Genomic DNA, 57,671 nt, shown 5'->3' on the forward strand with positions numbered 1-57,671 from the left:
TGCCGGAAATGGGTTTCACGCTCGGCGGGGTCGACGAGGCGATGGACCCGGAGACCCGCGTCGGTCTGGCGGTGGACGCCGACGGCGTGGTACACGGCGTGACGTCGTGGCTGCCGGTCTACACCGGTGCCGGCGCCGTCGGAGGCTGGACGCTCGACGTCATGCGCAAGCGCGCTGACGGTTTCCGTCCCTCGATGGAGTTCCTGATCGCTTCGTCGTGCCTCGCTTTCCGCGAGGAGGGCGCGAAGTTCGTGTCGCTGTCCGGCGCTCCGCTGGCGGGCTCCGGCGAACCCGCGCACGCCGTCGAACGCGTCCTGGACGCGCTCGGCACGATGATGGAACCGTTCTACGGATTCCGTTCGCTGCACGCGTTCAAGGCGAAGTTCCAGCCGCGTCACGTCCCGCTGTACCTGGCGTTCCGCGACGAGGCGGATCTGCCGCGGATCGGGATCGCGCTCGGCCGGGCCTACCTGCCGAACACCGGACTGCTGCGGCTGGCCAAACTCGCCAGGTCCGGCAAGAGGCCTCAGCGCAGCGTCGAAGGCGGCGGCGTGATGGTCTTGCGGTCGGCTTCCGGAACGCCCCGGTAGGTCTTGAGGATCTTCAGGATCAGCTCGCGGTCCGCGCTGCCCTGTTCGTCGGAATCCGAATAGACGAGCAGGGCAGCGGACGCGTCTCCCATGTCCACCGCCTGTACGCCGACCAGAGCGCGCTTTGGGACGCAGGGGCCGGTCTGCGCGAGGGTCACCTCCGCGACGACGATGCTCGCGGGGACCTTCTTGCCGGTGCCCAGCGTGAACTCCGCCGCCTGCGCGGGTTCCGCGAGGATCTTGGCGGACAGCGGGCCGTCGTCAGGGTTGTACGCGCTCACCGCGAGGTCGTTCAGCGCTTTGGCCGCCGCGGCCGGCGCGTCGGGGAGCTTCACGGTCGTCAGGCCGCTGCCCCCGATCCGGCTGCCCTTGACCGCCGGGCAGTAGCCCTCGCCGACGAAGGCGCTGGAGAACATGCTGATGCCGGGGACGAGAGCGCTCTTCTCCCAGCCGTGGACAGTGCCCGGTTTCGGCGCCCAGTTCGGCGGGACGTCGTAGGCGACCTGGCCGTCCGCCCCGGCCACCGACTGCCAGCCTTCGGTCACCGGCGGAGCGACGACCCGAGGCGAAGGCGTGTAGACGACCGGGGTCCGGGTAGTCGGCGTGCTGCCGCTCGATGACCGATCCGAGCCGTTGTTCGCCAGTGCGGCGACCGCGATGACGCCGAGCGTGGCGAAGAGGCCGTACATGGCCCTTCGCCCGCTTCGCGACATCGGCTGCTTCGCCGACTTCTGCGGCTCGGGGGTGGGTTGGACAGGAGCGTTGAGCTCGGGCGACGGCGTGTAGCCGGGCGAGTCCGAGGGCTGATAGCCCCCGAACCCGCTCAGCGCCTCTTTGTCCTCATAGCCCGGTTCGTCCCCGCGCTTCTCGCCGAACAGGCCCATTACGAGCGGACGAGCTTGACCAGGTGCTCCACGACCGCGTCGACGGCGATCTCCTCGCGGTCGCCGGTGCGGCGGTCCTTGACCTCGACGACGCCGTTCGCCAGTCCGCGCCCGACCACCAGGATGGTCGGGACGCCGACGAGTTCGGCGTCCGCGAACTTCACGCCAGGGGAGGCCTTGCGGTCGTCGAGGACGACCTCGATCCCGGCGGCGTCCAGTTCGGCGGCGAGCTTCTCCGCGCCCGCGGAGACCGTCTCGTCCTTGCCCGCGATGACGACGTGCACGTCGAACGGCGCGACCTCGCGCGGCCAGATGATGCCGAGGTCGTCGTGGTTCTGCTCGGCGAGCACGCCGACCAGCCGCGAGATGCCGAGGCCGTAGGAACCCATGGTGATGCGGATGGGCTTGGAGTCCGGGCCCAGGGCGTCCAGCTCGAACGCGTCCGCGTACTTGCGGCCCAGCTGGAAGATGTGCCCGATCTCGATACCGCGCGCGGCGACCAGGGTGCCCTTGCCGTCGGGTGAAGTGTCGCCTTCGCGGACCTCGGCGGCCTCGATCGTGCCGTCGCCGGTGAAGTCACGGCCCGCGACCAGGTCGACCACGTGGTGGTCGCGCTCGTCGGCGCCGGTGACCCAGGCGGTGCCTTCGACGACGCGCGGGTCGAGCAGGTAGCGGACGCCGTTGTCCTTCAGTGCCTTCGGGCCGATGTAGCCCTTGACGAGGAAGGGGTTCTTCTTGAAGTCCGCTTCTTCGAGCAGTTCGAACTCGGCGGGCACGAGCGAGGCTTCGAGGCGCTTCGTGTCGACCTCGCGGTCACCGGGGAGACCGATGGCCAGCAGGTCCCACTCCTTCGCGCCCGGCCGGCGCGTCTTGACCAAAACGTTCTTGAGCGTGTCCGCGGCGGTGAAGGTGCGGCCGAGGTCGGCGGCGTTCAAGAACGCGACCAGCGACTCGATGGTCGGCGTGTTCGGCGTGTGGTGGGTCTTCGCCTCGGGCAGGCCCTCGATCGGCTTGGCCTCGGGAGCGGGCGTGGTGACCGCTTCGACGTTGGCCGCGTAACCCGATTCGGTGCTGCGGACGTAGGTGTCCTCACCCGTCTCGGCGACGGCGAGGAACTCTTCGGAGGCCGAGCCGCCCATCGCGCCGGAGGTGGCCTTGACGACGACGTACTCGATGCCGAGGCGGTCGAACAGCTTCGTGTAGGCCTGACGGTGCAGGTCGTACGACTTCGCCAAGCCCTCGTCGTCGAGGTCGAAGGAGTAGGAATCCTTCATGACGAACTCGCGGCCGCGCAGGATGCCCGCGCGGGGGCGCGCCTCGTCGCGGTACTTGGTCTGGATTTGGTACAGGACGACCGGGTAGTCCTTGTACGAGTTGTATTCACCCTTCACGGTGAGCGCGAAAAGCTCTTCGTGCGTCGGGCCGAGGAGGTAGTCGGCGCCCTTGCGGTCCTTGAGGCGGAACAGGGCGTCGCCGTACTCGGTCCAACGGCCGGTGGCCTCGTAAGGCTCCCTCGGCAGCAACGCGGGGAACTGGATCTCCTGCGCGCCGAAAGCGTTCATCTCCTCGCGCACGACGTTCTCGATCCGGCGCAGCACCCGCAGGCCCAGCGGCAGCCAGGAGTAGCCGCCCGGGGCGACTCGGCGGACGTAGCCGGCGCGTACCAGGAGCCGGTGGCTCGGTACCTCGGCGTCCGCCGGATCCTCACGCAGAGTGCGAAGGAACAACGACGACATCCTGGTGATCACTTCTGGGCTCCTCGCTGGAATTACGCGCTTAGACGTTCTGCGCAGCGTAGTCACCCCACCCCTGGCAGGTTCAACCGGTTATCGCGGGTGCCCGGTTTTGTCGGTGGGTGCCGCTAGCGTTCGGGGATGGGCATCAAGCTGGGCATGATCACGATCGACTGCGTGGATCCGCGCGGCCTCGCGGCGTTCTGGACGCAGGCGCTCGGAGTGGAAGTGGACCAGGACCACGGCGGAGAGTTCGTGATCCTGCGCTCCCAGGTGGAGAACGGACCCGTCTTCGGGTTCCAGCGCGTGCCGGAGCCGCGCGCGGGCAAGAACCGGGTCCACGTGGACTTCGGTACCGACGATGGCGAAAAGGAGGTGGAACGCCTGATCGGATTGGGTGCGAAGAAGCTGGACGAGCAGAAGGTGCCGGGCCTGGCCTGGACGGTGCTTGCCGATCCGGAGGGCAACGAGTTCTGCGTCGCGACCCACCACGGGTGACGCCGATCCCGATGGTCAGAATGGCGGCATGACGGAGCGAGCCATCCTGCCCTGGTCCGACGTCGAGCTGCCCCAGGGCCTGGCAGCCCGGTTGTACGACGGCACCGGTCCGTTTCCGGACGGCGACCTCGATGACGTCGAGGTCTACGTGCTCCCGTACGACACCGGCATGGAGCCGACGAAGCTGATCGCTCAGCTTCCGTCGCTGAAGCTCGTGCAGTCGCTCTCGGCCGGGGTGGAGAAGCTGTTCCCGCTGGTGCCGGCGGGGGTGAAGCTGGCCAACGGCCGCGGCCTGCACGACCTCAGTGTGGCCGAGCACGCGCTGGCGTTGATCCACGCGTCGCAGCGGGATCTGCCGCGTTGGTTCGCGCAACAGGCGAGGGGATCGTGGCAGCGTGAGCACACGCGCTCGCTGGCCGACAGCCGCGTCCTGCTGGTCGGCCACGGCTCGATCGGCCAGGCCATCGAGCGGCAACTGGCCGCGGCCGAAGCCGTCGTGACCAGGGTGGCGAGCACGGCCCGTCCCGCGGAGCGGGTACACGGCGTCGGCGAGCTGGCGGCGCTGCTGCCGTCCGCCGACATCGTGGTCCTGATCCTGCCCGAGACACCCGCGACCACGGGCCTGATCGGCGCCGCGGAACTCGCCGCGCTGCCGGACGGTGCCCTGGTGGTGAACGTCGGGCGAGGCTCGGCGGTCGACACCGCGGCGCTCACGGCCGAGACCGTCGCCGGGCGGTTGCGTGCCGCGCTGGACGTCGTCGATCCCGAACCGCTGCCGTCGGACCATCCACTGTGGACGGCGCCGGGCGTGCTCGTCACGCCGCACATCGCGGGCGGGTCCGCGTCGTTCTACCCGCGCGCGAAGCGGCTGGTCGCCGAACAGCTGCGCCGGTACGTCGCCGGGGAAGAACCGCTGAACGTAGTCGGCTGACAGGACCCAAGCGGCTGAAGGGGACTTTCCCCGCGTCTCACGCGGTGAAGGGCGCTTTCGTCGCATGGCATGCGGGGAAAGCGCCCTTCAGTCCGGTCGAACCGAGCGTCTAGGGCCAGTGCGTGCGGTAGGCGAGCCAGTCGCGCATGGCCGCGGCGAGACGGCGCTGCGCCGCGCGGACGCCGGTCGTCGCGGGTGGTTCCGGCAGACGGCACGCTCGTTCGGCGTGGCCTGTCAAGGCGACGCCGAACGCGGTGACCGCCCAGACCGGGACGCCGGTGAGCACGGGACGCCGCCGCAGCAGGCGGTCGACGTCGGCGGGCTCGTGCCCGGCGTCGAGCAGATACGGGACGAGCGCGACCAGATCCAGCCAGCCCGCGCCTCGCGCCGGGTAGCGCCAGTTGGTGACCAGTACCCGTCCTGGTCCGGTCCGCACCAGGTACTCGGGCTGGATGTCGTTGTGCAGCAACGTGTCCCCGGCCGACCAGGGATGCCAGGAAGTCTCCAGCTGGACGAGCCTGTCGAGGTTGCGGACGGCCCAGCCGTCGAGGTCGTCGGGCGGTTCCTTCGCCAGTTCGTGCCAGCCGCGCAGGATCGGGCCGAGATCGTCGAGCGCGTCCGGGACGTCGGACAGCGGGCACGGCGTGAGCGTGCGCCCGAGCGCGCCGAAGGTGGCCAGAACCGCGGAGAGGTCCGGCGACCCAGGGCGCAGGTTCGGCCTGGCGCCGTCGAAGTCGGCGAACGCGAGCACCAGCCATTCGCCATCCACAAAGGACAGCAACTGCGGCGTCGGCGCCTCCGGGGGCAGCCGCCGGGCGATGGCGGCCTCCATCCGGTAGCCGCCCGCTCGCGGACTGTACGCGGGGATCGCCTTCAGGAAGACCCAGCGATGACCACGTTCGAGTTCGAGCCTCGCGGCGACACCGCCGTCGAACTCCGGGGTCTGCCACAGCGAACGGCGGACCACCGACCCGAGCTCTCGCTCCACGGTGTCACGCGTCGCCGAAGGGAGGTCATGCCAGCCGAGGCGTGCGGAAACCGGCAACGCCCTACCACCCCCAGCGATCTCTCCGAGAAGATCGACTGTACCGAAATCCACCCTTTCGGGTATCAACCGGTCAGTTCACGATGGACTTCACGTACCCGGCCCAGCGCTGATGTTCGCTGAAGCCGACACGCTCGTAGACACCGAGGGCGCGGTGGGTGTTGTCCTGATCGACGTTGAGCGAAGCCCGCTGGAAGCCCTTCGCCTTGGCCTCGACGATCGTGTGCCCGAGCAGTGCGCCCGCGATGCCGCGCCCGCGGAGGGCCGCGTCCGTCGCGACGTGACTTACGTACAGGTCCTTCACGCCCGTAGCAGCCGCGTCGGAGGCGAAGAACGCGCTCAGCACCATCGCGACCACTCGGTCGCGCTCCGGGCTCAGCAGCAGGAACGACAAGTCCGGCTGGAAGTCCTTCCCGCCGACCACCAGATGCCGCCAGGCCTCCGGAGACTGCTCCGTGCTCCCCCAGTGGTCCGCGAAGGTCTCGTTGCGAGACCGAAGGGTGAAGGCCTCGTACTTGTCCTCGTACGTGACGAGCGGGAACTCTTCGGGCAGCGGCTTCACCGGCGGGATCGAGCCGAGGTCGGCACGCATGTCGACGAACCACCGGGCGTGCTCGTACCCGGAGCCTGCCAGGACTTCGGAGAGCCAGCGCTGCTTGGTGTTGGCCGCGGCGTGCAGTTCCAGTGGCACGTCCGGGTGGGACTTCGCGTGGAGCCGCTTCCCCGCCTCCTCGAACCAGCCGGTGAGGTGCGCGGCGATCGCGTCGTCGCGGTACTCGGGGTGGACGAGCGTCTCGGCCCGCATCATGTGCACCGGATTCGCCGCGTCACGTCGCCTGAGCAGACCGTAGGCGACCAGCTTGTCGCCATCCCAGGCGCTGGTGGACGCGGTCGGCAGGTCGACGGTCGGCGTGCCGATCTCTTCGGCGAGATCTTCCGCGCTGTAGTGCTCCTCGATCGGCTCGACACGCTCAGCCGCGGCGAAGGTCTCGGCCAGTCGCGGCATGTCGTCCAGGGTCAGCGGGCGCCAGGTCAAGCTCATACGGACGAGGCTAAGCCCGCGCCTCGGGGTGACGCACTCCATTTAGTTACGCTTTCGTGGTGCTCGTGCTCCTCCCCCCTTCCGAAACCAAGGCCGCCGGAGGCACCGGTGCGCCGCTGGACCTCGGCGCGCTGTCGTTCCCGGAACTGAACCCGACCCGGGCGAAGCTGGCCGACGCGCTGGCCGAACTGGCGGGCGATGTCCCGGCCAGTGTCGCCGCACTCGGCATCACGCCGCGCCAAGCCGACGAGGTCGCCCGCAACGCCGAGCTGTGGACCTCACCCACGATGCCGGCGCTACGCCGCTACACCGGGGTGCTCTACGACGCGCTCGACGTCAAGTCGTTCACCAAGGCGACGCTGGCGAAGGCCGAGAAGCGCCTCGCCGTCGCTTCGGCACTGTTCGGCGTGGTCGCGGCCACCGACCCGATCCCCGCGTACCGGCTTTCCGGTGGGAACACGCTGCCGTCGTTCGGGACCGTTCGCAGCGTGTGGAAGCCGACGCTCGAACCAGTGCTCCAGGGCGTCGAAGGGCTCGTCGTCGACCTGCGCTCCGGGACCTACTCGGCGCTCGCGAAGCTCCGGCCGGACGCGGTGACCGTGCGCGTCGTGACCGAGGACGCCAAGGGCAACCGGACGACGGTGAGCCACTTCAACAAGGCTTACAAGGGAAAGCTGGCTTCGGAGCTGGTGAAATCCCGCAGCGAGCCGTCCACTGTGGAACAGCTGCTGCGAGTGCTGTCGAAGGCGGGCCTCGACGTCGAGCGCACCGGCGACCACAGCCTGGAACTACTCACCGGGGATTGACCCGACGGACAACTCACGTGGCGAATCCGGCCGCGGTCGTGTTCTCCGTCCAATCACGCGTGTCGTCCATCCAATCACGGGTGTCACGCGCATTAGTTCCGTACCCCTACGGGCTTCTTCCTCGGTTGTTCCGCCAGGTGCACATGCGGAAAGTGATTTCCAGCCACCTGGAAAGGAACCACCGTGAACAGAAGACAACGGCTACTGGGGATCGCCACCGCCACCCTCGGCTGCCTCTCGGTCCTCCTGCCCGCGCCCGCGGCCGCCGCGAACCTGACCGCCGTCACTCCGACGGATCAAGCGATCGTCCCCGGTGGACCGCAGACGAACTCCATCGGCGGCACCCCCGCCTCGGTCAAGGACCACCCGTTCATCATCGCGGGCCTGCGCCAAGGCGGGACGCGGCCGCAGGGCCAGACCTGCACCGGCTCGGTCGTCGCGCCGCGCAAGATCCTGATCGCCGCGCACTGCAAAGCGGCCGACGGTGAGAAGAGTTTCCTTTACGGGCTGGACGATCTCAACGCGGGCGGCGGGACGCGGATCGGCGTCGTCAGCTATGACATCCACCCGAAGTACGTGAACTTCGACCAGGGTTACGACGTCGCGGTCGTCACCACGGACGCCGACATCCCGGTGCCGGGCGGGCAGTACGCGAAAGTCGCGACGTCGGCCGACACGGAGCTGAACAAGCCGGGCAAGTCCGGGCTCGGGCTGGGCTACGGCAAGAAGAACCACAACGACAGTCCCGCGAACGTCGAACTGCACAAGTTCACCCTGCCGATCGTGCAGGGCAGCAGCTGCAACGGTGTCGGCGCGGGCTTCAAGGACGCCACGATGATCTGCAGTGGCTACAGCGACGGCCACGTCACGATCCTGCCGGGTGACAGCGGCGGGCCGCTGATCGTGGACGGCAAGGTCGTCGGCGTCGCGTCGTGGAGCCGCAGCGACTTCAAGTGGTACAGCGTGTACGGCAGGCTCAACAACGACATGGGCGACTGGGTCAAGGAAAAGATCGGTGCGCCGCAGAACCCGGAGAAGTTCTCCCTCGGCGTGACGCCGTCGTCGCTCAAGGCCGAGCCGGGCAACTACGTTTCCGCCACGGTGACCAGCAAGCCGGGCAAGGACGGCACGGAGAAGGTCGACCTGACCGCGACCGGACTTCCGGACGGCGCGAAGGCCACGTTCCAGCCCGCGTCCATCAACTCGGGCGACTCGGCGAAGGTGACCATCGAAGTTCCCGCCGGGACGGCCGAAAAGGACTACGCGGTCACGATCTCCGGTAAAGGGACCACCGACACGGCGACCGCGAACCTGACGCTGACCGTCGGCGACGGCGGGCCGCAGCCCGGCGAACTCCAGGTGAGCGTGAGCCCCGGCAGCGGGACCACCCAGCCCGGGTTCTTCAGCAACGTCAAGGTTTCCGCCACCGGCGGGACCGGCATGATCACGCTGTCGGCGGCCGGACAGGGCCTGCCGTTCGCACCGTTCTTCACCCCGAAGACGATATCGAGCGGCGGTAGCTCGACCATGCAGGTGGTCGCGCCGTTCCAGCGCGGCACCTACCCGGTGACCGTCACCGCGACGGACTCGGCTGGCAAGACCGCCACCGCCACGTACACCCTGACCGTCCAGTAAGCAGATGCGCGTAAGGCCCCCTTCCCTCGGTTGAGCCAAGGGAAGGGGGCCTCCACGCGCTAGACGTCAGCCACGTGATGTTGTCGGGTCCTGCGCCACCGGACTCGACGAATCGGCGGACGGCTTCGCGGACCTGGTCGACCGGGATTTCGGCGCTGGCGGGTACCGCGCGAACATGTGCCTGCTCGTCGTACTCGACGGTCCCCGGTGAGTCTGCAGAATGGCAGGTGTGACAAACCCGCGAGCGCCGTTGACGCCTACGTCGAGGACTTCGCCGGATTCCTCGTGTTCGACAGCGGCCATCCGCGGCAACTCGCCAGGGTCCTGGGCTTCGGCCATGCGAGAAGCAGCGCGTCCGCATCGGCCGGACTAACGAGTTCTTCCCCTTCGCGGGTGTAATAGGCGATTACCGCCATCGTGGTGAAACCCTTCCGGTGTAGGTCTTCACGAGGCCTTACGTCCCGTACACGGTGATTGTGTAGTCCTCGGGAAGGACAGCGGGGAGCAGCCTGTCACAGCCGTACGGACCACCACACGGCCTGTTGTATCACGACGGTGATATGCCTCGAAGAAGTATCGGACTCACGAGGGTAGCGTTCTTCGACAAGCGCCGCGTCGACCTTCTGTTCAGGACCGGGAAAGCACCGCCATCGCGGCATTGTGCCCAGGAATCCCCGAAACACCACCACCCCGCACCGCCCCGGCGCCACAGAGCAGCACCCGCTCGTGCTCCGTCTCGACACCCCATTGCCCCACCTGAGCAGCATCGGCCGCGTAAGGCCACGACAGATCCCGGTGGAAGATGTGCCCCGCGGGCAACCCCAGCTCAGCTTCGAGGTCCAGCGGCGTCTTCGCTTCCACGCACAACCGCCCGTCCGGAGCCCGCAGCACGCAGTCCTCGATCGGCTCGGCGAGCACACTGTCCAAAGAGGACAAAGTCGCTCGCAACGCCTCCTCGCGCACGGCGTCGTTGCGTCCCTCGAACAACCGCGCGGGCATGTGCAACCCGAACAGGGTCAACGTCTGCACACCGGCGGCCTGTTCGGCCGGGCCGAGGATCGACGGGTCGGTCAGCGAATGGCAGTAGATCTCGCACGGCGGCAGCGACGGGATCTCACCCGCGGCGGCCTCGGCGTAGGCCGTCGCCAGCTGCTCGTAGCCCTCATTGACGTGGAACGTGCCCCCGAACGCCTCGCGCGGATCGACGCTCGCATCACGCAGCCGCGGCAGCCGTGACAGCACCATGTTCACCCTGAGCTGTGCGCCTTCCGGCGCCTCCGGCGGCTCCTCCCCCAGCAACTGCGCGAGCGTCCGCGGCGCGACGTTGGCCAGCACGTGGCCGCCGCGCACGGTGAATTCGTCATCACCCAGGCGATGACGCACTGAGCCGTCCGGGTCGATGGACAGCACCTCGGCGCCGGTCACCAGCCGAGCCCCGGCCGCCCGCGCGGCCGACGTGAGCGCGCCGGTCACCGCGCCCATACCGCCCACCGGAACGTCCCAATCGCCGGTCTCGTTGCCGATCACGTGGTACAGCAGGCAAAGGTTCTGCCGAAGATCGCCGGCGTCGGCGAAAGTCCCGATCAGCGCGTCGGTCAGCACGACGCCGCGGACGGTGTCGTCGTCGAACAGTTCGGTGAGCGTTTCGGAGACCGGCCGCTCGAAAAGCGCGTCCCAGGCCTCCGGCTCGATGCCCGAACGCAGCTCCTCCCTGGCGAGCAACGGTTCGGTCAGGGTGGGGAACGTCCGCTCCGCGACACGGGACGTCATCGCGTAAAACCGTTGCCACGCCTCGAAGTCCTTGGTTGACCCGGTGAGCGCGGAGAACGACGACGCCGTCCGGCCGTCGTCGCCCGTGTCGACAAGGAGACCGCTCTATCCGACCGGGGTGTACGACGACAGCCGCCGCCGACGGAGATCGAGTCCGAGCCCGAGGTCCGCGATGATCTTTCGCGGCAGCAGGCTCATCAGGTACGAGTACCGCGAAAGCCGGACGTCGACGCCGGGAAACGCGCGGAAGGACACCGCCGCCCCGCCCACCTCGTCACGGCGTTCCAGCACCAGCACCGAACGGCCCGCCCTGGCCAGGTAGGCCGCCGCCACCAGGCCGTTGTGCCCGCCACCGACGATCACAGTGTCGACCACGTCGTACGACTCCATCAAAAGCCTCCCAGCGAAAACGACAGTACGCCGCGGTCATCGTGACCACGGCGCACCGCCGTTCGCAAGGACTCAGAAGGTGATGGAGAAGCCTTCGATCGTCCCGCTGTCGAACCGGTGAACGTCACGGACCCGCAGCTTCCAGGTCCCGTTCGCCGGTTCGGACGAGGCGTTCACCGAGTACGACGTGTGCACGCCGCTCGCCTCGCCGATCCCTCCCGCTGGCTTCAGCGCGAACACCGCGCCGCTCGGCCCGACCAGATCGATCGCCAGGTCACCGGTGTAGGTGTGCGCGATGTCGACCTTGACCGGCAGCGTCGCCGACGCCTTGCCGTCGCAGCCTTCCTGCGTCACCGAACTGGTCACCGCGTCACCCGCGTCCGGAATGGACACCGGCGTCGTGTTGGACTTGGCCCCGCACTTCGGACCGGGGCCGCCACCGCCGATGAACGACACGTTCAGCAGCTTGTTCACCGTCCCGCCCGGCAGGCCCTTGAGTACGCCGTCCGAGGCGTTGTTCACCAGCGCGTCCCGCGTCTGCTGCGCGGTGGCACCGGAGTTGGCGGACAGGTACAGCGCCGCCGCGCCCGCCACATGCGGCGTGGCCATCGAAGTCCCGCTCATGTTCGCCGAACCACCGTTGGACGTGGACAGCGACGTGATGTTGCTGCCAGGGGCGAAGATGTCCACGCAGGAACTGTGGTTGGAGAACGAGGACTTGTTGTCGTTCTCGTCCGAGGCGCCGACCGTGATCGCCTCGGGGATCCGCGCGGGGCTGACGTTGCAGGCGTTCTGGTTCTCGTTGCCCGCCGCCACCGCGTAGACGAAGCCCGCCGCGATGGACTTCTTGATGACGTCGTCGCCGAGCCCGACCTGGTCCATCCGCAGGCTCAGGTTCGCCACCGCCGGTTTGGTGCCGTTCGCGGTCAGCCATTCGGCCGCGTCGACGATGGCGGAGTCGGGACCGTTGCCCGAACAGTCGTTGCCCAGCACCTTCAGCCCGACGAGCTTGACCTTCTTGGCCACGCCGTAGGTCTTGCTGCCGATGGTGCCCGCGGTGTGACTGCCGTGCCCGTTGCAGTCCTTACCGTTACCGCCCACGAAGTCCTTGCCGATGGACGCGCGCCCCTCGTACTCGGGGTTCTCCGGGTTGATCCCGGTGTCCATGTCGTACGCGGTGACGCCCTCCCCGGTATTCGAGTAGGTGAAGCTCTTGTCCCGCGGCAGGTTCTTCTGGTCGATCCGGTCGAGACCCCAGGTGGGGTCGGTCTGGGTGCCGACGGCACGCGCGGTGCCGTCCTGGTAGACCGCCTTGACCGCCGGGTCGGCCGCGAGCCGCCGGGCCTGCTGCTCGGACATGCCCTTGACCGAGAAGCCGCGGAGCACGTTCTTGTACGCCGACCGGACTTCGCCGCCGTAGCGGCCGGTCAGCGCGGCCGACGACTGCTCGACCGCCATGGCGCCGACCTCGTGGAGCTCCACGATGTACTGGTCCCCGTAATGCTGATTCGCCTGCACGACAACGCCTTCCGCCTCCGTGGCGAGGGCGTTGCCCGCGGCGAGCGCGGCCAGCGCGGTGGCCGCGACGGCCACCAAACCGGCCCGCACGCCGCGGCGCATCAGAGACCCGCCACGTTCAGCAGCTTGTTGGTCGAACCGGTGCCCGGGCTCTTCACCACACCGCTGGTGGCGGCGTTGGCCAGCCCGGAGGCGACGGCGGCGGGGTTCGCCGACGGGTTCGAGGTCAGGTAGATCGCGGCCGCGCCGGCGACGTGCGGGGTCGCCATCGAGGTGCCGCTCATCTGCTGGGTACCGCCACCGTTGCGCAGCGAGGTGATGCTGGTTCCCGGCGCGAAGATGTCGGTGCAGCTGCCGTAGTTCGAGAACGACGACCGGCGGTCGTCGCTCTGCGTGGCGTTGACGGTGATGGCCTCACGCACGCGGGCCGGGCTGGTGCCGCAGGCGTCGGTGTTGGAATTCCCGGAGGCAACGGTGTTGGTGATGCCTGCCGAAACCGCGCGGCGCACGGCGGAGTCCACACCGGAGTCGGCCGGTCCACCGAGGCTCATGGTGAGCACCGACGGGCCCTTGGCGTTCTTCACGACCCAGTCGATCCCGCTGATGATCTGCGAGTACTGGCCGCTGCCCTGGCAGTTCAGCACGCGGACCGCGACGATCTTGGCGCCCTTGGCCACGCCGTAGGTGGCGCTGCCGACCGTGCCGGCGACGTGCGTGCCGTGACCCTGGCAGTCACGGGCGTCACTGTCGTTGTCGATGAAGTCGTATCCACTGGTCGCGCGGCCGCCGAACTCGGACTGGCGGTAGTCGACACCGGTGTCGAGGACGTAGACCGTCGCCCCGGCACCGTCGTTGGGGTACGTGTACTTCTTGTCCAGCGGCAGGTTCTTCTGGTCGATCCGGTCGAGGCCCCAGGTCGGGTTGTTCTGGGTACCGGTCATGTGCGCGACGGCGTCCTGCTGGACGAAGTCGACGGCCGCGTCGGCGGCGAGCCGCTTGGCCTGCGCCTCGGTCATCTTCGCCGAAAAGCCGTTCAGCGCGGCACTGTAGGTGGCCTTCACCTGGCCGCCGTACTTCGCCGCGAGGCCGGCGTCGCCGCTCTTCAGGAAGACGATGTACCCGTCCGTGACGGCTCCCGGCACACCGGCGCCGCGGATCTGCCCCTCGGCGGCCGTGGCAGATCCGGCGAAGGCCAGCGAGGCCGCTACACAAGCGCCGGTGAGCACCGCACCCGCGATCCGGTGACGTCGAAGTTCTCCACGCATTTCCTGAGCTCCGTTCACTCGAACAGGTGGTTCGCGCCGACAGGAATCCGGGCCGACGCCGTGACGAACAGTCACGCTTCACCCACTTTCGGGTGGCGGGACCTGCGCGAACAAGCGAGGCAACGGTCCGTAGGACTACGTATCTAATAGGGAAAATCACCATCCCTACGAAAGTTGTGTGACCGTCCGAGCGGGTTCCGTGATCGCCGAACACGCGCTTAAGCTGCGTTCACTCGAACGGTGTTGTTCGTGAAGCGGGGGTGACCCGGCATGGTGATCGGTGGCTGCCGACGCAGGACGAGTTCGCCCGTGCTCGTCGGCCGTGATGCGGAACTACGAGAGATCCTCGACGGCGCGATGCGCTCGCCGGCGGTGATCATGCTCGAAGGCGAAGCGGGCGTGGGCAAGACCCGGCTCGCCACCGAACTGCTGGCCTGCCCCGAACTGGCCGGGCGTCCGGTCCTCACCGGAAGCTGCCAGCCGCTGCGCGAGCCCTTCCCGTACGGCGTGGTCTTCGACGCGCTCAAGGACGTCCGACCGGCACGCGAACTCAACCCCGTGACCGGTGTACTCGGCCCCTACCTGCCGGAACTCGCCGCCTTCCTGCCCGCTCCGCCACCCCGGCTCGGCGATCCGAGGGCCGAGCGGCACCGGCTCTTCCGCGCCGTCCGGGAACTGCTCGGCTCGCTGGGACCACACGTCCTCCTCATCGAAGACCTCCACTGGGCGGACGACGGTTCCCGCCGCCTGCTGCGGTTCCTGATGACCGACCCGCCCGCCGGCCTGACCCTCCTGCTCACCTACCGGCGTGAGGAAACGCCCGGTGGCATCCCGCTCGGCAGCGCCTACCGGGCCGCTCCCGGCACCGAGCACGTGCTCGTCGCTCTCCGCCCCCTGGACCGCGACGGCGTCCAGGCACTGGTGTCGGCCTTGCTCGGCGAGGCGAACGTCTCGGCCGAGTTCGCGGCGCGGCTGCACGAGCGGACCGCGGGAATCCCGTTCGTGGTCGAGGAGATCGTGCACGCGATCGGGGGCATCGAGGGCGCGGTGCACGCCGACGGCGCGACCGCGCGGCGTCTGCTCGACGCGGTCGAAGTCCCGGCGCTGCTGCGCGAGGCGACGGTCGAACGCCTCTCCGCGCTGCCGCCCGCCGCCCGGCGGATCACCGAGGCCGCCGCCGTCCTCGGCACACCGTCCACTTCGGACCTGCTGGCCGCCGCGGCGGCCCTCACCCCCGAACGCGCCCACCCCGCCCTGGTCCTCGCCCTCGAACGCAACGTCCTGGTGGAGACCGGCGATGGCGAATACGGCTTCCGGCACGCGCTCGCCCAGCAGGCCGCCTACCGCACCATCCCCGGCCCCGACCGCCAGGAACTGCACCGGCGCGCCGCGCGGCTGTTGCGCGACCGCCTCCCGCAGTCCCTGGTGCGGCTCGCCGAACACTGCCGCAAGGCCGGCGACCGGGCCGGTGCCCTGAAATACGGCGAAGCGGCCGCCGATCAGGCGTCGGCGGTCGGCGATCTCGCCACCGCGACGGATCTGCTCCGCACCCTGCTCGACGAACCGGGCCTGCAACCGTCCGATGTGGACAGACTCGCGGTCAAGTTCAGTTCGGTGGCGTGCAACGGTCTCGGTCAGACCGAAGTCATCCCGGCGCTGGAACGGCTGCTCACCGACGGCAGGCTGTCCGGACGGCTGAGCGGCGAGGTCCGGCTGGGCCTCGGGCTCCTGCTGGTCCGCCAGGCGGGCGGGCTCGAGGCGGCCAGGACGGAGATCGAACTCGCCGTCAACGACCTCCCCGACCGGCCCGACCTCGCCGGACGCGGGATGGGCGTCCTCGCCCAGCCGTGGGTCGGCTCGACCCCGCTGCCGGAGCACCGGCGATGGATGGATCGTGTGGACGGGCTCATCGACCTGGCCACCGACCCGCGCCTGAAGATCATCCTGCTGGCCAACAACGTGGCGTCGCGGCTGCACATCGGGGACGCGCGCGGCTGGGACATGCTGGACCGGGCGCCCACCAGTGTCGCCTCGGCCGACGAGCAGCGGCATCTGGCGCGGTTGCATTGCAACAGCGCCGACGCCTGTGCCTGGATCGGCCACCACCGTCGCGCCAGAAGCCTGCTGCGCAGCGGCATGCAGCTGGCCGCCGACTGCGGGGCGCCGTACGTCGTCAGCACCGCCCGCGCGACCGCGGTCCACACCGACTGGCTCACCGGGAACTGGGACGGCCTCGCCGAACGGGCCGACGCGCTGATCGACGAATACCGCGACCTCCTGCCGGTGACCAGCGAACTGTGCCTGGTGCTGGGCCTGCTCGCCGCCGCCCGCGGCGAATGGGACGAAGCCGCGGTCCGGTTCGCCGGGACAGCGGCGGACCAGCCGGAGAACGCGTACACGCCGGTCGCGATCGCCGCGCACGCCGGGATGGCGGGCATGCTGCTCGCGCAGGACCTCGGCGAGGCCGCCGTCACGCAGGCCGAGAAGGGACTGGAACTCTTGCGCGCCAAGGGTGTCTGGGCCTGGAGCGCCGACCTGATCGTGGCCGCCGTCGACGCGTACTGCGCCACCGGGCTGGACGCCGCGGCGCAAGCGCTGACCGACGAGTTCGAACGTGAGATCGGCGACCTCGACGCGCCGTCCACCCATGCCGCGCTGGCCGCGAACCGCGGCCTCATCGCCGCGTCCCGGGGCGACCACGAGGCGGCGATCGAGGCCTTCGAGCAGGCACGGACCCGCTACGACGCCCTTCCAGCGCCGTATCACGCGGCGCTGATCGCCGAACGGGCCACGCGCTGCCGACTGGCCTGCGACGAGGACGTCGCCGAGACGTTCGCCGCGCTCGCCGAAACGTTCGACCACCTCGGCGCCACCCGCGACGCCGCGCGCTGCCGCCACGCCTTCCGGTCCACTGGCGCGGTCGCCCCCTCACGGCGCGGCCGCCGGGGCTACGGCGACGAACTGTCCCCGCGCGAACGCGACGTCGCCCGGCTGCTGGCCGCCGGGCATACGAACCGGGAGATCGCCGAGGTGCTGTTCCTGTCCCGGCGGACGGTGGAACAGCACGTCGCGAGTGTGTTGCGCAAGCTGAAGGTGCGGTCCCGGGGTGAGCTGGCGGGGCTGCGTTCGGCTTAGGAGTCGTGAGCGAGGCCGGTGGCCGGGTGAAGGCTCCCTTCGCCGCGTCCGATGCCACGAAGGACGCCCTCGGCCCTGGTCAGACACGGAGTCGTGAGTGGCGATTCGGGTTAAAGCCATGAGTGTCCGAGATACCTGCTGGATTCTGGGCGCGAGTGATCGCCGATTCGGTCCGTGAAGACCCGACGGCCGTGTCGTGAAAGCCACTTCCGGGACGTCAGACGTCGCGAAAGGGGCTTTCGCGACACCCACCCCGCGACCGACACCGAAGAACGGCACGTGCACGCCACGTTTGCCTTACTCCTCATTAATTCGGTTGCGCGCGTCCGGCGGTGTCCAGGATGATCGGGCTCGATCCGGCAGGGAGCCGGTGGATGCGACAGGGAGGTGCGTCGTGCAGATGACTGTCCGGGGCGTTGGCCGCCCCCATCCACTCGCCCCTCGCGGCTGAGCCACGACGCTCGCCCGGTGGGGCATCCCTGACTAGGAGAACCCACCAGTGCGCAAGCACGATCTCGAAGAGTCCTACGAACAACGTCCACGCCGCACCCGTCGCGCCCGTTTCGACGACGAGCCCGAACCCACCCGCGGCGGACGGCTCACCGAAGCCGAACGCGTCCGGCTCGCCCGGCTGCGCGAGGACGCCTACACCGAAACCGCCATCCCCGACGGCGCCGACCGTTGGAGCACCTGGGGAGACGCCGAGCAGGGGCCGCAGCCGCGGCCGGACTGGGTGATCACCGAACTGGCGGCGGTGGACACCGAACTCGGCATCCTCAAAACCGGCAAGGAGGCCGACGTCCACCTCGTCCGGCGCAACCTGCCCGGCACCGAGGGCACGGTGCTCGCGGCCAAGCGGTATCGCAGTGGCGAACACCGGTTGTTCCACCGCGACGCCGGCTACCTCGAAGGCAGGCGGATGCGGCGTTCGCGGGAGATGCGGGCCATGGAGTCGCGCAGCAGCTTCGGCCGCAACCTCATCGCCGAACAGTGGGCGGTGGCCGAGTTCACCGCGCTGAGCAGGCTCTGGACGGTCGGCGCGCCCGTGCCGTACCCGGTGCAGCGCGACGGCACCGAGATCCTGCTGGAATTCCTGGGTGACGGTGAGACCGCCGCGCCGCGGCTGGCGCAGGTCCGGCCGGAACCCGGGCAGTTGCGGGAACTGTGGTTCCAGACCGCGGCGATGCTGGAACTGCTGGCGTCGCAGGGTCTCGCGCACGGCGACCTCTCGGCGTACAACCTGCTCGTCCACCGCGGGCAGCTCATGGTGATCGACCTGCCGCAGGTGGTCGACATCGTGGCCAACCCCGGCGGGCTCGAGTTCCTCGCGCGCGACGTGCGGAACATCGCCACGTGGTTCCACTCACGGGGACTGCCCGAGCGACTGACGGCGGTCACGGAGCTGATCGAGGAACTGCAAGAGGTCGCCGGGTTGCGTTGACCGTCCACAGTGTCATGAAAGGGTCTTTCCTGACGTGATACGTCAGGAAAGACCCTTTCATGACACCCCAGGAGAAGCGGCGGTGGAGACCCTGCCCACAATCGGTCCCTCCGGTTGGGAGGCCGGATAACGGTCCGGTACAGTAGTGCTAGACCGCATCGGCGGCGTGGATCAGTGGTGTCCGTCGCTTCCAAAGCCAACCGAATGGCTCGCGGTATCCTTATCAATCAAGTGGCGCGCGGTGTCCTACAGACGCGGTGTGCCGGGTTCGTCCCTGTGAACGCCCATCTGTGCACACCATCTTGCCCTGCCTGCGTGCGGGCAGCCCGGGCCTCCTTGTGACGTGCCACGTCCGAGAGGCATTTGTGACAGTCACGTTCAACTCCGGCCACGTCTCACCGTCGGCGCGTCAGCACCGCAGCAAGCCGCGCACCCGCCCCACGGGTGACGCGATGCTGCGCGACGACGCCGTCGAGACGGTCAAGGCCACGACCTGGGCGGAGCTCGGTCTTCCCGAGCCGCTGCTGCGGGCGCTGGCCGACTCCGGTATCACCACCCCCTTCCCGATCCAGTCGGCGACCATCCCCGACGCGCTCGCCGGCCGCGACGTGCTGGGCCGCGCCCAGACCGGTTCCGGCAAGACCCTGGCCTTCGGCCTCGCGATGCTGACCCGGCTCAACGGCGGCCGCGCCCGTCCGAAGCACCCGCGTGCGTTGATCCTGGTCCCGACCCGTGAGCTGGCCATGCAGGTCGCCGACTCGCTGACCCCGCTGGCCAAGTCCCTCGGCCTGTGGTGCCGCACCGCCGTCGGCGGAATGGCCTTCACCCGCCAGGCCGACGCGCTTTCCCGCGGCGTCGACCTGCTGATCGCCACCCCCGGCCGTCTGTCGGACCACGTCCGCCAGGGCACCGCGTCGCTGTCGGACTGCAACTTCATCGCGCTCGACGAGGCCGACCAGATGGCCGACATGGGCTTCATGCCGCAGGTCCGCGAGATCCTCGACCTGACCCCGCGTGACGGCCAGCGCCTGCTGTTCTCCGCCACCCTCGACGGTGACGTCGACCGCCTGGTCCGGGCGTACCTGACGAACCCGGTCACGCACTCGGTGGCCCCGTCGACCGCCAGCGTCACCACCATGGACCACCACGTGCTCCAGGTGTCGCATCAGGACAAGCAGGACATCATCACCGAGATCGGTGCCCGCGAGGGCCGCACGATCATGTTCGTCCGCACCAAGCACCACGTGGACCGCCTCACCGAGCGCCTGCGCGAGAAGGGCGTCCACGCGGCCGCTCTGCACGGCGGCAAGACCCAGGGTCAGCGCAACCGGGTCCTCTCGGACTTCAAGGAGGGCTTCGCGCCGGTGCTCGTCGCCACGGACGTCGCCGCGCGCGGTATCCACGTCGACGACATCTCGCTGGTGCTGCACGTCGACCCGGCCGCCGACCACAAGGACTACCTGCACCGCGCCGGCCGCACCGCGCGCGCCGGGGCGTCCGGTGTCGTGGTCACCCTGGTCACCAACGACCAGCGCCGCATGGTGCGCCGGATGACCGACCGCGCCGGTGTCCGCGCCGAGCAGACCACGGTCCGCCCGGGCGACGCCGAGCTTTCCCGCATCACCGGTGCGCAGCAGCCCAGCGGTGAGCCGGTCATCGAGCGTCGTCGTGAGTCCCCGCGTCGCGGCGGTGGCCGTGGCTACGGTGGCAGCGACCGCGGTGGCTACCAGGGTTCGCGTGAGGGCGGACGCGAAGGCGGCCGTCCCGGCGGCTTCCGCGGCCGCCCGCGTCGTGGCGAGTCCGGTGGCGGCAGCGGCCGCCCGCAGCGTCCGGGTAGTCGCCCGCGTCGCAGCTTCGACAGCTGACACCCGTGATTTAACGGCGCACTCGCGTGATCAGACGGACGACACGCCCGGCGGGACTCCCGCTGAACGTGTCGTCCGTTCAAGCACGTGTGTCGTCCTGCGGGGACCACCACGTCCATCGGGAAACGGCGGGTGGGAGACTGCGGGACGTGACTTCTCCCGGCCCCGCTCCCCAGAACCTCCCGCCCGAGCAGGTTTTCGACTGGCTCGACGTGGAGGCGGAGAAGCGGGCCGAAGCCGGGCTGGTGCGCAAGCTGCGTATCCGGCAGGCACAGGAACCGGGGCTGGACCTCGCGGGCAACGACTACCTCGGGCTCGCCAGGGACAAGCGCGTCGCCGGTGCGGCCGCGGCCGCCGCGTTGCGCTGGGGCGCCGGGGCGACCGGTTCCCGTCTCGTCTCCGGCACCACCGAGGTCCACGCCGAACTCGAGCACGAGCTCGCCCGCTTCTGCGGCACCCAGGCCGCGCTGGTCTTCTCGTCCGGCTTCACCGCGAACCTCGGCGCCGTCACGGCACTGTCCGGCGCGGATTCCGCGATCGTCACGGACAAGTACATCCACGCCTCGCTGATCGAAGGCTGCCGTCTGTCCCGCTCGGACATCGCCGCTGTCGCGCACAGCGAACCGGGCGCTTTCAAGCACGCGCTCGCGACCCGACGCAAACCACGCGCGCTCGTCGTCACCGATTCCGTGTTCTCCGTCGACGGCGACATCGCCCCGCTGGAGCAACTCGCCGGTGTCTGCCGGGAGCACGGCGCGTCGCTGCTCGTCGACGACGCCCACGGCTTCGGCGTCCTGGGTGAGGGCGGCCGAGGCGCGGTCCACGCGGCGGGCCTCTCCGGAGCGCCGGACGTCGTCACCACGATCACGCTGTCGAAATCCCTTGGGGCGCAAGGAGGAGCGGTGCTCGGGCCGCGCCGCGTGATCAGGCATCTCGTGGACACCGCGCGCAGTTTCATCTTCGACACCGGGCTCGCACCCGCCAGTGCCGCCGCCGCGCTGGCCGCTCTCAACGCGCTGAAGGCCGAGCCGGAGCTGGCCACCAAGGTGACCGAAGTGGCCGGAAACCTTGCGATGCAACTGAAAGCGGCGGGGTTCCGGGTCAGTCTCCCGGACGCCGCGGTGATCTCGGTGCAGGCGCCGTCGCCCGAAGCGGCCGTCACGTGGGCGGCGTCGTGCGCGGATCAGGGCATCCGTGTCGGCTGCTTCCGTCCACCGTCCGTACCGGACGGCATTTCCCGCCTGCGCCTGACCGCGCGCGCCGACCTCACCGAGGCCGACGTGGACCGCGCGGTCGGGGTGATCACGGCTGCGGCGCCTCCCGGCGCCACATCGTGAAGTGCGGGATCCCGTCTTCCATGAACTCGTTGCCTTCGACCACGAAGCCGTACTTGGCGTAGAAGTCCTTCGCGTACGTCTGCGCGTCGAGGAGGCACGGCGCGTCCCCGATCCCCGCGAGCGCGGTCTCCATCAGCCGTCCCGCCAGTCCCTTGCCTCGGGAGCGAACGGACGTGCACACCCTGCCGATGCGGAAGGTGCCGCCGGCGTCCTGCAGCACCCGCAGGTACGAGTCGACGGCGACGGAACCGCCGATCCAGAGATGCCGGGTACCCGGCAGAACGTCACGCCCGTCGATCTCGTGGTAGGCGCACTCCTGTTCGACGACGAACACGTCGACGCGCAGGCGGAGGATGCCGTGCAGCTGTGCGGCGGTGATCTCGTCACCGGCGACGGACAGCGGGAACGACGAGGTCTCGGTGATCGGGGTGTCGGTGCTCACGCCCACTTGTTAGCACATCGGACGGGAAGACGGCATCGATCAGCCGATCAAGCCCCGCCTGTTCTGCTGGGAGATCTCGTTCGCGTAGTGCGAGACGCGGGTGTACACACCCGGTTTGTTCGGCTTCGCGCAGCCCTCGCCGAACGAAACGATCCCGATCAGCGTGTCCCCCACCACCAGCGGGCCACCCGAATCGCCCTGGCAGGCGTCGATCCCGCCTTCGGGGTAGCCGGCGCACACCATGTCACTCGGGTTGTAGCCCGAGTACGCGGTGCGGCAGGTCTTGTCGCTGACCACCGGGACGACCGCGCTGCGCAGGTAGTCCGAACGCGCGCCGCCGTCGGCGACGCGGCCCCAGCCGAGCACCGTCGCCTTCGTGCCTTCGCGGTACTTCTCGACATCACTGGTGTCGGCGACCTTCGCGGGCCGGTACGAAAGCTGACCGCTGACCGTCATCACCGCGATGTCGCCACCCTTGGCGGGATCGCCTTGGTAGTCGGGGCTGACCCAGACCTTCGAAACACGCAGTTCCACGCCTTCCCGCGATCGCTTGTCCTCGCGGCCCGCGACCACCCGGACGTCGTTCTTGTCGACCGCGACCGCGCAGTGCGCCGCCGTCGCGACCGTCGTGGAACTGACGATCACCGCTCCGCAGTACTGGTTACCGGCGCGATCGGCCAAGTAGACCGCGTATGGGTACTGCGAGACCGAAGCCTTGCCGCCGCCCACGATCCTCGGCTCGACGGCCTTGTCCGGTCCGCTCACCGCGCTGTCGTCCGCCGACGCGCTGCTGACCGCCACCGGCACCATCACGGCCGTCGCGAGCACCGCCCCGACCGCGAGCAACAGGGTGCGATGTGACTTCTTGGGCATCTTCGGTCCCTTCACCGGGGCGTACGTACGGTCAAACCCTGGGAAGTCATTCGACTCCAGCGCGTACACGAGCGATTGCGAATACCCTAATCCGAGAAAGCCCGAGGTGGTGTCACTGAAACGGGTGGAGCTGTGCTCACCGAACGCATCTGTCACGCCGGAGCCCGTGCGGGCGACGGGGACGGTTCTGGTGGTTACGGCCTTCTTCCAGCTGTCGTGTTCCAGTCCCGCCCCTCGTGTTCCGACAACCCCGCAGCCCGCGCCGTCCCCATCGGCAGCTACGAGCAGTCTCCCGAAACTTCGTCATCAGCACCGACACCGAGTACGCCAACCCCGCCGCCCGCTGTGACAAGTTGGCTAGAGTCGGAACCACCCGCTCCAGCCGCAAAGGAACACAGCGTGCCCCACTACGACCTGGTGATCGTCGGTACCGGATCGGGTAACTCGATCCTCGACCCGCGTTTCGCGGACTGGAACACGGCGATCGTGGAGAAGGGCACGTTCGGCGGCACCTGCCTGAACGTGGGCTGCATCCCGACGAAGATGTTCGTGCACGCCGCCAACGTCGCGGCCACCCCCGCGTCGTCGGCGAAGTACGGCGTCGACGAGGAGCTGCTCGGCGTCCGCTGGCGCGACGTCCGCGACCGGATCTTCGGGCGGATCGACCCGATCGCCGCGGGCGGGCGCGAATACCGCGTCAAGCACGAGGACAACAAGAACGTCACCGTGTACGAGGGCGAAGGCCGCTTCACCGGGCACAGGGAACTCCAGGTCAGCTACCCCGACGGCCGCCCGGCCGAGACGATCACGGCCGACCGGTTCGTCCTCGCCGCGGGCGGGCGCCCGGTGCTCCCGGACGTACCCGGCCTCGCCGAAACCGGCTATCACACCTCCGACACGGTGATGCGGCTCGACGAACTGCCCGCGAGCATCGTGATCCTCGGCGGCGGGTACATCGCGGCGGAGTTCGCGCACGTCTTCGCCTCGTTCGGAGTGAACGTCACGGTGGTCAACCGGTCCGGCGCGCTGCTGCGCTCCGAGGACGACGACGTCAGCGCCCGGTTCACCGAACTGGCCGCGCAACGGTTCGACGTCCGGCTCGACCGGAAGACCGTCCGCGCGCGCAAGACCTCGTCGGGAGTCGCCCTGGACCTCGAAGGCCCGCAGGGCGCCGAGACCGTCGAGGCCGAGGTGCTGCTGGTCGCCACCGGCCGCAGGCCGAACTCCGACATCCTCGACGTCGGCGCCACCGGCGTGACCACAGGCGAGCGCGGGCACGTCGTCGTCGACGAGTACCAGCAGACCGTGGTCGACGGGATCTACGCGCTCGGCGACATCTCGTCGGTCTTCGAACTCAAGCATGTCGCGAACCACGAACAGCGCGTCGTGCAGCACAACCTGCTGCACCCGGACGAGCGGATCGAAGCCGACCACCGGTTCGTCCCGCACGCGGTGTTCACCTCGCCGCAGGTCGCTTCGGTCGGACTGACCGAACGCGAGGCTCGCGAGCGCGGCGTTTCGTACGTGACGTCGCACCAGGACTACGCCGGCATCGCCTACGGCTGGGCGATGGAGGACACCACCGGCTTCGCGAAGCTGCTCGCCGACCCGGCCACCGGGCGACTGCTGGGCGCGCACATCATCGGCCCGCAGGCGTCATCGGTGATCCAGCCGCTGATCCAGGCGATGAGCTTCGGTCTCGACGCGAAGAGCATGGCGCGCGGGCAGTACTGGATCCACCCGGCGATGCCGGAACTGGTCGAGAACGCCCTGCTGAACCTGCCGCTGGACTGATCCCCTCACCCGCGAGTCAGGTCAGGATCACGCAGGCGTAGGCCTCATGCCTCTGCGCGAGATCCCGCACCACGTCTCTCGCGCTGTCGGAGGCATCCATCAAGGCGGGCGAGCGGGCCCCATTCCCCTGGAACCGCTCGCCTGCCTCGAGATAGTGGCGGACGGCCGCCAGAAAGTCCTCACGCGCCGAGACCGCGTCTCCGCGGCTCGTGCGGACCCCCGTCGCCCCCTTGAAGACCTCTCTGGCGCCGTCCACCTTCATCGCGACGTAGTGCTCCCACTTGCGCCGCTCGACCGCGACGTCCCCCCGTGGGTCCGGCCAATAGAGCTCGCGCCTCACGCCGCTGTCCTTCCCCGCCTGTACACAGACCCGGTTCACGGCGCGGTAGAACTCCGCGGTTGTCGCGACCGGAGCGGGCCGCTCCGGTGCGATAGCGACGCACACCGCGGCGAAGCAGGCCAAGGCCATCCCGAACGCCAGTTCCTCCATCACGCCGACCCCCAGCACCTGAGTTTTTGAACAGGTTCAACTCACTCAGGCTATGGCTCCGCCCGGCGTGGGGTCAAGAGGTTTTTGAACGCGTTCAGACGAAGCGGCGGCGACCGGCGAAGGCGCCGAAGGTCATCTGTGCGGCGAAGACGACGAGCATCATGATCCAGGGCACGGTCCAGCCGTGGGTGAGGTCGTGGAGCAGCCCGAAGAGGAAGGGCCCGACGGCGGCCATCAGGTAGCCGATTCCCTGCGCCATCCCCGACAGCCGCGCGGTGTCCTCGCTGGTGCGCGCCCGCAGCGCGATCACCGTCAGCGCGAGCGAGAAGACGCTCATCCCGAGCCCGATGAGGAGGCACCAGAGCAGTGGCGAGGCGGCCGGGGCGACCATCATGCCGACCATGCCGACGAAGCCGAAGACGCCGAGCCCGACGATCCACGGGCTCTGACTGCCGTGCCGCGCGGCCATCGGGGCCACCACGAGACTGATCGGGACGGCGATGAGCGAGATCAGCCCGAGCAACAGGCCGGAGTCACCCTTACTCACCCCTGCGTCGATCAACACTTCCGGCAGCCAGCCCATCACGACGTAGGCCAAAAAGGCCTGAGTGCCGAAGAAAAGGGTGACCATCCACGCAAGGGGGCTCCGCAGGAGCGATCGCCCGCTACCCTGCTTGCCTGCCTCGGGAACGGGCGCACGCCCGGTACCGCGGGCTGCGAGAATCCAGACGAGGAGTGCGAGCACCGCCAGCACCGACCAGGCGCCGAGACCTTGACGCCAGCCGCCGAACGCGTTCTCCAGGGGAGGGGTGAGCGCGGACCCCAGGGCGCCTCCGCCCTGAAGAGCGGCGGTGTACACGCCGGTCATCATGCCAACACGCGCTGGGAAGGAGTCCTTGATGACGACTGGGATCAGCACGTTCGCCAGTGCTATTCCCGCCGTGGCCACCAGGGTTCCCCCGAGCACGACGTACGGCCCGTCGATCACCCTCAGCACCAGTCCGACGGCCAGCACCGACAGCGCGGACGCGATGGCCACGCCGACGCCGAACCGGCGGGCCAGCGCGGGGGCGGTGAGCCCGGCGGCGGCGAAACAGAGGCCGGGGAGCGTGGTGAGCACGCCGGCCCAGGTCGCCGTGGCGCCGAGGTCGTCGCGCATCTCGCCGAGGATCGGGCCGACGCTGGTGATCGCCGGGCGCAGGTTGAAGGCGACCAGGATCACCGCGACGCCGAGCAGGACGCCGCCGGAGATCACTCCCGGTCGCCACTCCGTTTCGATCGAGCCTTCGAGTTCAAGACGATCGTCGAACGGGGAAGCGGATTCTCGGGAGTCGACACGCACGTCGGCTAGTATCACATACATAGGATGATTGGATGAAGGGACAACGCTGTGCCATTGGCCACCACGCGCCGTGCCGGCCTGGTCGATCAGGTCATCGAGCAGCTGCGTGACGCCGTCACGCAGGGAGAATGGCCCATCGGGCAGCGGATTCCGACCGAACCGGAGCTGGCAGGACAGCTCGGCGTCGGGCGCAACACCGTCCGGGAGGCCGTTCGCGCGCTCGCGCACACGGGACTGCTCGAGGTCCGGCAAGGCGACGGCACCTACGTGCGCGCGACCAGTGAGGTCTCGGGCGCGATCCGGCGGTTGTGCGGTTCGGAGCTGCGTGAAGTGCTGCAGGTGCGGCGTATCCTCGAGGTCGAGGGTGCCCGGCTCGCGGCCTTGTCGCGGACCGAGGAGGAGGTCACCGAGCTGCGCTCGCTGCTGGAACGCCGCAATCTCGAACTGCGGGAGCGCCACTGGGAGGATTTCGCCCGTCTCGACGCGGAATTCCACTTCGCCGTCGTCCAAAGTGGACACAACACCCTGCTGACCGAGATGTACCGCGGGCTCACCGAGGTGATCACGGCCAGCGTGGCCGCGACGTCGAACGTGACACCGGGGGGCGAATACCTGCCGGAGATCGGGCACGAGGGGCTCGCCGAGGCCATCGCCGACGGCGACGCCGACCGGGCCGCCTCCGAGGCGTGCGGTTTCCTGGACGAGCTGCTCGCCAGAGTGGAGCGGGACGAGTAAAAGCGCAACGAGCCCTCCAGCCGACCACACGGTCTCCCCGAGGGCGCTCTGTGCCCGACGGAGACTTCACGTCGCGCGCCCTCTTTTGGGCCGGAGGCCCACGGAAACACGATGAAGGGGCGCCTTCGCACACAACGTGAGTTGCGTACGATACGGCGCCCCTTCGGCGTGTTTACGTCAGCGCGCGATCAGGGAACAGTCAAGATCTCCGCGCCGTCCTCGGTCACCACGAGGGTGTGCTCGAACTGGGCCGTCCACTTCTTGTCCTTGGTGGTGACGGTCCAGTCGTCGGCCCAGATGTCGTAGTCGATGGTGCCGAGGGTGATCATCGGCTCGATCGTGAAGGTCATGCCCTGCTCGATGACCGTGTCGACCGACGGCTCCTCGTAGTGCAGGACGGTCGGCGCGGTGTGGAACGCCGGGCCGACACCGTGGCCGGTGAAATCCCGCACGACGCCGTAGTCGAACCGCTTCGCGTACGCCTCGATGACCCGGCCGATCACGTTGAGCTGCCTGCCGGGGCGGACGGCCTTGATCGCGCGCACGGTCGCCTCACGGGTGCGCTCGACCAGCAGCCGCGCCTCCTCGGAGACGTCACCCGCGAGGAACGTCGCGTTGGTGTCGCCGTGGACGCCGCCGATGAACGCGGTGACGTCGATGTTGCAGATGTCGCCGTCCTCGATCACCGTCGAGTCCGGGATACCGTGGCAGATCACCTCGTTGAGCGAGGTGCAGCACGACTTCGGGAAGGCCCGGTAGCCGAGCGTCGACGGGTACGCGTGGTTGTCCAGCAGGAACTCGTGGATCACCTTGTCGATGTCGTCGGTGGTCGCGCCGGGTTTGACGGCCTTGCCGCCTTCCTCGAGCGCCTGTGCCGCGATCCGGCTCGCGACGCGCATCGCCTCGATCACCTCGGGCGTGCGGACCCCGTTGCCCGTGTCGCGTTTCGGCGCCGGCCGGTCGACGTACTCGGGGCGGGCGATACTGGCGGGGACGACTCGCCTCGGCGTCTGGACGCCGGGCTGCAAGGGGGAACGAACGGACATGAGTCCAGCCTACGACCTGCTGGCTAGCCGAGCCCCGTCAGGAAGCGCTGGGCGGCCTCGACCGCGGGTTTGGCCGTCCCCCCGTCGGTGACCAGCACCGCGAAAGCCAGGTCACCGGTGTAGCCGACGAACCAGCCGTGCGAATGCGTCCCGTCGCCGAACTGGGCGGTCCCGGTCTTGCCCCGGACTTCGGGCAGGGGCTTGAGCAGGGTCGCCGTGCCGTCGGTGACGACCTCGCGCATCATCCCGCGGACGGCTTCGAGCACCTCCGGCCGGATCGGCTTCCCGAGACCGGACGACGTCGTGGTCATCCCCCGCACCAGCGTCGGCACCGGGACCTTCCCGGCCTGAACCGTCGCGGCGGCGATCGCCAGCCCGAACGGGCTCGCCACGACGGTCCCCTGGCCGAATCCGCTCTCCGCCCGCTGCGCGACGGTGTTCGACGGCGGCACCGAACCGGTGATCGTGGTCAGGCCCGGTATGACGAAGTCGGCGCCGATGCCGAGGTCACGCCCGGCGTCGGTCAGCGCGGCCGGCGGCAGCTCGGTCGAGAGCTTCGCGAACGTCGTGTTGCAGGACTTGGCGAAAGCGGTGGACAGCGGGACTACGCCGAGGGCGAATTTGCCCTCGTTCGGCACCGTCCGGTTCTCGAAGATGGCCGAGCCGGGGCAGTCGACGGGGCTGCTCGCCCGCACCGAGCCCGCGGACAGTGCCGCGACGGCGGTGGCCATTTTGAACGTCGAGCCCGGCGGGAACCGGCCGCTGAGCGCGATCGCGCCCTGTGTGTCGGCGGGGACGTTCTGTCCCACGGCCAGGACTTCGCCGGTCGACGGCTGGATCGCGACCAGCGCGGAAGCCGTCGGGAGCGAGGCGAGCGCCCGCTCCGCGGAACCCTGAGCCTTCACACTGAGCGTGCTGACGACCGCCGGAGCCGGTTTGGGCTGTTCGGTGTGCAGATCGGTGATCTCGCCGCCGCCCGTGTCGAGTGTGACGACACGCCAGCCCGCCGAGCCCTCCACCTGGTCCTCGATGAGCGAGCGAACGGCCGGCAGCACCTGCTTGCCGAAGTTCTTGTCGTCGGGCAGCAGCCGGTCCTGTTGGCCGAACCGGACGCCGGGCAGGTCGTAGATTTCGGGCTTCACCTGTTGGTAGTCGTTCGCGCGCAGACTGATCACCGGATAACCGGCTCCTGGCTTGAGCGTCTTCACCCCGTCGCGGATCGACTGGCCGGTCACCGAGGCGTCGAACCGGCTGAGCACCGCGCCGAGCTTGTCGGAGACCGCCACCAGGTCCCCCGCCTTCGCCGGGTCGAGCACCACGCCGACGACGGTCTGCGGGCGTAGCAACGGCATCCCGTCGCGGTCCAGCACCGGCGCGAGGTCCGGTGGCTCGGACTTCAGTGTGATGGTCTGCTGCACGGCCAGCTGCGGGTGGAGCGCTGTCGGCAGCCACCGCACCTTCCAGCCGCCCTGAGTGGAATGGACCTGCGCGTCGGCCTTGTACGTCCAGACGCGGCCGCGCGGGAGGTTCCAGGTGAGCCGATAGGTCGCTGTCCCGTTGTCCTCCCCGGACGAGTGCTGGACCTTCGTGTCCGCGACCTTGATCGAATCGGGGGAAAGCGCGTTCCGCGCCATCTCCAAGGACGCGCGCGCGGCGTCCGGCGAATCGGTGAAGGAGGCCGCGGCGGCCACGTCACCGGAGGAGAGTCCGTCGAGGAAGCCCGATACGGCCTCATCGGGACCGGAATCGGCGAAGAGTCCGCAGCCAGTGGCCGAAAGGGCCACCACTCCCGCGAGCACGACGACGGCGATACGACGACCTGCTGGCATGCAACGGATCCTGCCAGCCCCGGCGGTTTCCGACCGAACGCAACGCCGGTCTAGAAAAGAACCGTCGCGTATTGCCCGACCTGCTGGAAGCCGATCTTGCGATAGGCGGCGAGCGCCGGGCTGTTGTAGGCGTTGACGTACAGGCTCGCGGTGCGGCCCATCCCGCGGACGAGCCTGGTCACCACGGACGCCGTCCCGGCGGTACCGAGGCCGCCGCCGCGGCGTTCCGGATGCACCCAGACACCCTGGATCTGGCCGACCGTGGAGGACATCGCACCGATCTCGGCCTTGAAGACGACCTCGCCGTCCTCGAACCGCGCGAACGCGCGACCGCCGGCGATCAGTTCCGCGACGCGGGCGCGATACCCGGCGCCGCCGTCGCCGTTGCGGGGATCGGCACCGACCTCTTCGATGAACATGGCGATCGCGGCCGGAAGATACCTGTCGAGTTCCTCCGGGCGTACCGCGCGGACCAGCGGATCGACGGCCACGTGCGGGACCCCGTCCAGCGCCATCAGCGGCTGGTCTTGCCGTACTTCGCGAGCGGGGCCCCATTCGGGCTCGAGTTCATCCCACAGCCCGATGACCAGCTCCGCGTGGCCGACGAGCGAAGAACAGCTCCGCTGACGGCGCAGGGCGCGATCGGCGAAGGAACGCAAAGCGGAGGCGTTGCCGCGCAAGGGAACCAGGTTCGGCCCGGAGAAGCACAGCCCCTGGAGTCTGCCCGCCCGCACGGGACGGGAGTCGGCGGCCCAAAGCTCACCACCGAGCCGCCAGGGGTCGAGACCCGCGGTCTCCACCCTGGCACTGACCATGCAGCTGCCGACCGGGTCCGCGGCGAGCGCGGCACGGACCGCCGGATAGTCCCGATCATCGAGCAGCCGTGCACCTGCAAGCCGCAACACCACTCCAGGGTGCCAGATCGGCGGCGTAAACGGAACGCGAGCTTTACGACACGCTGAGAGAACCTTGGCTGGTGGAGGCGCCCAAGTGTGATGAACGGTCCGTTCATCACAGATTTCTGTGATGAACGGACCGTTCGTAACGTGGTCTCGACCAGTCAGCCGACCGTGACGGTGGGCTCTCCCTCGCCGATCGTCTGGCCCGACTCCTCCGCGATCCGCATGGCCTCTTCGATCAGCGTCTCGACGATCGCGTGCTCGGGAACGGTCTTGATGACCTCACCCTTGACGAAGATCTGGCCCTTGCCGTTGCCCGAAGCGACGCCGAGGTCGGCTTCACGCGCCTCACCCGGACCGTTGACGACGCAGCCCATGACCGCGACGCGCAGTGGGATCTCCATCCCCTCGAGCCCGGCGGTCACCTGCTCGGCGAGCGTGTAGACGTCCACCTGCGCGCGGCCACAAGAAGGGCAGGAGACGATCTCGAGCTTGCGCTCCTTGAGGTTCAGCGACTGCAGGATCTGGATCCCGACCTTGACCTCTTCCACCGGCGGCGCCGAAAGCGACACGCGGATGGTGTCGCCGATGCCTTGGCGCAGCAGCGCGCCGAACGCCACGGCCGACTTGATGGTGCCCTGGAACGCCGGTCCCGCCTCGGTCACCCCGAGGTGCAGCGGGTAGTCGCACTGCTCGGCGAGGATCTCGTACGCACGCACCATGACCACCGGGTCGTTGTGCTTCACGGAGATCTTGACGTCGTAGAAGTCGTGCTCGGCGAACAGCGACGCCTCCCACAGCGCCGACTCGGCCAGCGCCTCCGGGGTCGCCTTGCCGTACTTGTCCATGATCCGCTTGTCCAGCGAACCCGCGTTGACGCCGATCCGGATCGGGGTGCCGTGGTCCCTAGCGGCCCGCGCGATCTCCTTGACCTGGTCGTCGAACTTCCGGATGTTGCCCGGGTTCACCCGTACCGCCGCACAGCCGGCCTCGATCGCGGCGAAGACGTATTTCGGCTGGAAGTGGATGTCCGCGATCACCGGGATCTGCGACTTCGTGGCGATCGCGGACAGCGCCTCGGCGTCGTCCGCGGACGGGCACGCGACCCGCACGATGTCACAGCCCGCAGCGGTCAGTTCGGCGATCTGCTGCAGGGTCGCGTTGACGTCGGAGGTGAGGGTGGTGGTCATCGACTGCACCGAAATCGGGTGCTCGCTCCCGACGCCGACCGGCCCGACCTGCAGCTGTCGGGTCTTGCGACGCTCGGAGAGGACGGGAGGAGGAAGCGCTGGCATACCTAGAGCGACAGTCACGCCGTCAAGCGTACCTACCCCGATCGGCGGACAGACACGACGTCAGCCGTCACGGTGAGCAGCATTACCTGGGCAGCCCAACGGTGCTGACAGCGCGCTCCGTAATCGGCGGTCCCCGTCACTGGAACAGCTTGACCGGGTTCACGATGTCGGCGGTGACGGTGAGCAGCGTCACCGCTCCGCCGAGGAAGACGAGCACCATCGTGATCGCGGAGAGCTTCGTGTAGTCGACCGGGCCACCCGCCGCCTTGCCCCGCAGTTTCCGGAACCAGTCCCGGACCCGCTCGTACCAGACGACCGCGATGTGCCCGCCGTCGAGCGGGAGCAGCGGCAGCAGGTTGAACACGCCGATGAAGAAGTTCAGGCTCGCCAGCAGGAGAACGAAGATCTCCCACAGGCCACGCTCGGCGGCCTCACCGCCGATGCGGCTGGCGCCGACCACACTGACCGGGGTGTTCGGGTCACGCTCGCCGCCGAAGATGGAATCCACCACCGCGGGGATCCGCGACGGGAACTCGATCAGCCGTTTGGCGGTCTCGGAGAACATCGTGCCGGTGAAGGAGAACGTCGCCCCGACCGCGTCGGCCGGGCCGTAGGTCAGCAGCGGTGGCGCGGTGTTCTGGATCGGCGAGGCGCCGATCATGCCGACGTCCTTGACCGTGGTGTTGTTCGAACCGTCGGCGACCAGTCGCTGCACCCGCGGCACGTCGACAGTCAGGTTCAGCCGCTGCCCGTTGCGCTCGACCACGAACGGCGTCGGGCCGTTGGCGACCTGGACGGCGGCGAGCATGTCGCGCCACGTCTGCACCGGCTTGCCCGCGACGGACAGGACCTTGTCGCCCGCCTGGAGGCCGGCGGTCTTCGCGGGGGTCGGGGCGCCGGGCGGGCAGGTCGTGTCGTTGAGCTGCTCCATGGTCGTGGCCGCGCGGGCACACGACGTGGCACTGATCACGGCCTCGGTGGGCGCGGCCTGCGCGGCCGGGTTCGGCAGGCCCATGGTGACGGCCATCAAGTAGAGAATGACGAAACCGAGGATGAAGTGCATCGCCGAGCCCGCCGACATGACGACGGTGCGCTTCCAGGTCTTGAAGCGCCACATCGCGCGCTTCGACTCCTCCGGCGTGACCTCGTCGAGCGCGGTCATGCCCGCGATGTCGCAGAACCCGCCGAGCGGGATCCACTTGACGCCGTACTCGGTCTCGCCGCGGCGGAAGGAGAAGATCGTCGGCCCGAAGCCGATGAAGTAGCGCCGGACCTTCATGCCGAAGGCCTTCGCCGCCCACATGTGGCCGGCCTCGTGCAGCGCGACGGACAGGCAGATGCCCAGCGCGAACAGCACGATCCCGAGAATGAAGACCACGCGCTACTTCCCCTTACCGATCAGCGCACCGGCACGCGCGCGAGCCCAGCGCTCGGCAGCAAGTACGTCGTCGACGTCGCGAGGTTCGCGACGCCATTCGTCGGCGGCTTCCACCACCTGGGCAATAGTGTCCACAAGCGAGGTGAAGCCGGTGTTCTGTGCCAGGAAAGCGGCGACCAATTCCTCGTTCGCCGCGTTGTACACCGCCGGGACGCACCCGCCGACGGTGCCGGCGTGCCTTGCCAGCTCGACGGCGGGGAACGCCTCGTTGTCCAGCGGCTCGAAGGTCCAGCTCGCGGGCTTGTCCCAGACGCACGCGGCCGCGGCGTCGGGGACGCGATCCGGCCAGTGCAGGGCCAGCGCGATCGGCAACCGCATATCGGGCGGGCTGGCCTGGGCGATCGTCGAGCCGTCCACGAAGGTCACCATCGAGTGAATGATCGACTGCGGGTGGACGACCACGTCGATGCGATCGGTCTCGATGTCGAACAGGAGCTTCGCCTCGATCAGCTCCAGCCCCTTGTTGACCAGGGTGGACGAGTTGATCGTAATGAGCGGGCCCATCGACCAGGTCGGATGCGCCATCGCCTGCTCGACGGTGACGTCGGCCAGTTCCTCGCGTTTGCGGCCGCGGAACGGGCCGCCCGAGGCGGTGAGGACGAGCCTCGCGACCTCGGCCTCCCGGCCGGCGCGCAGGGCCTGTGCGATCGCGGAGTGCTCGGAGTCGACCGGGACGATCTGGCCCGGCTTGGCCGCGGCCAGCACCAGGGGGCCGCCCGCGATCAGCGATTCCTTGTTGGCGAGCGCGAGTGTGGCGCCGGTGGCCAGCGCGCGCAGGGTCGGCGGGAGCCCCTGGGAACCGGGCAGCGCGTTGAGGACGACGTCGACCGGGGTGGCGTCGATCATCTCGAGGACCGCGTCGGCCCCGGCGAAGATGCGCGGGAGCTTGAAGTCGCCGCTGGAGTAGCCGCGCTTCTGGGCCTCGGCGTACAGCGCGAGCTGCAGGTCTTCCACGGCCGTCGGCCTGCCGATGGCGACGGCGTCGACCTGGTGCGCCAGGGCCTGGGCGGCCAGCGCGGCGGGGTCGGAGCCGCCGGCGGCGATCCCGGCGACCCGGAACAGCGCCGGGTTACGGGCCGCGACGTCGAGGGCCTGGGCGCCGACCGAACCGGTCGAACCGAGTACGAGCACACTTCGCGAGGTAGTCATCGGGGGTCATTGTCGCGCGGGGCCCGTCGGGCGCGTGCAGCCAGGTGTGGGATCATTCGCGGGCAAGTGAACCACCGGGTCTTGAGGAGTTGATCGTGGCGAGCAAGGCGGTCGAAAAGCGTGGCCGGGTGGGCGTCGACACCGTCGATCCCCGCGACGAGCCGTCGGCCGAATGGGGCTGGCACGGCTCCTTCCCGAAGGCGACGCGGATCGCTGGCTGGTTGAGCGCGATCATTCTGCTGGTGATGCTGTACGGCAACCACCACGGCTGGACCGAGGACCTGTGGCTGATCGGCCTGTCCCTGACGCTGGTGTTCGGGCTGGTGCTCGACATGCGCAAGCAGCGCACGGCCTGGCGCAAGTAGTTCCTTCACGGCTCATCGGCCCCCGTTCTCCTTCGAGGACGGGGGCCGATTGCCGTCCTGGGACCACAGCTCCTTGGCGATCTTGACCGCGTCGCCCGCCTCGACCCCGTAGCGATGCCGGTACTTCGCCGCCGGCCGCTGGACCGCCGCCGCGACGTCCCCGATGGCGGCGTTGTTCCACGCCCCGTTCGGATAGAACTGCCGCATCACGGCGAGGAACCGGCCGGTCGCCCAGACCGGGTCGGTCCGCTGCTGGAAGGATCCCCAGCTGGCGCGCTGCTGGAAGAGCCCGACCGAGTCGCCGAGCCCGCCGTCGAGGTTGGCGATGCTCGACTCGACGATCACCGTGGCGATGGCGATGGCCGCCGCGCGTTCGTTGAGGCCCGATCTCTGGACGGTTTCGACGACCACCCTGGCGCACGACGTGTTGTACGGGTTCATGTAGCCGCGCATCTTGGTGCCGAGTTGCCGGTTGAGCGCTCTCGCCGTGTCCGCGTCGGCGGCGGACGCGCCCGTCTGGACGCACGGCAAGGCGACGTGTTCGACCTGGTCAGGCCGTAGCTCGGTCGGCGGGATCAGCAGCAGGAGGATCGCGAGGCTCGTAGTCACCATGTGCGTGTTCTAGCGGCCACGGCCACCCACCGTGCGCGACCCGCGTGAAGCGCTACCCGACGACCACCCATTTGAGTTAGGTTCCTCCTCATGAAGCTGCGCTGGGGTGTCACCGCTGTCGTTTCCGCTCTCGCCGCCGTCCTGTTGCCCGGTGTGGCCACGGCCGCACCTGCTTCGGTGTCCCTGCCGATCGTGCGCTGCGAGTTCACGCCGACGCCGGAGAACCCCGCCGCCCGGCCGGTGCTGCGGCCGCTCCCCTTCGCGCTGACCCGCGGCACCATCGACGTCACGTTCCGCTTCAACTACGGCCCCGTCACCGTCCGTCTGAACCGCGCCGGCGCCGCCCCGTGCGCCGCGCACAACCTGGCGAGCCTGGCCCTGCAGCGGTTCTACGACCACAGCCAGTGCTGGCGCCTGACGAACTCCTCGCGCCTCGGCGTCCTGCAGTGCGGCGACATCTACGAAGCCGAAAAGGGCGGACCGGGCTACAAATTCCCGGACGAGGTCGACGGCACCGAGACCTACGAACGCGGCACCATCGCCATGGGCAACCAGGGCCCCGGCACCAACGGCAGCGAGTTCTTCATCGTGCACTCGTTCGCGAACATCCCGAAGAACTACTCGGTGATGGGCAAGGTCGTGCGGGGCATGGACGTGCTGGACAAGATCGTGGCCGCCGGGATCATTCCGACGGATCCGAACGGTCCCGCCGACGGGCTGCCCGCGAAGCCGGTGAAGATCCAGAAGGCGACCGTCGGTTTCTGAGATCGAGGCCTCCTTCCAGGACGGCGGCACCACCTACGTCGTCGCGCTCATCGTTTCCGACGCCCTCTACCGCTGGGTCGAGGTTCGGAGCAAGCCCTCGACACCCGATCCCACAGTGCGGGAGCCCTTGCCCGCTCTGGCCCGCGGCTGAGCAATTCAGGCGAAGTGCCCTTGTGTGTGTCCGGTAAGCTCGTCGAAGGTCGAGAGGCGCTGCAACGGACCACGGGGTCCGCCACGCTCGGCCCAGGACACCACCGCAAGGGCGCCTCCCACGACATGGGAGGAGCTCTGGATGGAAACGACCGCCCTACGAAAGCTGCTGGATGAGCGCATCGCCGTGCTCGACGGCGCGTGGGGGTCGATGCTCCAGAACGCCGGCCTCAAGCCAGAGGACTACCGCACTGAGCGGTTCCACGATCACCCCCGCGACCTCACCGGCGATCCCGACCTGCTGAACATCACCCGGCCGGACGTCATCCTCGACATCCACCGCCAGTATCTCGACGCCGGCGCGGACATCACGACGACGAACACGTTCACCGCCACCACCATCGGCCAGGCGGACTACGGGCTCGAGGATCTCGCGTACGAGATGAACCTCCGTGGCGCCCGGATCGCGCGTGAGGCGGCGGACGCCGCCGGCGGGAAGTTCGTCGCCGGGTCGGTCGGGCCGCTGAACGTCACGCTGTCGCTGTCGCCCAAGGTCGAGGACCCGGCGTTCCGCGCGGTGACCTTCGACGAGGTTTACGCCGCGTACGCGGACCAGATCAAGGCGCTCGCCGAAGGCGGCGTCGATCTGCTGCTGATCGAGACGATCTTCGACACCCTCAACTGCAAGGCCGCGATCTCCGCCGCCCGCGACGTCGCGCCGCATCTGCCGCTGTGGATCTCGGTCACGATCGTCGACCTGAGCGGACGGACACTGTCCGGGCAGACGGTCGAGGCGTTCTGGAGTGCCATCGAGCACGCGGAGCCGTTGCTGATCGGGGTCAACTGTTCACTCGGCGCCGAGCAAATGCGCCCGCACGTCGCCGAACTGTCCCGTCTCGCGGGCACCTACACCGCTTGTCACCCGAACGCCGGCCTGCCGAACGCGTTCGGCGGGTACGACGAGACACCCGAGGAGACCGGCGGGCTGCTCGGCGACTTCGCCACGTCCGGGATGGTCAACGTCGTCGGCGGCTGCTGCGGCACGACTCCCGCGCACATCAAGAAGATCGCCGACGCCGTCCGTGGGATGACGCCGCGGCACGTCCCGGCTCCGAAGGCGAGTACCCGGTTCAGCGGGCTCGAGCCGTTCGAGATCGGCAAGGACACCGGGTTCGTCATGATCGGCGAGCGGACCAATGTCACCGGGTCCGCCAAGTTCCGCAAGCTGATCGAAGCCGACGACCACCAGGCCGCCGTCGACGTCGCGCTGGAGCAGGTCCGCGGCGGGGCGAACCTGCTGGACGTCAACATGGACGCCGACCTGCTCGACAGCGAAAAAGCGATGACCACCTTCCTCAACCTCATCGCCACCGAACCCGAGGTCGCCCGGCTGCCGATCATGATCGACAGCTCGCGCTGGACGGTCCTCGAAGCCGGGCTGAAGTGCGTGCAGGGCAAGGGGGTCGTCAACTCCATCAGCCTCAAGGAAGGCGAGGAGCAGTTCCTCCAGCAGGCCCGGCGCATCCGCGACTACGGCGCGGGCGTGGTCGTGATGGCCTTCGACGAGCAGGGCCAGGCCGACACCGCCGACCGGAAGGTCGCGATCTGTGGCCGTGCCTACGACCTGCTGACGCAGAAGGCCGGTTTCCTCGCCGAGGACATCATCTTCGACCCGAACGTGCTCGCCGTCGCGACCGGTATCGCCGAGCACAACGGGTATGCCAAGGCGTTCATCGACGCGTTGCCGCGGATCAAGGAACGCTGCCCCGGCGTGCGCATCAGCGGCGGTATCTCGAACCTTTCGTTCTCCTTCCGCGGCAACAACGTCGTCCGCGAGGCGATGCACTCGGCGTTCCTGCTCTACGCGGTGCGCGCGGGGCTGGACATGGGCATCGTCAACGCCGGACAGCTCGCGGTCTACGAGGACATCCCCAAGGATTTGCTGAAACTGGTCGAGGACGTGCTCTTCGACCGTCGTGAGGACGCCACCGACAGGCTGGTCACCTTCGCGGAAACGGTCAATGGCAAGGGAACACAGCGCGTCATCGACCTGTCCTGGCGCGAAGGCCCGGTCGAAGCACGCCTCAGCCACGCGCTGGTGCACGGCATCGTCGACTACATCGAAGAGGACACCGAGGAAGCACGGCAGAAGCTGCCGAGGCCGCTCGAGGTCATCGAGGGTCCGCTTATGGACGGCATGAAGATCGTCGGCGACCTGTTCGGGGCCGGGAAGATGTTCCTGCCGCAGGTGGTCAAGAGCGCGCGCGTGATGAAGCGGTCGGTGGCCTACCTCGAACCGTTCATGGAGGCCGAAAAAGAAAAGGCGCGCCTCGAAGGCCGGGTCGAAACCCGCCAGGGCAACGGAAAGGTCGTCCTGGCGACGGTCAAGGGCGACGTGCACGACATCGGCAAGAACATCGTCGGCGTCGTCCTCGGCTGCAACAACTACGAGGTGATCGACCTCGGCGTGATGGTCCAGGCTTCGGTCATCCTGGACACCGCCGTCTCCGAAGGTGCCGACGCAGTCGGGCTTTCCGGCCTGATCACGCCGTCGCTGGACGAAATGGTCAACGTCGCCACCGAAATGGAACGGCGCGGGCTGAAACTGCCGCTGCTGATCGGCGGCGCGACCACGTCACGCCAGCACACCGCGGTCCGCATCGCGCCCGCGTACGAGAACACGACCGTGCACGTCCTCGACGCTTCCCGCGTCGTCGGCGTCGTCGGTGACCTGCTCGACGCGGACCGCGCCGAAATCCTCGACAAGAAGAACCGCGAGGATCAGGAACAGCTGAGAATCCAGCACGCGAACAAGCAGCGGACCCCGTTGCTGACGGTCGAGCAGGCCAGGGCCAACCCGGAGAACGTCTCCTTCGACGAGGTCCCGACGCCCGCGTTCACCGGCGTCCGGTACGTCTCGCCGACGCTCACCGAACTTCGCGGGATGGTCGACTGGACCTTCCTGTTCCTGGCATGGGAGCTGAAGGGCAAGTACCCGGCGATCCTCTCGAACCCGGTCGCACAGGAGCTGTTCGACGACGCGAACACCCTGATGGACCAGATCGTCGCCGAGGAGCGGTTCCAGGCCAAAGGCGCGTACGCGTTCTGGCCGGCGCACTCCGAAGGTGACGACATCGTCCTCGAGTCGGGGATCAAGTTCCCGATGCTGCGCCAGCAGACCAAGAAACCGCTGGAGCGTCCGAACCGCTGCCTGTCCGACTACATCGCGCCGTCGGGTGCGGGCGACCACCTCGGCGGGTTCGCGGTCACCATCCTCGGGGCCGAGGACTTCGCCGCCGAGTTCGAGGCGAAGCAGGACGACTACCGCGCCATCATGGTGAAGGCGCTCGCGGACAGGCTCGCCGAGGCGTTCGCGGAGTACATCCACCTCAAGGCGCGGCGGGACTGGTTCGAACCGGACGCCGATCCGAAGCTGGAGGACCTGCACGCCGAAAGGTTCCGCGGTATCCGCCCCGCGCTCGGCTACCCGGCGAGCCCGGACCACAGCGAGAAGCAGGAACTGTTCGATCTGCTCGACTCCGACCGCCTCGGGATGGCACTGACCGAGTCCTTCGCGATGACGCCGGCGGCGAGCGTCAGCGGGCTGATCTTCGCCCACCCCGATGCGCGGTACTTCACCGTCGGACGGCTCGGCAAGGACCAGGTCGAGGACTACGCCGCCCGCCGAGGTCTCGAACTGTCCACTATGGAGCAATGGCTGCGCCCGAACCTCGCCTACGAACCCGAATGACACAATGATCGGGTGACTGCCGAGGGCTCGGACTTCCTGCAGCTGGACATCGGGGACGCACCACCGGGGCGCCGGTCGGACTGGCTGGCGTCGCGGTTGCGGCACGCCATCTCCGACGGCCGCCTGCCGGTCGGCAGCAGGCTGCCCGCGACCAGGGCGCTGGCCGCGGATCTCCGGGTCTCCCGCGGCGTGGTCACCGAGGCCTACCAGCGGTTGGTCGAGGACGGCCACGTCGCCGGACGCGGCCGTGCGGGCACGGTGGTCGTCGCGGCACCGGCGAGGACGAAGGAACAAACGACGCCAGGGCCGCCGTCGGCGGGCACGATCTTCCGGCCCGCCCCCGGGATCGGGGTCTTCGACTCGCTGCGGTCGACCCCGGCGAAGATCGACCTGTCCCCCGGCGTGCCGGATCTGACGGCCTTCCCGAGGACGGCTTGGCTCCGCGCCGAGCGCACCGTGCTCAACGACCTTTCGGCGGCGGCCTTCGGCTACGGCGACCCGCGGGGCGCGCCCGCGCTACGGCTGGCCATCGCGCACTGGATCGCGCGTACCCGCGGCATCACCGCCGACGCCGACGACGTCCTGATCGTCGCCGGTGTCGCGCAGGGCCTCGGGTTGCTGGCCCAGGTGCTGTGCGACAACGGGATCTCCGAGATCGCGGTCGAGGACCCGAGTTCGCTGGGCGCGCGGCAGCATCTGCACGACCGGCGGCTCGCGACCCCGCCGATCCGCGTCGACGACGAGGGCGTCGACGTCGACGAACTGGTCCGCAGCGGCGCGCCCGCCGTGCTGCTGACGCCCGCGCACCAGTTCCCGACCGGTGTCGTACTCGGCGGGGAGCGCCGTCGCGAACTGATGCGCTGGGCCGCGAACGGCGGGCTGATCATCGAGGACGACTACGACGCCGAGCACCGCTACGACCGCCCGCCGGTCCCCGCGCTGCGCTCGATGCTCGCCGAACAGGTCTGTTACGCGGGCAGCGTGTCGAAGTGGCTCGCGCCCGCGCTGCGGGTGGGCTGGATGCTGGTGCCGCCGCGGTACCGGGACGAGGTGGTCGCGGCCAAACGGTTCGCCGACCTCGGCAACGCCGTCCTCCCGCAGCTGGTGCTCGCGCACCTGATGGAGTCCGGTGAGATGGAACGGCAACTGCGCTTCGTGCGCAAACGGCACCGCCGGCGGCGGGACGCGATGATCGACGCGCTCCGGACACATCTCCCGGACGCCGTGGTGCACGGCGCGGCCGCCGGGCTGCATCTGACGATCACCTTCGACGCCGAGTTCTCCGACCTCGACTACGCCGCCGCCGCGCTGGAGCAGGGTGTGAAAGTGCAGCCGCTGTCGTGGCACTGCCAGCGGCCGATGAACCCGGGGCTCGTCCTCGGCTACGGGGCGAGCCCGGCGAGTGACATCGCCGAGGGCATCGCCGTCCTGGGCAAGATTCCCCACGTTTAGTCCTCTAGTCGCGGTAGTTCGCCACCGAACTACCGCAACTAGAGGACGAATTGCCGGGGGAAGGGCAGGAGTGCGGACGGGTCTTCGACGTGGGCGTTGTGGCCGAGTCCCCGGAGTACGACCGAGTGCGGACTGAGGGCGCGAAGCTGTTCGGGGCGGCTCATGGGGTCGTGCTCCCCGGCCGCGAGGACGACCGGGCAGCGCGCCGCGCCGAGCAGGCCGCGCATGTCAGGCGCGCCGACGCCGAACGCGCGGGGGTCGAGCGCCAGCCGCCAGCCGCCTTCGGTTTCGGTCACGCCGTCGGGATCCGCGTCGGCGAGGCCGACCAGACCGGCGATCTTGAGGAAGCCGCGTTCGGCGTCCTCACGGGCCGGGAACACCCTCGGTGGCTTGGCCGCCATGGCGGCCGCCCTCGCGAGGTCGTCCTCGCTCCATTCGACCTTGACACCGACCGTGAACAGCCCGGCGACCTTCACCCCGAACCAGCCGCTGGCCAACGCCAGCCCGACCACGCCGCCCAGGGAATGGCCGATCACCAGCACCGGCCCGCGTTCCGGGAGCGCGTCGGCGACCGCCGCGGCCAGACCGCCGAACGAGTAGTGCGGCAACCGGGCCGATCCCCCGTGCCCTGGCAGGTCGGGTGCCAGCCAGCGATATCCCGGCTGTGCCATGAGGCCGTCCCAGACCGCGCCCGTCGCGCCGAGGCCGTGCAGCAGCACCACGGCGGGGCCTTCGGTTCCGGCTGTGCGCATCTTCAGCTTGTCCACCGGACGGATCTTTCCCCAGTCCCCCGTTCGCGGGCTAGTGTTCGGAGCCGTGATCACCGATCCGGACACGTTCACCCGGGGCGTGCCGTACGAGCATCTCGCCGCGCTGCGCCGGGAGTCGCCGGTCATGCGGGTGGAAGATTTCTGGGCCGTACTGGGGCATTCGGACATCAAGCACGTGCTGAAGAACCCGAAACTGTTCTCGTCGCGCCTCGGCGGGACGCAGATCCGGGACCCGGCCACCGAACAGGACCTCGGTTACGTCCGCCGGATGATGCTCAACATGGATCCGCCCGAGCACGCCCGGCTGCGCGGCCTGCTCACCAAGGCGTTCACCCCGCGCGCCATCGGCAGGCTGACCGAGCGGATCCACCGCTGGGCAAGGGATCTGATCACCGAGGTCGCGGCGGACGGCCGATGTGACTTCGCCGCCGTCGCCGCCGATCTCCCGCTGCTCACGCTCGCCGAGGTCTTCGGGATTCCCGAACAGGACCGGCGGCTGATGTACGACTGGAGCAATCGCGTGATCGGCTACCAGGACGCCGACTACGCGGTGAGCGCGACCGTCGAGGCGGACGAGGTCACCGATCTCGCGCGGGCGGCGCTGGCCGTGCGGCCGGTTCCGGGACCGGACGGCGCGATGCCCGATCCGCGCACGCGCGCCGGGATGCCGGACCTCTACGCGTACGCCACCGCGCTCGGCGAGTACAAACGCCGGCATCCCGGCGACGACGTGATGAGCAACCTCATGGGTCACGTCGACGATGCGGCCGGGCGTGTCTCGATCGCGGAGTTCGAGAACCTGTTCTGGCTGTTTTCCGTGGCGGGTAACGAAACGTTGCGTAACGGCATCCCCGGCGGGATGCTGGCCTTGCTGTCGCATCCGGATCAGTACCGGCGGCTGCTGGCCGACCGATCGCTGCTTCCCGGTGCGGTGGAAGAGATGTTGCGCTGGTGGACGCCGGTCATGCACTTCCGCCGGACCGCGACCGAGGACGTCACTCTGTCCGATGTGGACATCCGGGCGGGCGACAAGGTCGTCGTCTGGTTCTCGGCGGCGAATCGCGACGAGTCCGTGTTCGAGGACCCGGATCGCTTCGACGTCGGCCGGACGCCCAACGATCACTTGACCTTCGGGCACGGCCCGCATTTCTGCCTCGGCGCCCAGCTCGCCAGGGTGCAGCTGCGGGCGATGTTCGAAGCGGTCCTCGATCTGCTCGGCGAGGTTTCGCTCGCCGGGGAGCCGGTGCGGTTGCGGTCGAACTTCCAGAACGGGCTGAAATCCCTGCCGATCCGCTGGCAGGGATGAGCCCCTTCCCGCCCCCGAACGCGGGAAGGGGCCACTCACCCCCGGGTCATTCGGCCGCGGCGAACTCCGTCTCCGCCACAGCGGAGCGGGCTTCGGCCTTGCGCAGGCCGACCACTCCGGACAGCGCCACCAGGACGCTGATCACCGCGATGCCGGTGACGACGGTCAGCGCGGGCACCAAGCCGTTCAGCAGCGCGGCCGGGCCGGTGGCGCCACCCGCGTTGCCGGTCAGGACCGCGGTCACCACGGCGAGGCCGATCGCACCGCCGACCTGGATCGACGTGTTCAGCAGACCGCCGGCGAGACCCTGCTCGTCGTCGGAGATGCCGTTGGTCGCCTGGATGTTCAGCGAGGAGAACGCCAGCATGAAGCCGACACCCAGCAGGATCATGCTCGGCAGCACCGAACCGACATAGCTGGAGCTCTCGTCGATCCGCAGGAACAGCGCGTATCCGATGACGTGGGCGATGACGCCCGCGAGGATGGTGCGCGATGTGCCGAGCCGGTCGATCAGCGGCTCGACTCTCGGTGAACCGAAGGCCACGATCACCGCGGCCGGCAGGAATCCGAGCGCGGTCTGCAGCGCGGACCAGCCCAGCACGGTCTGCAGGTACAGCATGACCACGAACTGGAACCCGATGTAGGCGCCGAAGAACGTCGCGCCGCCGAGGTTGGCACGGGCCAGCGGACCCGAGCGCAGGATGCCGAGGCGGAGCAAAGGGTGTTTGCTGCGCTTCTCGATGAACACGAAGGTGGCGAGCAACGCGAGCGCGAGGGCGAACGAGATCAGTGTGCGCGTCGAGGCCCAGCCGATCTCCGGTGCCTCGACCACGGCGAAGACCAGCAGAAGCGAACCGGCGGCACCGGTGATCGCGCCCGGGAAGTCATAGCCGCCACCGGTCTGCGGCTGGTAGGACGGGATCAGCTTGACGGCGGCGACCAACGCGGCGAGCGCGATCGGCACCGGCAGCAGGAACGTCCAGCGCCAGCCCACCTCGGTCAGCAGACCCGAGAAGACGAGGCCTGCGGAGTAACCGCTGGCGCCGAACACGGCGAAGATGCTGATCGCCCGGTTGCGGGCGGGCCCTTCGTGGAAGGTCGTGGTGATGATGGACAGGGCAGCCGGTGCGGTGAACGCGGCCGCGAGGCCCTTGATGAAGCGAGTGGCGATCAGCAGCGCGCCGTCGTCGACGAGGCCGCCGAGGAGGGAAGCGAGCGCGAAGACCGCGACGGCGACGAGGAAGACCCGGCGCCTGCCGAGCAGGTCGGCGGTGCGCCCGCCGAGGAGGAGCAGGCCGCCGTAGCCGAGCACGTAGGCGCTGATGATCCACTGCAGGGCACTGGTGGAGAGGCCGAGTTCGGCCTGGATGGACGGGAGGGCGACGGCGACCATCGACACGTCGAGCGCGTCGAGGCCCACGACGACGGACACAGTGAGCAGGACACCCCAGAGGCGCGCGTCCCACCTTGTCGAGCTGGTGGACAGCTGCACGGAAGAACTCATGAGCCGTACAGTACATGCACACGCATCTAATGCAACAACATTTAATGTCTTTGCATAAAATTCACGCGCATGCTATCTTGGGCCGCGTGAGCGACGACGCTGAGCAAGACCTGTTGCAGGAGTGGCACGACCTGTCCGCCCGGCACGCGGCGGTCTTCGGCAGGCTCGAGTGCCGGCTGCAGGAGCGTCACGGCCTCGGCGTCACCGAGTTCGAAGCCCTGGACCGACTGGTGAACTGTGTCGTCGGCAAATGCCGCGCGGCCGACCTGACCGAGGTGGTCCACCTGAGCCAGAGCGCCACGTCACGGCTCGTCGCCCGCCTCGAGCGCGAGGGACTGGTCCAGCGCGCACTCTGCGAGGCGGACCGGCGCGGGATCTTCGTCGTCGTGACCGACGAAGGCCGCCGCCGCTACGAAGAGGCGAAGCCGACGCACCGGGCGACGCTCGGAGAGATGCTCACCGTCAAGGCGTGAAACTCACTTTTCGCCGATTTTGACGGCGGTCAGCGTGATCACCGCGTCCGCGGCCACCTTCGTCCCCGGCGCGGGATCCTGCCCGGTCTGGACCCAGTTCCGGTCCATGACGAGCATCCGCCCCTTGCCGCTCCCATCGACCTCGCGCAGGTTGTACAACCCGGCCGCCTGCATCGTGTCCTGCGCGGCCTGATGGTTCATCCCGGAGACATCCGGGACAGTGACGAGTCGAGCGGCCGCCGACGTGGGAGCACTCGCCTCGGCGGGCGCCCGCACGCTCACGGAGGTCTCGGTGACGGTCGCCGGCGCCCCTGGCCGCGGGTTCGGGGCGCCGCACCCGGCGAGGCCGAGCACTCCGGCCGCCAGCAACAGGGCGATCCGGCCGTCGGTTTTGGTCATCCGGGACTCCAGTCTGAGATGGCGGGACCGAGAAGAGTCGCGGCCGGACAACGGATCGTTAACACCCGACCGGGCGGCACTCCTCTCCTGCCCGAAGTCCGCGCCCCGCACCCAAGTAAAAAATATTTGACATGGTGTCTGGAACTCTTTACGTTGGGCAGCGTGGCATTGGAAGAGAAGCGCGCGTGGATCATGCTCGTGGTCACGGTTTGCGCCTACGCGGTCTACCTGATCGTCGTCCTCGGCCGGGCATCCGGCGCGCTGGTCGAAGTCCCTTACGTGGCACCGTTGCTGTGGACGGTCGGGGCGGCCATCGTGGCCTCGATCGTGCTGCACATCGCCGCGTCACTGGTCTCACCGGAGGACGCGGGCCGCAAAGATCAGCGCGATCGTGAGATCGGCCGGTTCGGCGAGCACGTCGGGCAGTCGTTCGTCGTGATCGGCGGTGTCGCGGCGCTCGTCATGGCGATGGCCGAACTGGACCACTTCTGGATCGCCAACACGGTGTACCTCGCCTTCGTCCTCTCATCCCTGCTCGGTTCGATCGCGAAGGTCGCCGCGTACCGCTGGGGATTCCAGAAATGGTGAAACCGACCAAGGTCACGAACTCGATTCGCGCCCTGCGCTTCGCCGCCGACGAAATGACGCAGGCGCAACTCGCGGACCGGATCGGCGTCACGCGCCAGACGGTCATCGCCATCGAACAAGGGCGCTACTCGCCGTCTTTGGAGATGGCCTTCCAGATCGCCAGGGTGTTCGGCGTCGGACTCGACGACGTCTTCCAATATCCGGATTAGAAAAGAGGCCGCCGTGAAGGCGATCGTCCAGAACGAGTACGGCACGACAGATGTTCTCCGGCTGACAGACCTGCCGGAACCCGAAGCGGGGCCGGACGGCGTGGTCGTCCAGGTGCGTGCGGCCGGCGTCGATCCCGGTGTCTGGCATCTCATGGAAGGGACGCCGTACCTCGTACGGCTGATGGGATTCGGGGTCCGCAGACCGAAGGCACGCGTGCGCGGGTTGGACTTCGCCGGGGTCGTGCACACGGTCGGCGAAAACGTGACGGAGTTCCAGCCCGGCGACGAAGTTTTCGGCACCTGCCAAGGTTCCTTCGCCGAGTACGCGCTGACCACAGTGGACAAAATCACGCGGAAACCCGGACGAATCGGTTTCGAGGAAGCCGCCGCGATCCCGATCTCCGCTTTCACGGCACTGCAAGCACTTCGGGACAAAGGCGGGGTCAGGCCCCGGCAGAAGGTCCTCGTCATCGGGGCGGGTGGCGGCGTCGGCACCTACGCGGTGCAGATCGCCAAGGCGTTCGGCGCGGAGGTCGACGGCGTGTGCAGCCCCGGCAAAGTGGACCTGGTCCGCTCGCTCGGCGCGAGTACCGTCTTCGATTACACCCACGAAGATTTCGCTGGCGGCTACGACGTCATCCTCGACACCGCGGGCAACCGGTCGCTGACCTCACTACGGAAATGCCTTACCCCACAAGGAACCCTCGTGATCGTCGGCGGTGAAGGCGAAGGGAAATGGATCGGCCCGGTGGGACGCAACCTGCGGGCGCTGGTTCTCGGGCCGTTCGTGAAGCACAAGCTGCGAGGCCTGTTCTCGACGGAGAATCGCGAAGATCTCGAGACCCTGCGCGCGCTCATCGAGGAGAAGAAACTGACGCCGGTCATCGACCGGGCCTACTCCCTGGCCGACGTCCCCGTAGCCATCCGCTACGCGAGCGAGGGTCACGTGCGCGGCAAGGTCGTCATCACCGTCTGAACCACCGGCAAGAGTTTTCCCGCACGTTCACCCCCGGCCATCTTGGGCGTGTTCGGTGTCGTGGAGCGACCCACCACCCAACCAGGGAGACCACCGATGTCCGTCAACCGCCGGGACCTGTTACGAGGCGCCGCCACCGCCGGTGCGCTGGGACTGGCCTGGCCGTTGAGCTCGCGGATGACCGTCGCGCAGGCGGAAGAGGCCGCGGCGGCGCTGGGGGCGAGCTGGGACGAGGCGCCGTTCACCCTCGGCGTCGCGTCCGGTGACCCGGTCCCGCACGGCGTCGCGCTCTGGACCAGGCTCGCGCCGAAGCCGATGGAGTTCGAACAGCCGTTGCCGGACACCGTCGATGTCGGCTGGGAGGTCGCCACCGACCACGGGTTCCGCCGCCGCGTGGCGCGCGGGACGGCGGCGGCCACCGCCGGGCTCGGGCACAGTGTGCACGTGCCGGTGGCCGGGCTCGAGCCGGGCGAGCAGTACTTCTACCGCTTCCACGCGCTCGGCAAGGTCAGCCGGACCGGGCGCACCCGCACCGCCCCGGTCGGGCCGGTCCGGCGAGTGCGGTTCGCGTCGGCGAACTGCCAGGCGTTCCACGACGGGTTCTACGCGGCGCACGCCGGGATCGCACGGGAGGACCTCGATTTCGTCGTCCACCTCGGTGACTATGTCTACGAGCACGGGCAGGTCGGCGGCAACCCGCTGCGCGACCACGAAGGCCCCGAGGTGCTGACCCTGCCCGCGTACCGGCGGCGGCACGCGCTTTACAAATCCGACCCGTCGCTGCGGGACGCTCACGCGGCCCACCCCTGGTTCATCACCTGGGACGACCACGAGGTCGTCAACGACTACAGCGGCACCACCCCTGCGCTGCGGGCGCGGCGGTCGGCGGCGTATCAGGCCTGGTACGAGCACATGCCGGTGCGGCCCGACCACCCTGAGACGCCGAGGATCCACCGGCAGCGCCGCTGGGGCGACCTGCTCGACCTGTCCATTTTGGACCTCCGCCAGTACCGGTCGGCGCAGAACCTGCCTAACGGCACGATCCTCGGCGCGGACCAGAAGGCATGGCTCAAGGACCAGGTGACCGGCGCCGGCGAGGCGTGGCACTGCTGGGTGAACTCGATCATGCTGAGCCAGCTCGCGAAGCCGGGTGGCGGCGGTTACCTGTTCACCGACCAATGGGACGGCTTCCTCGCCGAACGCAAGGAGGTGCTGACCCACGTGGCCCAGAGCGGCCTCGAAGACCTCGTGGTGATCACCGGCGACTGGCATTCCGCGTTCGTCGACGACATCCGACCGGACTTCGCGGATCCGGCCACCCCGGTGATCGGCACGGAGTTCACCGCGCATTCGGTCTCCTCCGGCGCCTACTCCCCCGAGTGGAACGCCACGAACGGGCCGAAGATGGGTGCGGCGAACCCGCACCTCAAATACTTCGAGGGCGACCGGTACGGCTACGACGTCTACGAGGTCACCCCGCGCCGCTGGAGCACGCACATGCGAGTGATCGGGGACAGGCGCGACCCGCGTTCGCCGGTGAGCACCCTGACGACGTTCCACGTCGACCGCGGCAAACCAGGGTCCTATGAGGACCGGGCGACGATCACCTCTCCGGCGCAATACCGGCGCCGCTAGAGCAAAGGGGAGGCGGTTCACCGCACGCGTTCTCGTTTCACCCGCCCGGTGAATTCACGACAGCAGCGATCGCCGCTTTAGTCTTGGTCGCCCTGTCGCCTCCGCGGCGACCGACAGCAAGTTCCCACCCTACGGTTGTGACAGCAACCGCGCGGCGGGGTCGTCCTTTCGGTACACCGTCGGACATTGGGTTCCGCGTGATTTCGGATCGTCGACGGCGGACTGCTTTCGAACGCTTATGTCGCCGTATATCGCGTATTTCAAGAACGCGATGTCGATCTTGACCCGGGTCCCCACCGGTCCACTTCCGCGGTGAGCCACTGATGCAGGGAAAAAGCCAGTTCGACCGGAGCGTCGTACTGGATCAGGTGCCCGGCGTCCGGAATCACGTCCAGGAGGGCACCGGGAATCGCGTCCGCGAGTCGTTCCGCCCTGTCCACTGGGATCCACGTGTCGTCCGCGCCCCAGATCACCTTCACCGGCAACGCGAGTTCGGGATAGCGATCCTGGATCTCGTCGGTGTACCGGACGTCCGCCTCGGCGATCTGCCGGTAGAAGGCGCGTTGCCCCTCCGCGTCCAGCCAAGGCCCGGTCAGCGTGTCCAATTGCGTACCGGTGAGACCACGATGAGAGGCCGTCCCGATGTAGGACTCCAGCGCGCCTCGGTGCACCGCCGGGGGTTGCGCCTGGAAGACCTCGGCGTTTTCCGCGACGAGCCGGAAGAATTCCGAACCCCACGGCCGCAGCGCGACGACGTCCACCAAGGCGAGCGAGGCGTATTCGGCACCGTGCAGCAGCTTCGCGCGCAGTGAAACGGCCCCGCCGTAGTCGTGCGCGATCACGTGCGGGGCCGTCAGCCCCCAATGCCCGAGCAGGTCGGCGAAAAGCTCGCCCTGTGTCCCGAGATCGACGGCGTGACCAGGTTCCTTCGACGAACGGCCGTACCCCGGCATGTCCCAGACATGGACGGCGAACTCCTTGCTGAGCGCCCGGGCGAACGGCGCCCACAGCTGCGCCGACCACGGTGTCCCATGGCACAGCACCACCGGGGCGCCTTCGCCGAGGCGTTCCCACGCCACCGAACGGCCACGCCAGTCGAACGTCCGCGACAACTCCAGTTCGCCGAAACCCATGATCGCGATGGTAGCGGCGCCCGCCCGCTCAGTCGGGCAGATGCAGTTCCGTATGCCGCTTGGACAGCATCTCCGCCAGTTCCCGGAGTTTGATGTTCATGTTCTGTGACGTGTGCCGCAGGACCTCGAACGCCTCCGCCGCGTCGATCCCGCGCCGCGCCATCAGGATGCCCTTGGCCTGCCCGATCGCGTCCCTGCTGTCCAGCGCCTGCTGGAGCTGTTCCTCCTGGAGTTGACCGCGCGTGACCGCGTGCGTGGTCGCCAGCGCCAGCGACGCGTGTGTCGCCAGCAGCAACAACACGTCCCGGTCCGCCTTGGCGATGCCGTGCGGACGTCGCGAGTAGACGTTCAGCGCGCCCGAGAGCTGCGAACTCGACGCTCCCGGCAACAAGGCCGTCGAGACCAGCGAGTGGAAACCGAGCGCCGCGGCGGCGGGCCCGAACCGCGGCCAGCGGGCGTCTTCGGCGAGGTTGTCGCTGAAGGCCGCCGCCGGTCCTGAAACCCGCGCCGCTTCGACGCAGGCACCCTCGCCGTACTGGTACTGCAGCTGGTCCAGTTCACCGGCGATCTCGTCGGTCCGCACCGGCGTGTGGAACCCGCCGTCCGGATCGAGGAGGGTGACGCTCACCAGATCCGCACCCGGAACCAGGTCACGAGTCGCGAAGACCACCCGTTCCAGTACCGCCGCGACCGAGCCGGAATCCAGCAACGCCCTGGTCAGGGACACGAACTGGGTAACCAGTGGCCCGGCGATGAGCCGAGCGCCGTTTTCCGAGGTCACCGGCAGTTCGCCGTCGCCGACATCCTCGACGAATCGGTTCTTGTCCTGCTGCCAATCGATTTCATCGGCCAAAGCCCGCCTCTCCCACTTCTGCACATCGGCGTGATGCACCACGGGGAGTCACCGGCGGGAACCGGCGCCGAGCGCGCACCATCAACCGCCGCAACCAACCCGGTTACCGGCGGATCGGCGCTAACTTCTCAACGCTCAGAACCGCTTTCGGAAGCCGACCTTAGCCGAATGCGCTCACCCCGCCTACCGCGACCCACGTTCGACCCGCCGCGGATCGCCCCTCCGGTCACGCCGTCGATGGACCGTTCCGCCACCTGGCGTAACCGACCCCTCGTCGAACGGGCGCATTTCGAAAGCCGACTCATGTTTCGCACCGGGTGACGGTTGGTACTCGTAAGCCATAACGTCGAGTTCCCGGGGGTGATCACCGTGGCCTCGCTCCAGGCCGAGGAGCAGCGCAGGATCGTCGCGGCGTGTTTCGCGCGGACCGGACTCACCTTGGAACAGCTGTGGCTGAGATATTTCGCACTGGGCGGTGACGTCAACGAGGTGGAGCTGGAGAAGTTCCTGCAGGGCCAATCCCCCTTGCCCCGAATCCAGCGGGACATGGTGGCGCACGCGGTCAACGAGCGGCTCGACGAGGTCGACGCGGCCGAGGAGGCCGACGAGGCCGAGGAGGCCGACGGCGAGCGAAGGGCACCGTACAGCCGTGGGACCGGCGAGGACACCCGCCCTCGCGGACCCTTGGCCGCGCTGGTGAGTCTCCTCGACGGTGCCCGCCGTGCCTCGCCGGAGAGACTGCCCGGGCTCATCGCCTCGGCAGGCCGGGCGCTGAGCCTCGAGATCGCCGTCTACCTCGTCGACCACGACCAGCGGCAACTGGTCCCGGCCCCCGGCGGATCGGCATCCGACCGGGTACCTCTGGCCATCGAGACCAGTACCGCGGGCCGGGCGTACCGGCACGCCGGCACCTTGCTGGGCGAGGAGCCGGAGGGACCACGGTTGTGGGCCACGCTGCTGGACGGCGACGAGCGCATGGGCGTACTCGAGGTCGCAGCAGGTACGGACGCCGACCTCCACGACCCCGCCCTGCGAACCCAGTGCCAGTGGCTCGCGTCGCTGTCCGGCCGTCTGATCGCCGCCGCGACGAGGTACGGCGACGGTCTCGACATGCTGCGGCGCCAACGTCGGCGCAACCCCGCCGCGGAGCTGCTTTGGCGGAACCTGCCCCCGTCGACCGCCGCGACACACACCATCGTGGTCGCGGGCGGCATCGAGCCCACCTACGACGTTCGCGGCGTCACCTTCGACTACGCCCTTTCCGAAACGAAGGCGTGGCTGGCGATCTTCGACGCCGGCCGGGACACCGCGTCCCCGGACCTGGTGGTCTCGGCCGCGCTCGCGGCCTACCGGTCCGCTCGTCGCGAGGGCCTGGATCTGCGCGACCAGGAAGCCGCTGTCGACAAAGCGCTGTCGACACAGTTCGGCGACCACGCCGCAGTCCGCGGCGCGCTGGCCGAGCTTGACCTCACCGGCGGCGGGCTCCGCTACCTCGAAGCGGGAGGGGAACCGCCGTTCGTACTCGGCGGCGAGCACGTACAGACCACATTGGACGGTGGTCGACGCCCACCGTTCGGCGCGGGGCCGCCCGGCCGGATCGCGACCGCCCGGCTGCGGCCGGGAGATCTCCTGGTCCTGCACACCGAAGGTCTCTCGGGCGCGCGTGACACCGACGGCGAACGGTTCGCGTTCGCCACCTGTCTGGCCGCCAACGCCGGACGCGTGCCACCGGAAACCACCCGGCGCGTACTCCAAGCGGCGAAGTCCCACTGCGACAGCGACTTCACCGGAGACGCCGGCCTGCTGATCGCACGCTGGTCCGGCTTGCCGTGAGGCGGCTCAGCCGCTGAAATCGACGTTCTCGGTCTCGACCGTCCCTCCCTTCCGGCCCGGCGCGACCTGATAACGCCAGTACAGGTTCGTATGCGCGATGACCTGCTCCGGTGCCGGCGCGCCCCAAGCCGATTTGTCCACGGTCGTGTGCGCGTCGCCGACCAGTGTCGCGTCGTACCCGCGGACCATGGCGCCGTGCAGTGTCGAGCGGATACAGACGTCGGTCTCCGCCCCGACGATCACGAGACGCCCGACACCGCGCTCCGCCAGCGTTTTCTCCAGATCGGTGTCCTCGAAGGAGTCTCCATAGGACTTGTGGACGACCGGCTCGGTGTCGGCCGGGGTCAACTCGCCGACGATGCGCCATTCTTCGCTTTCTCGCACGAGTTCCTCGTCGGAATGCTGCACCCATACGACCGGGACGTCTTCCTGCCGCGCCCTGCCGACGAGAGCGCCGATGTTCGCGACCACCGCGTCGCGCTCGTGGCCATCGTCGACGACGCCGTTCTGGACGTCGACGACCAAGAGCGCGGTGTTCGGCCGGTTGTCGAGAGTGGTCATGACGGGGTGTCCCTCCTGATCAGGCTGCTGGAGGAAGACCCTAGCCCGGCCCACCGACAAGATCCGGCGATCAAGCCGCCGGAACGGCCAGGGCCTTCGCGTTGCGCTGGACACCGGACCAGGCCCCGTCCCGGCACAATCCGCAGGACGCACCGAAGAACTCCGCGCGGGCTCGCTCGTCACCGGACAGCCAGAACCGGAACCACGCCGTGATCGCGCCGCGGAACCCGCCACCGTCACCGACGGGCGTGAAGTGGGTCGCGCCGGCGAGTTCGCCGTAGATCGCGGGCACCTGGTCCGCGAGGCGGTACCGCGGAATGACCAGCAGCGCGGGAATGACGATGGTGTCGAACTGGCCGCCGAGGAAGAACGAGGGCCCCTTCAAAGCCGTGACAGAGCCCTGCGGCCCCGGCTCGATCGGGATCGTGGTGGTGACGCGGGGATCCGCGCCGGCGGCGATCGCCCCGCCGCCACCTTGGGAATGGCCGGTCGCACCGATGTGGGCGGTGTCGATCTTCCCTTCATAGCGGCTGCCGGGACGGGAGTTCTCGGCGATCAGGGTCGTGGCTCCGGCCAGCATTTCCTTGCCTGAGCCCGCGTTCGGTGTGTCGGCCGCCGCGACCACGAAACCGTGTGAGGCCAGATGACGCAACAGACCGCCGTAGATCTTCGGGTTCGCGCCGGTTCCGTTGCCCCACAGGATCACCGGGTGCCTCTCCAGCCGCGTCGGCCGGTACACGGTGTGTGTGCTGTCGAGGGCTTCGACGGTCACCGCGAAGGGACCCGGTTCGCTCCATCGGTCCGCGATCCCGGTCGTGGCCGTCGCGGCGGGCGTGATGCCCACGGTCGCGAGCACGACCATCCCGGCGATCAGTGTCCGTGTGCGAAGTCTTCCCATGGTGGCCACCGTTCTGGTCCGTCCGGGCCCCGTTGCCCGCGACGTTCCCTTCCCAGGGTGTCGGCCCGGTCACCGTACGTCCATGGGGCCGATCACAAGATCAGGCGAACGAGTCTTGTGACCGGACCCAAACCGCGATTCGGGTCAGAGCCAACCGTGTCTCAAATACCTGCTTTCGGGCGGTTCGCGTGATTGAAGGGACGACACAGGTGACTGGATGGACGACACGCGTGTCCAGCCGGACGACACGCGGCGGGCCCCTCACCGAACGAACGTCGACAGCCCGTCCAGCAACCTCTCGACGTCCTCGGCGCTGGTGTACGGCGCGAGCCCGACCCGGAGCGCCGGATCCTCCAGCTTCAGGGCCGCGAAGACTTCGTAGGCGTAGAAAGACCCCGCCGGGGCGACGATCTTCCGTTCGGCGAGATGCCGTTGCGCTTCGCGCTCGCGTCCGCCGAGGCTCATCAGGACGGTCGGGGTCCGGTCGGCCGCCTTGCAGTGGACGGTGACGGCGTCCCCCAGTCCTTCCTCCAGCCTGGTACGCAGCGTGATTTCATGGTCGTGCAAGGAATTCAGCGAGTTCGTCAACCGGTCCCGCCGCGATCCGCCCGCTCCCGGGTCGAGGGCGGCGAGGAAGTCCACGGCGGCCGTCGCGCCCGCGAGGATCTCATAGGGCAAGGTGCCGAATTCGAAGCGTTCGGGCACGGCGTCGGACGACGGCATGAGCTTGTCCGGTTCGACGGTTTCGAGGAGGTCGGGCGACGCGCCGAGCACCCCGCAGTGCGGGCCGAGGAACTTGTACGGCGAGCAGACGAAGAAGTCCGCTCCCAGCGCGGGAACGTCCACCGGATCGTGGGCGGCGAAATGCACGCCGTCGACGAACAGCAGCGCTCCGGCGTCGTGGACGAGATCGGCGATCCGGCGGATCGGCGGCTTGGTGCCGAGGACGTTCGAGGCCGCCGTGACCGCGACCAGCCTCGTCCTCTCGGTGAGGACGACCGAATCGAGGTCGAGTTCGGTGGTCTCGGGGTCGATGTCGATCCAGCGGACGGTCAGCCCGGCCCGTTCGGCGACCTGGATCCAGGGCCGGACGTTCGCGTCGTGGTCGAGGCGGCTGACGACGATCTCGTCACCCTCGCGCCAGCTTTTGGCCAGGTGCCGCGAAAAGTCATACGTCAACTGGGTGGCGCTACGGCCGTGGACGACGCCTTCGGACGGCACGTTGAGGAAGTCGGCGTAGGCCGCGCGGAAACCCGCGACAGCGTTCTCGGCGTTGAGCTCGGACGGGCTGACCGTGCCCCGGTTCGACAACGGACCGGCCAGCGTGTCGGCGATGGCGTCGGCGACGGGCCGGGGTGTCTGAGTGCCCGCGGGTCCGTCGAAGAAGGCGATTCCGCTGGAGAGGGACGGGAAGTGGCGCCGGAGGGCGGGGACGTCGATGGCCATGTCCTCGACTCTGACATCCGGCGACGGACCGAGTAAACGCTTCGTGGCCGGAACTTTCGCCGACCACGAAGCGCCTTGGGCTCAGTACAGCGTCAGGCGGTACGCGCCGGACTGCGCGGTGCCCGCGAACAGATACCGGCCGTCCGCGCTGATCGTCATCGAGAGCACCCTGGCGTCGGGCAACGCGCCGGGCACCGGCGACCAGGTGCGGCCGAAGTCCGTGCTGCGCAGCACGCCTCCTCCGGTCGCGCTGCTCGCGAACCACACCCTGAAGTCGAACGGATGCGGCAGGATCCGGCTGATCTCACGGGGATCCTCGCCGTCGCGGACCCGCCGGAACGTCCGGCCGTTGTCCTCGCTGAGCAGCAGACCGGCACCGCCTGCCAGGACGCGGCCCCGGTGGCTCACCGAGATCGAACTGACCGGCTCGTCGGAGACGTGGGTCCAGGTCCTGCCGCCGTCGTCGGACCGGGACAGACCGTGGGAATCCCCGCCCCAGACCCGGTTCGCGTTCCACGGGTCACCGGCGAACGCGATGAACCCGTTGTCGCCTGCGAGCTTCTCCCAGGTCTTCCCGGCGTTGTCACTGCGATAGAGCACATAGCCGCTGGGAGCGAAGGCCGAGACGAAAAGCCTGTCGGGAGCGGCCGGGTGGGCGAAGATCGTCCTGGGGAGGCCTTCCTTCGCCTTCGCCGCGAACTGCCAGGTGCGGCCGCCGTCACCGCTGCGGAGCACGTCGAGCGAGAAGCCGTTGCGGGTGACCTGCCAGACGACG

Annotated in this window: 49 protein-coding genes and 2 pseudogenes (2 of these 51 running past the window's edge); 22 read left to right on the top strand and 29 right to left on the bottom strand. The window is 68.9% G+C overall.

Going from position 1 to position 57,671, the window contains the following annotated elements; all coding sequences use genetic code 11:
* Positions 1 to 590 carry the final stretch of a bifunctional lysylphosphatidylglycerol flippase/synthetase MprF gene (locus ACM6LU_RS28060; RefSeq protein WP_414940761.1) on the top strand. 1,585 nt of this gene lie to the left of the window's left edge, so only the last 590 of its 2,175 coding nucleotides appear in the window; its start codon lies off the left edge, out of view; it ends in the stop codon at positions 588 to 590.
* Here ACM6LU_RS28060 and ACM6LU_RS28065 read toward each other — a convergent pair.
* Positions 527 to 1,474, bottom strand: a complete 948-nt coding sequence (locus ACM6LU_RS28065; RefSeq protein ID WP_414940762.1) for a hypothetical protein — start codon at positions 1,472 to 1,474, stop codon at positions 527 to 529. The two genes, ACM6LU_RS28060 and ACM6LU_RS28065, sit on opposite strands and share 64 nt — an antisense overlap.
* Positions 1,474 to 3,222: a proline--tRNA ligase gene (locus ACM6LU_RS28070; RefSeq protein WP_414940763.1), complete on the bottom strand. Its 1,749-nt coding sequence runs from the start codon at positions 3,220 to 3,222 to the stop codon at positions 1,474 to 1,476. Before ACM6LU_RS28070 ends, ACM6LU_RS28065 begins: the two co-directional genes overlap by 1 nt.
* A 126-nt stretch (positions 3,223 to 3,348) precedes the next feature.
* Between ACM6LU_RS28070 and ACM6LU_RS28075 the strand changes: the two genes are divergently transcribed.
* The gene (locus tag ACM6LU_RS28075; protein ID WP_414940764.1) at positions 3,349 to 3,705 is read left to right on the top strand and encodes a VOC family protein; all 357 of its coding nucleotides are present in this window, start codon (positions 3,349 to 3,351) and stop codon (positions 3,703 to 3,705) included.
* A 28-nt stretch (positions 3,706 to 3,733) separates the two neighbouring features.
* Entirely contained in the window at positions 3,734 to 4,636 is a 903-nt protein-coding gene (locus ACM6LU_RS28080; protein WP_414940765.1) for a 2-hydroxyacid dehydrogenase, read from the top strand.
* Positions 4,637 to 4,745: 109 nt separating this feature from the next.
* On the opposite strand, the gene ACM6LU_RS28085 is transcribed toward ACM6LU_RS28080, so the two are convergent.
* Together ACM6LU_RS28085 and ACM6LU_RS28090 are read right to left on the bottom strand one after the other, a co-directional pair.
* Complete coding sequence (locus ACM6LU_RS28085; protein WP_414940766.1) at positions 4,746 to 5,681, bottom strand: aminoglycoside phosphotransferase; 936 nt, start codon at positions 5,679 to 5,681, stop codon at positions 4,746 to 4,748.
* A gap of 73 nt (positions 5,682 to 5,754) precedes the next feature.
* Positions 5,755 to 6,723 carry a GNAT family N-acetyltransferase gene (locus ACM6LU_RS28090; protein WP_414940767.1) on the bottom strand — a complete coding sequence of 323 codons (969 nt, stop codon included), beginning with the start codon at positions 6,721 to 6,723 and terminating at the stop codon, positions 5,755 to 5,757.
* A gap of 59 nt (positions 6,724 to 6,782) precedes the next feature.
* Between ACM6LU_RS28090 and yaaA the strand changes: the two genes are divergently transcribed.
* Together yaaA and ACM6LU_RS28100 are read left to right on the top strand one after the other, a co-directional pair.
* Complete coding sequence (gene yaaA / locus ACM6LU_RS28095) at positions 6,783 to 7,529, top strand: peroxide stress protein YaaA (protein ID WP_414940768.1); 747 nt, start codon at positions 6,783 to 6,785, stop codon at positions 7,527 to 7,529.
* A 183-nt stretch (positions 7,530 to 7,712) separates the two neighbouring features.
* Positions 7,713 to 9,164: a trypsin-like serine protease gene (locus ACM6LU_RS28100; RefSeq protein WP_414940769.1), complete on the top strand. Its 1,452-nt coding sequence runs from the start codon at positions 7,713 to 7,715 to the stop codon at positions 9,162 to 9,164.
* On the opposite strand, the gene ACM6LU_RS28105 is transcribed toward ACM6LU_RS28100, so the two are convergent.
* The 5 genes and pseudogenes from ACM6LU_RS28105 to ACM6LU_RS28125 form a co-directional block, all read right to left on the bottom strand.
* On the bottom strand, positions 9,103 to 9,525 hold the full coding sequence (locus ACM6LU_RS28105; protein ID WP_414940770.1) for an Imm1 family immunity protein: 423 nt from the start codon (positions 9,523 to 9,525) through the stop codon (positions 9,103 to 9,105). The two genes, ACM6LU_RS28100 and ACM6LU_RS28105, sit on opposite strands and share 62 nt — an antisense overlap.
* 93 nt (positions 9,526 to 9,618) lie before the next feature.
* Positions 9,619 to 9,696: pseudogene (locus ACM6LU_RS28110) on the bottom strand (hypothetical protein); the annotation flags it as partial.
* A gap of 95 nt (positions 9,697 to 9,791) precedes the next feature.
* A pseudogene (locus ACM6LU_RS28115) lies at positions 9,792 to 11,324 on the bottom strand (phytoene desaturase family protein).
* A 72-nt stretch (positions 11,325 to 11,396) separates the two neighbouring features.
* Positions 11,397 to 12,944: a S8 family serine peptidase gene (locus tag ACM6LU_RS28120; protein ID WP_414940771.1), complete on the bottom strand. Its 1,548-nt coding sequence runs from the start codon at positions 12,942 to 12,944 to the stop codon at positions 11,397 to 11,399.
* On the bottom strand, positions 12,944 to 14,107 hold the full coding sequence (locus tag ACM6LU_RS28125) for a S8 family peptidase (protein WP_414940772.1): 1,164 nt from the start codon (positions 14,105 to 14,107) through the stop codon (positions 12,944 to 12,946). The genes ACM6LU_RS28120 and ACM6LU_RS28125 overlap by 1 nt, the downstream gene beginning before the upstream one ends.
* A gap of 309 nt (positions 14,108 to 14,416) precedes the next feature.
* Between ACM6LU_RS28125 and ACM6LU_RS28130 the strand changes: the two genes are divergently transcribed.
* The 4 genes from ACM6LU_RS28130 (at position 14,417) to ACM6LU_RS28145 (ending at position 21,885) form a co-directional block, all read left to right on the top strand.
* Complete coding sequence (locus ACM6LU_RS28130; RefSeq protein ID WP_414940773.1) at positions 14,417 to 17,242, top strand: ATP-binding protein; 2,826 nt, start codon at positions 14,417 to 14,419, stop codon at positions 17,240 to 17,242.
* 499 nt (positions 17,243 to 17,741) lie between these two features.
* Positions 17,742 to 18,683: a serine protein kinase RIO gene (locus ACM6LU_RS28135; protein WP_414940774.1), complete on the top strand. Its 942-nt coding sequence runs from the start codon at positions 17,742 to 17,744 to the stop codon at positions 18,681 to 18,683.
* A 365-nt stretch (positions 18,684 to 19,048) separates the two neighbouring features.
* Positions 19,049 to 20,548 (top strand): DEAD/DEAH box helicase, encoded by a 1,500-nt coding sequence (locus tag ACM6LU_RS28140; protein ID WP_414940775.1) that lies wholly within the window; start codon positions 19,049 to 19,051, stop codon positions 20,546 to 20,548.
* A 149-nt stretch (positions 20,549 to 20,697) separates the two neighbouring features.
* Positions 20,698 to 21,885 carry an 8-amino-7-oxononanoate synthase gene (locus tag ACM6LU_RS28145; protein ID WP_414940776.1) on the top strand — a complete coding sequence of 396 codons (1,188 nt, stop codon included), beginning with the start codon at positions 20,698 to 20,700 and terminating at the stop codon, positions 21,883 to 21,885.
* Here ACM6LU_RS28145 and ACM6LU_RS28150 read toward each other — a convergent pair.
* Positions 21,851 to 22,333: a GNAT family N-acetyltransferase gene (locus tag ACM6LU_RS28150; RefSeq protein WP_414940777.1), complete on the bottom strand. Its 483-nt coding sequence runs from the start codon at positions 22,331 to 22,333 to the stop codon at positions 21,851 to 21,853. The genes ACM6LU_RS28145 and ACM6LU_RS28150 overlap by 35 nt on opposite strands.
* Before the next feature lie 33 nt (positions 22,334 to 22,366).
* Entirely contained in the window at positions 22,367 to 23,200 is an 834-nt protein-coding gene (locus ACM6LU_RS28155; protein WP_414940778.1) for a S1 family peptidase, read from the bottom strand.
* A 399-nt stretch (positions 23,201 to 23,599) separates the two neighbouring features.
* On the opposite strand from ACM6LU_RS28155, the gene ACM6LU_RS28160 reads away from it, so the two are divergent.
* On the top strand, positions 23,600 to 24,994 hold the full coding sequence (locus ACM6LU_RS28160; RefSeq protein WP_414940780.1) for a mycothione reductase: 1,395 nt from the start codon (positions 23,600 to 23,602) through the stop codon (positions 24,992 to 24,994).
* A 16-nt stretch (positions 24,995 to 25,010) separates the two neighbouring features.
* Here the strand turns inward: ACM6LU_RS28160 and ACM6LU_RS28165 are convergent, their stop codons facing one another.
* Positions 25,011 to 25,484, bottom strand: a complete 474-nt coding sequence (locus ACM6LU_RS28165) for a hypothetical protein (protein WP_414940781.1) — start codon at positions 25,482 to 25,484, stop codon at positions 25,011 to 25,013.
* Between the two features lie 94 nt (positions 25,485 to 25,578).
* Complete coding sequence (locus ACM6LU_RS28170) at positions 25,579 to 26,826, bottom strand: CynX/NimT family MFS transporter (RefSeq protein WP_414940782.1); 1,248 nt, start codon at positions 26,824 to 26,826, stop codon at positions 25,579 to 25,581.
* A gap of 48 nt (positions 26,827 to 26,874) precedes the next feature.
* Between ACM6LU_RS28170 and ACM6LU_RS28175 the strand changes: the two genes are divergently transcribed.
* Positions 26,875 to 27,561: a FadR/GntR family transcriptional regulator gene (locus ACM6LU_RS28175; protein WP_414940783.1), complete on the top strand. Its 687-nt coding sequence runs from the start codon at positions 26,875 to 26,877 to the stop codon at positions 27,559 to 27,561.
* A gap of 188 nt (positions 27,562 to 27,749) precedes the next feature.
* On the opposite strand, the gene map is transcribed toward ACM6LU_RS28175, so the two are convergent.
* The 6 genes from map to dxr all read right to left on the bottom strand — a co-directional run bounded on the left by map (position 27,750) and on the right by dxr (position 35,217).
* Positions 27,750 to 28,607, bottom strand: a complete 858-nt coding sequence (map, locus tag ACM6LU_RS28180) for a type I methionyl aminopeptidase (RefSeq protein WP_414940784.1) — start codon at positions 28,605 to 28,607, stop codon at positions 27,750 to 27,752.
* A gap of 23 nt (positions 28,608 to 28,630) precedes the next feature.
* On the bottom strand, positions 28,631 to 30,436 hold the full coding sequence (locus ACM6LU_RS28185) for a penicillin-binding transpeptidase domain-containing protein (protein ID WP_414940786.1): 1,806 nt from the start codon (positions 30,434 to 30,436) through the stop codon (positions 28,631 to 28,633).
* 50 nt (positions 30,437 to 30,486) lie between these two features.
* On the bottom strand, positions 30,487 to 31,341 hold the full coding sequence (locus tag ACM6LU_RS28190; protein ID WP_414940787.1) for a GNAT family N-acetyltransferase: 855 nt from the start codon (positions 31,339 to 31,341) through the stop codon (positions 30,487 to 30,489).
* A gap of 155 nt (positions 31,342 to 31,496) precedes the next feature.
* A complete protein-coding gene (gene ispG / locus ACM6LU_RS28195; RefSeq protein WP_414940789.1) occupies positions 31,497 to 32,648 on the bottom strand; it encodes a flavodoxin-dependent (E)-4-hydroxy-3-methylbut-2-enyl-diphosphate synthase in 1,152 nt (383 codons plus the stop codon).
* 118 nt (positions 32,649 to 32,766) lie between these two features.
* Entirely contained in the window at positions 32,767 to 34,008 is a 1,242-nt protein-coding gene (locus ACM6LU_RS28200; RefSeq protein ID WP_414940790.1) for a M50 family metallopeptidase, read from the bottom strand.
* Between the two features lie 3 nt (positions 34,009 to 34,011).
* Positions 34,012 to 35,217, bottom strand: a complete 1,206-nt coding sequence (dxr, locus tag ACM6LU_RS28205) for a 1-deoxy-D-xylulose-5-phosphate reductoisomerase (RefSeq protein WP_414940792.1) — start codon at positions 35,215 to 35,217, stop codon at positions 34,012 to 34,014.
* A 95-nt stretch (positions 35,218 to 35,312) separates the two neighbouring features.
* Between dxr and ACM6LU_RS28210 the strand changes: the two genes are divergently transcribed.
* Positions 35,313 to 35,582, top strand: coding sequence for a DUF2631 domain-containing protein (locus ACM6LU_RS28210; RefSeq protein ID WP_414940793.1), 270 nt, complete (start codon positions 35,313 to 35,315; stop codon positions 35,580 to 35,582).
* Between the two features lie 12 nt (positions 35,583 to 35,594).
* On the opposite strand, the gene ACM6LU_RS28215 is transcribed toward ACM6LU_RS28210, so the two are convergent.
* Positions 35,595 to 36,194, bottom strand: a complete 600-nt coding sequence (locus tag ACM6LU_RS28215; RefSeq protein WP_414940795.1) for a hypothetical protein — start codon at positions 36,192 to 36,194, stop codon at positions 35,595 to 35,597.
* 90 nt (positions 36,195 to 36,284) lie between these two features.
* On the opposite strand from ACM6LU_RS28215, the gene ACM6LU_RS28220 reads away from it, so the two are divergent.
* The 3 genes from ACM6LU_RS28220 to ACM6LU_RS28230 all read left to right on the top strand — a co-directional run bounded on the left by ACM6LU_RS28220 (position 36,285) and on the right by ACM6LU_RS28230 (position 42,312).
* The gene (locus tag ACM6LU_RS28220) at positions 36,285 to 36,959 is read left to right on the top strand and encodes a peptidylprolyl isomerase (RefSeq protein WP_414940796.1); all 675 of its coding nucleotides are present in this window, start codon (positions 36,285 to 36,287) and stop codon (positions 36,957 to 36,959) included.
* Between the two features lie 292 nt (positions 36,960 to 37,251).
* The gene (gene metH, locus ACM6LU_RS28225) at positions 37,252 to 40,860 is read left to right on the top strand and encodes a methionine synthase (RefSeq protein WP_414940797.1); all 3,609 of its coding nucleotides are present in this window, start codon (positions 37,252 to 37,254) and stop codon (positions 40,858 to 40,860) included.
* Between the two features lie 12 nt (positions 40,861 to 40,872).
* Complete coding sequence (locus ACM6LU_RS28230) at positions 40,873 to 42,312, top strand: PLP-dependent aminotransferase family protein (RefSeq protein ID WP_414940799.1); 1,440 nt, start codon at positions 40,873 to 40,875, stop codon at positions 42,310 to 42,312.
* A 38-nt stretch (positions 42,313 to 42,350) separates the two neighbouring features.
* Here the strand turns inward: ACM6LU_RS28230 and ACM6LU_RS28235 are convergent, their stop codons facing one another.
* The gene (locus ACM6LU_RS28235) at positions 42,351 to 43,079 is read right to left on the bottom strand and encodes an alpha/beta fold hydrolase (protein WP_414940801.1); all 729 of its coding nucleotides are present in this window, start codon (positions 43,077 to 43,079) and stop codon (positions 42,351 to 42,353) included.
* A gap of 49 nt (positions 43,080 to 43,128) precedes the next feature.
* Between ACM6LU_RS28235 and ACM6LU_RS28240 the strand changes: the two genes are divergently transcribed.
* Positions 43,129 to 44,388 (top strand): cytochrome P450, encoded by a 1,260-nt coding sequence (locus tag ACM6LU_RS28240; RefSeq protein ID WP_414940804.1) that lies wholly within the window; start codon positions 43,129 to 43,131, stop codon positions 44,386 to 44,388.
* Between the two features lie 46 nt (positions 44,389 to 44,434).
* On the opposite strand, the gene ACM6LU_RS28245 is transcribed toward ACM6LU_RS28240, so the two are convergent.
* Positions 44,435 to 45,892 carry an MFS transporter gene (locus tag ACM6LU_RS28245; protein ID WP_414940806.1) on the bottom strand — a complete coding sequence of 486 codons (1,458 nt, stop codon included), beginning with the start codon at positions 45,890 to 45,892 and terminating at the stop codon, positions 44,435 to 44,437.
* A gap of 86 nt (positions 45,893 to 45,978) precedes the next feature.
* On the opposite strand from ACM6LU_RS28245, the gene ACM6LU_RS28250 reads away from it, so the two are divergent.
* Entirely contained in the window at positions 45,979 to 46,365 is a 387-nt protein-coding gene (locus tag ACM6LU_RS28250) for a MarR family winged helix-turn-helix transcriptional regulator (RefSeq protein ID WP_414940807.1), read from the top strand.
* A gap of 3 nt (positions 46,366 to 46,368) precedes the next feature.
* Here the strand turns inward: ACM6LU_RS28250 and ACM6LU_RS28255 are convergent, their stop codons facing one another.
* Positions 46,369 to 46,764, bottom strand: a complete 396-nt coding sequence (locus ACM6LU_RS28255) for a PASTA domain-containing protein (protein ID WP_414940808.1) — start codon at positions 46,762 to 46,764, stop codon at positions 46,369 to 46,371.
* 162 nt (positions 46,765 to 46,926) lie between these two features.
* Between ACM6LU_RS28255 and ACM6LU_RS28260 the strand changes: the two genes are divergently transcribed.
* The 4 genes from ACM6LU_RS28260 (at position 46,927) to ACM6LU_RS28275 (ending at position 50,172) form a co-directional block, all read left to right on the top strand.
* Positions 46,927 to 47,352 carry a hypothetical protein gene (locus tag ACM6LU_RS28260; RefSeq protein WP_414940810.1) on the top strand — a complete coding sequence of 142 codons (426 nt, stop codon included), beginning with the start codon at positions 46,927 to 46,929 and terminating at the stop codon, positions 47,350 to 47,352.
* Positions 47,346 to 47,561: a helix-turn-helix transcriptional regulator gene (locus ACM6LU_RS28265; RefSeq protein ID WP_414940812.1), complete on the top strand. Its 216-nt coding sequence runs from the start codon at positions 47,346 to 47,348 to the stop codon at positions 47,559 to 47,561. Before ACM6LU_RS28260 ends, ACM6LU_RS28265 begins: the two co-directional genes overlap by 7 nt.
* 13 nt (positions 47,562 to 47,574) lie before the next feature.
* Entirely contained in the window at positions 47,575 to 48,537 is a 963-nt protein-coding gene (locus tag ACM6LU_RS28270) for an NAD(P)-dependent alcohol dehydrogenase (protein WP_414940813.1), read from the top strand.
* Positions 48,538 to 48,633: 96 nt separating this feature from the next.
* A complete protein-coding gene (locus tag ACM6LU_RS28275) occupies positions 48,634 to 50,172 on the top strand; it encodes an alkaline phosphatase D family protein (protein WP_414940814.1) in 1,539 nt (512 codons plus the stop codon).
* 260 nt (positions 50,173 to 50,432) lie between these two features.
* Here ACM6LU_RS28275 and ACM6LU_RS28280 read toward each other — a convergent pair whose 3' ends face one another.
* Together ACM6LU_RS28280 and ACM6LU_RS28285 are read right to left on the bottom strand one after the other, a co-directional pair.
* Entirely contained in the window at positions 50,433 to 51,305 is an 873-nt protein-coding gene (locus ACM6LU_RS28280) for an alpha/beta fold hydrolase (RefSeq protein ID WP_414940815.1), read from the bottom strand.
* A 28-nt stretch (positions 51,306 to 51,333) separates the two neighbouring features.
* Positions 51,334 to 52,158: a GAF and ANTAR domain-containing protein gene (locus tag ACM6LU_RS28285; protein ID WP_414940816.1), complete on the bottom strand. Its 825-nt coding sequence runs from the start codon at positions 52,156 to 52,158 to the stop codon at positions 51,334 to 51,336.
* A 369-nt stretch (positions 52,159 to 52,527) separates the two neighbouring features.
* Between ACM6LU_RS28285 and ACM6LU_RS28290 the strand changes: the two genes are divergently transcribed.
* Positions 52,528 to 53,991 carry a PP2C family protein-serine/threonine phosphatase gene (locus ACM6LU_RS28290; protein WP_414940818.1) on the top strand — a complete coding sequence of 488 codons (1,464 nt, stop codon included), beginning with the start codon at positions 52,528 to 52,530 and terminating at the stop codon, positions 53,989 to 53,991.
* Positions 53,992 to 53,997: 6 nt separating this feature from the next.
* Here the strand turns inward: ACM6LU_RS28290 and ACM6LU_RS28295 are convergent, their stop codons facing one another.
* The 4 genes from ACM6LU_RS28295 to ACM6LU_RS28310 form a co-directional block, all read right to left on the bottom strand.
* On the bottom strand, positions 53,998 to 54,552 hold the full coding sequence (locus ACM6LU_RS28295; protein WP_414940819.1) for a cysteine hydrolase family protein: 555 nt from the start codon (positions 54,550 to 54,552) through the stop codon (positions 53,998 to 54,000).
* 70 nt (positions 54,553 to 54,622) lie between these two features.
* Positions 54,623 to 55,450 (bottom strand): chlorophyllase/cutinase-like alpha/beta fold protein, encoded by an 828-nt coding sequence (locus tag ACM6LU_RS28300; protein ID WP_414940820.1) that lies wholly within the window; start codon positions 55,448 to 55,450, stop codon positions 54,623 to 54,625.
* 261 nt (positions 55,451 to 55,711) lie between these two features.
* Entirely contained in the window at positions 55,712 to 56,896 is a 1,185-nt protein-coding gene (locus tag ACM6LU_RS28305) for a cysteine desulfurase-like protein (RefSeq protein ID WP_414940821.1), read from the bottom strand.
* Between the two features lie 81 nt (positions 56,897 to 56,977).
* On the bottom strand, positions 56,978 to 57,671 hold the end of the coding sequence (locus ACM6LU_RS28310) for a WD40/YVTN/BNR-like repeat-containing protein (RefSeq protein WP_414940822.1). 1,286 nt of this gene lie beyond the right edge of the window; only the last 694 of its 1,980 coding nucleotides appear in the window; the start codon falls outside the window, past its right edge; the stop codon is at positions 56,978 to 56,980.

Source organism: Amycolatopsis sp. cmx-11-51 (genome assembly GCF_047608665.1).
In the GTDB taxonomy this organism is placed as follows: domain Bacteria; phylum Actinomycetota; class Actinomycetes; order Mycobacteriales; family Pseudonocardiaceae; genus Amycolatopsis.

Bases quoted from the DNA above. Each gene is read 5' to 3' on its own strand.
- ACM6LU_RS28065 (WP_414940762.1), bottom strand. From the start codon at position 1,474: ATGGGCCTGTTCGGCGAGAAGCGCGGGGACGAACCGGGCTATGAGGAC.
- ACM6LU_RS28075 (WP_414940764.1), top strand. From the start codon at position 3,349: ATGGGCATCAAGCTGGGCATGATCACGATCGACTGCGTGGATCCGCGC.
- ACM6LU_RS28080 (WP_414940765.1), top strand. From the start codon at position 3,734: ATGACGGAGCGAGCCATCCTGCCCTGGTCCGACGTCGAGCTGCCCCAG.
- ACM6LU_RS28090 (WP_414940767.1), bottom strand. From the start codon at position 6,723: ATGAGCTTGACCTGGCGCCCGCTGACCCTGGACGACATGCCGCGACTG.
- ACM6LU_RS28105 (WP_414940770.1), bottom strand. From the start codon at position 9,525: ATGCGGACGCGCTGCTTCTCGCATGGCCGAAGCCCAGGACCCTGGCGA.
- ACM6LU_RS28120 (WP_414940771.1), bottom strand. From the start codon at position 12,944: ATGCGCCGCGGCGTGCGGGCCGGTTTGGTGGCCGTCGCGGCCACCGCG.
- ACM6LU_RS28125 (WP_414940772.1), bottom strand. From the start codon at position 14,107: ATGCGTGGAGAACTTCGACGTCACCGGATCGCGGGTGCGGTGCTCACC.
- ACM6LU_RS28155 (WP_414940778.1), bottom strand. From the start codon at position 23,200: ATGCCCAAGAAGTCACATCGCACCCTGTTGCTCGCGGTCGGGGCGGTG.
- ACM6LU_RS28165 (WP_414940781.1), bottom strand. From the start codon at position 25,484: ATGGAGGAACTGGCGTTCGGGATGGCCTTGGCCTGCTTCGCCGCGGTG.
- map (WP_414940784.1), bottom strand. From the start codon at position 28,607: ATGTCCGTTCGTTCCCCCTTGCAGCCCGGCGTCCAGACGCCGAGGCGA.
- ACM6LU_RS28185 (WP_414940786.1), bottom strand. From the start codon at position 30,436: ATGCCAGCAGGTCGTCGTATCGCCGTCGTCGTGCTCGCGGGAGTGGTG.
- dxr (WP_414940792.1), bottom strand. From the start codon at position 35,217: ATGACTACCTCGCGAAGTGTGCTCGTACTCGGTTCGACCGGTTCGGTC.
- ACM6LU_RS28215 (WP_414940795.1), bottom strand. From the start codon at position 36,194: ATGGTGACTACGAGCCTCGCGATCCTCCTGCTGCTGATCCCGCCGACC.
- ACM6LU_RS28220 (WP_414940796.1), top strand. From the start codon at position 36,285: ATGAAGCTGCGCTGGGGTGTCACCGCTGTCGTTTCCGCTCTCGCCGCC.
- metH (WP_414940797.1), top strand. From the start codon at position 37,252: ATGGAAACGACCGCCCTACGAAAGCTGCTGGATGAGCGCATCGCCGTG.
- ACM6LU_RS28245 (WP_414940806.1), bottom strand. From the start codon at position 45,892: ATGAGTTCTTCCGTGCAGCTGTCCACCAGCTCGACAAGGTGGGACGCG.
- ACM6LU_RS28255 (WP_414940808.1), bottom strand. From the start codon at position 46,764: ATGACCAAAACCGACGGCCGGATCGCCCTGTTGCTGGCGGCCGGAGTG.
- ACM6LU_RS28265 (WP_414940812.1), top strand. From the start codon at position 47,346: ATGGTGAAACCGACCAAGGTCACGAACTCGATTCGCGCCCTGCGCTTC.
- ACM6LU_RS28275 (WP_414940814.1), top strand. From the start codon at position 48,634: ATGTCCGTCAACCGCCGGGACCTGTTACGAGGCGCCGCCACCGCCGGT.
- ACM6LU_RS28280 (WP_414940815.1), bottom strand. From the start codon at position 51,305: ATGGGTTTCGGCGAACTGGAGTTGTCGCGGACGTTCGACTGGCGTGGC.
- ACM6LU_RS28295 (WP_414940819.1), bottom strand. From the start codon at position 54,552: ATGACCACTCTCGACAACCGGCCGAACACCGCGCTCTTGGTCGTCGAC.
- ACM6LU_RS28300 (WP_414940820.1), bottom strand. From the start codon at position 55,450: ATGGGAAGACTTCGCACACGGACACTGATCGCCGGGATGGTCGTGCTC.
- ACM6LU_RS28305 (WP_414940821.1), bottom strand. From the start codon at position 56,896: ATGGCCATCGACGTCCCCGCCCTCCGGCGCCACTTCCCGTCCCTCTCC.